The sequence below is a fragment of the Pseudolactococcus reticulitermitis genome, assembly GCF_002260845.1.
In the GTDB taxonomy this organism is placed as follows: Bacteria; Bacillota; Bacilli; order Lactobacillales; family Streptococcaceae; genus Pseudolactococcus; species Pseudolactococcus reticulitermitis.
In genome coordinates this window covers 285,966-343,636 of sequence record NZ_BEDT01000002.1, presented here as the reverse complement: position 1 = coordinate 343,636, position 57,671 = coordinate 285,966, and the positions used below count along the sequence as shown (strand labels likewise).

Annotated in this window: 50 protein-coding genes (2 of these 50 cut by a window edge); 6 read left to right on the top strand and 44 right to left on the bottom strand. The window is 42.3% G+C overall.

Features of this window, described 5'->3' with window-relative positions:
* The 18 genes from trmFO to RsY01_RS05440 all read right to left on the bottom strand — a co-directional run.
* A protein-coding gene (trmFO, locus tag RsY01_RS05525) for a methylenetetrahydrofolate--tRNA-(uracil(54)-C(5))-methyltransferase (FADH(2)-oxidizing) TrmFO (protein WP_094784554.1) crosses the window boundary here: on the bottom strand, positions 1-616 show its 5' portion. The gene continues 731 nt to the left of window position 1, outside the view; 616 of the gene's 1,347 nt are visible here — the first part of the coding sequence; it begins with the start codon at positions 614-616; its stop codon lies beyond the left edge, outside the window.
* A 289-nt stretch (positions 617-905) separates the two neighbouring features.
* The gene (locus RsY01_RS05520; RefSeq protein ID WP_094784553.1) at positions 906-10,787 is read right to left on the bottom strand and encodes a beta strand repeat-containing protein; all 9,882 of its coding nucleotides are present in this window, start codon (positions 10,785-10,787) and stop codon (positions 906-908) included.
* A gap of 272 nt (positions 10,788-11,059) precedes the next feature.
* Positions 11,060-12,016, bottom strand: coding sequence for a sensor histidine kinase (locus RsY01_RS05515; RefSeq protein WP_238594952.1), 957 nt, complete (start codon positions 12,014-12,016; stop codon positions 11,060-11,062).
* A complete protein-coding gene (locus RsY01_RS05510) occupies positions 12,013-12,669 on the bottom strand; it encodes a response regulator transcription factor (protein ID WP_094784552.1) in 657 nt (218 codons plus the stop codon). The genes RsY01_RS05515 and RsY01_RS05510 overlap by 4 nt, the downstream gene beginning before the upstream one ends.
* Before the next feature lie 85 nt (positions 12,670-12,754).
* A complete protein-coding gene (locus RsY01_RS05505; RefSeq protein ID WP_094784551.1) occupies positions 12,755-13,240 on the bottom strand; it encodes a hypothetical protein in 486 nt (161 codons plus the stop codon).
* Between the two features lie 556 nt (positions 13,241-13,796).
* Positions 13,797-15,782, bottom strand: a complete 1,986-nt coding sequence (locus tag RsY01_RS05500; protein WP_094784550.1) for an FtsX-like permease family protein — start codon at positions 15,780-15,782, stop codon at positions 13,797-13,799.
* Positions 15,782-16,534, bottom strand: coding sequence for an ABC transporter ATP-binding protein (locus RsY01_RS05495; protein WP_094784549.1), 753 nt, complete (start codon positions 16,532-16,534; stop codon positions 15,782-15,784). The genes RsY01_RS05500 and RsY01_RS05495 overlap by 1 nt, the downstream gene beginning before the upstream one ends.
* Positions 16,534-16,881 (bottom strand): YxeA family protein, encoded by a 348-nt coding sequence (locus tag RsY01_RS05490; protein WP_094784548.1) that lies wholly within the window; start codon positions 16,879-16,881, stop codon positions 16,534-16,536. Before RsY01_RS05490 ends, RsY01_RS05495 begins: the two co-directional genes overlap by 1 nt.
* 184 nt (positions 16,882-17,065) lie before the next feature.
* Positions 17,066-17,893 carry a prephenate dehydratase gene (gene pheA / locus RsY01_RS05485; protein ID WP_094784547.1) on the bottom strand — a complete coding sequence of 276 codons (828 nt, stop codon included), beginning with the start codon at positions 17,891-17,893 and terminating at the stop codon, positions 17,066-17,068.
* Complete coding sequence (locus RsY01_RS05480) at positions 17,890-18,372, bottom strand: shikimate kinase (RefSeq protein ID WP_094784546.1); 483 nt, start codon at positions 18,370-18,372, stop codon at positions 17,890-17,892. The genes pheA and RsY01_RS05480 overlap by 4 nt, the downstream gene beginning before the upstream one ends.
* 101 nt (positions 18,373-18,473) lie before the next feature.
* Positions 18,474-19,478, bottom strand: coding sequence for a DUF6688 domain-containing protein (locus tag RsY01_RS05475; RefSeq protein ID WP_094784545.1), 1,005 nt, complete (start codon positions 19,476-19,478; stop codon positions 18,474-18,476).
* Positions 19,479-19,521: 43 nt separating this feature from the next.
* Positions 19,522-21,042 (bottom strand): signal recognition particle protein, encoded by a 1,521-nt coding sequence (gene ffh, locus RsY01_RS05470; protein ID WP_094784544.1) that lies wholly within the window; start codon positions 21,040-21,042, stop codon positions 19,522-19,524.
* 49 nt (positions 21,043-21,091) lie between these two features.
* Complete coding sequence (locus tag RsY01_RS05465) at positions 21,092-21,421, bottom strand: putative DNA-binding protein (RefSeq protein WP_094784543.1); 330 nt, start codon at positions 21,419-21,421, stop codon at positions 21,092-21,094.
* Between the two features lie 57 nt (positions 21,422-21,478).
* Positions 21,479-21,781, bottom strand: a complete 303-nt coding sequence (locus RsY01_RS05460; RefSeq protein WP_094784542.1) for a hypothetical protein — start codon at positions 21,779-21,781, stop codon at positions 21,479-21,481.
* Positions 21,781-23,076: a glycosyltransferase family 2 protein gene (locus tag RsY01_RS05455; protein ID WP_094784541.1), complete on the bottom strand. Its 1,296-nt coding sequence runs from the start codon at positions 23,074-23,076 to the stop codon at positions 21,781-21,783. The genes RsY01_RS05460 and RsY01_RS05455 overlap by 1 nt, the downstream gene beginning before the upstream one ends.
* On the bottom strand, positions 23,073-23,600 hold the full coding sequence (locus tag RsY01_RS05450; protein WP_094784540.1) for a hypothetical protein: 528 nt from the start codon (positions 23,598-23,600) through the stop codon (positions 23,073-23,075). Before RsY01_RS05450 ends, RsY01_RS05455 begins: the two co-directional genes overlap by 4 nt.
* Complete coding sequence (locus tag RsY01_RS05445; RefSeq protein WP_094784539.1) at positions 23,593-24,273, bottom strand: hypothetical protein; 681 nt, start codon at positions 24,271-24,273, stop codon at positions 23,593-23,595. The genes RsY01_RS05450 and RsY01_RS05445 overlap by 8 nt, the downstream gene beginning before the upstream one ends.
* A gap of 93 nt (positions 24,274-24,366) precedes the next feature.
* Positions 24,367-25,755: an FAD-dependent oxidoreductase gene (locus tag RsY01_RS05440; RefSeq protein WP_094784538.1), complete on the bottom strand. Its 1,389-nt coding sequence runs from the start codon at positions 25,753-25,755 to the stop codon at positions 24,367-24,369.
* A gap of 394 nt (positions 25,756-26,149) precedes the next feature.
* On the opposite strand from RsY01_RS05440, the gene RsY01_RS05435 reads away from it, so the two are divergent.
* Complete coding sequence (locus RsY01_RS05435; protein WP_167373228.1) at positions 26,150-26,866, top strand: response regulator transcription factor; 717 nt, start codon at positions 26,150-26,152, stop codon at positions 26,864-26,866.
* Entirely contained in the window at positions 26,841-28,439 is a 1,599-nt protein-coding gene (locus RsY01_RS05430) for a sensor histidine kinase (RefSeq protein ID WP_238594951.1), read from the top strand. The genes RsY01_RS05435 and RsY01_RS05430 overlap by 26 nt, the downstream gene beginning before the upstream one ends.
* A 45-nt stretch (positions 28,440-28,484) precedes the next feature.
* Here the strand turns inward: RsY01_RS05430 and RsY01_RS05425 are convergent, their stop codons facing one another.
* The 14 genes from RsY01_RS05425 to RsY01_RS05360 all read right to left on the bottom strand — a co-directional run bounded on the left by RsY01_RS05425 (position 28,485) and on the right by RsY01_RS05360 (position 43,045).
* Positions 28,485-29,198, bottom strand: a complete 714-nt coding sequence (locus RsY01_RS05425; RefSeq protein ID WP_094784536.1) for an MIP/aquaporin family protein — start codon at positions 29,196-29,198, stop codon at positions 28,485-28,487.
* A complete protein-coding gene (gene glpO, locus RsY01_RS05420; protein ID WP_094784535.1) occupies positions 29,198-31,036 on the bottom strand; it encodes a type 1 glycerol-3-phosphate oxidase in 1,839 nt (612 codons plus the stop codon). Before glpO ends, RsY01_RS05425 begins: the two co-directional genes overlap by 1 nt.
* A gap of 54 nt (positions 31,037-31,090) precedes the next feature.
* The gene (gene glpK, locus RsY01_RS05415) at positions 31,091-32,599 is read right to left on the bottom strand and encodes a glycerol kinase GlpK (protein WP_094784534.1); all 1,509 of its coding nucleotides are present in this window, start codon (positions 32,597-32,599) and stop codon (positions 31,091-31,093) included.
* A gap of 141 nt (positions 32,600-32,740) precedes the next feature.
* Positions 32,741-33,205, bottom strand: coding sequence for an NUDIX hydrolase (locus RsY01_RS05410; RefSeq protein ID WP_094784533.1), 465 nt, complete (start codon positions 33,203-33,205; stop codon positions 32,741-32,743).
* 40 nt (positions 33,206-33,245) lie between these two features.
* Positions 33,246-34,700, bottom strand: coding sequence for an AcpB/EbpR/MafR family transcriptional regulator (locus RsY01_RS05405; protein ID WP_094784532.1), 1,455 nt, complete (start codon positions 34,698-34,700; stop codon positions 33,246-33,248).
* Between the two features lie 39 nt (positions 34,701-34,739).
* A complete protein-coding gene (dhaM, locus tag RsY01_RS05400) occupies positions 34,740-35,111 on the bottom strand; it encodes a dihydroxyacetone kinase phosphoryl donor subunit DhaM (RefSeq protein ID WP_094784531.1) in 372 nt (123 codons plus the stop codon).
* A complete protein-coding gene (dhaL, locus tag RsY01_RS05395; protein ID WP_094784530.1) occupies positions 35,108-35,683 on the bottom strand; it encodes a dihydroxyacetone kinase subunit DhaL in 576 nt (191 codons plus the stop codon). The genes dhaM and dhaL overlap by 4 nt, the downstream gene beginning before the upstream one ends.
* Before the next feature lie 5 nt (positions 35,684-35,688).
* The gene (gene dhaK / locus RsY01_RS05390) at positions 35,689-36,678 is read right to left on the bottom strand and encodes a dihydroxyacetone kinase subunit DhaK (protein WP_094784529.1); all 990 of its coding nucleotides are present in this window, start codon (positions 36,676-36,678) and stop codon (positions 35,689-35,691) included.
* Between the two features lie 191 nt (positions 36,679-36,869).
* Entirely contained in the window at positions 36,870-38,027 is a 1,158-nt protein-coding gene (locus tag RsY01_RS05385; RefSeq protein ID WP_094784528.1) for an AI-2E family transporter, read from the bottom strand.
* 346 nt (positions 38,028-38,373) lie between these two features.
* Positions 38,374-39,318, bottom strand: a complete 945-nt coding sequence (locus RsY01_RS05380; protein ID WP_094784527.1) for a LacI family DNA-binding transcriptional regulator — start codon at positions 39,316-39,318, stop codon at positions 38,374-38,376.
* Complete coding sequence (locus RsY01_RS05375) at positions 39,302-39,943, bottom strand: bifunctional 2-keto-4-hydroxyglutarate aldolase/2-keto-3-deoxy-6-phosphogluconate aldolase (protein WP_094784526.1); 642 nt, start codon at positions 39,941-39,943, stop codon at positions 39,302-39,304. Before RsY01_RS05375 ends, RsY01_RS05380 begins: the two co-directional genes overlap by 17 nt.
* 47 nt (positions 39,944-39,990) lie before the next feature.
* Complete coding sequence (locus RsY01_RS05370; protein ID WP_094784525.1) at positions 39,991-40,944, bottom strand: sugar kinase; 954 nt, start codon at positions 40,942-40,944, stop codon at positions 39,991-39,993.
* Between the two features lie 18 nt (positions 40,945-40,962).
* Positions 40,963-42,240: a gluconate:proton symporter gene (locus RsY01_RS05365; protein ID WP_094784524.1), complete on the bottom strand. Its 1,278-nt coding sequence runs from the start codon at positions 42,238-42,240 to the stop codon at positions 40,963-40,965.
* A 76-nt stretch (positions 42,241-42,316) separates the two neighbouring features.
* Positions 42,317-43,045, bottom strand: a complete 729-nt coding sequence (locus RsY01_RS05360) for a sugar phosphate isomerase/epimerase family protein (protein WP_094784523.1) — start codon at positions 43,043-43,045, stop codon at positions 42,317-42,319.
* A 324-nt stretch (positions 43,046-43,369) separates the two neighbouring features.
* Between RsY01_RS05360 and RsY01_RS05355 the strand changes: the two genes are divergently transcribed.
* Entirely contained in the window at positions 43,370-44,383 is a 1,014-nt protein-coding gene (locus tag RsY01_RS05355) for a lactonase family protein (protein WP_094784522.1), read from the top strand.
* Between the two features lie 22 nt (positions 44,384-44,405).
* On the opposite strand, the gene RsY01_RS05350 is transcribed toward RsY01_RS05355, so the two are convergent.
* The 8 genes from RsY01_RS05350 to RsY01_RS05315 all read right to left on the bottom strand — a co-directional run bounded on the left by RsY01_RS05350 (position 44,406) and on the right by RsY01_RS05315 (position 52,408).
* Positions 44,406-45,017 (bottom strand): class I SAM-dependent methyltransferase, encoded by a 612-nt coding sequence (locus RsY01_RS05350; RefSeq protein ID WP_094784521.1) that lies wholly within the window; start codon positions 45,015-45,017, stop codon positions 44,406-44,408.
* 71 nt (positions 45,018-45,088) lie between these two features.
* Entirely contained in the window at positions 45,089-46,045 is a 957-nt protein-coding gene (locus RsY01_RS05345) for a metal ABC transporter substrate-binding protein (protein ID WP_094784520.1), read from the bottom strand.
* A gap of 126 nt (positions 46,046-46,171) precedes the next feature.
* Entirely contained in the window at positions 46,172-47,368 is a 1,197-nt protein-coding gene (locus RsY01_RS05340) for a bifunctional folylpolyglutamate synthase/dihydrofolate synthase (protein ID WP_094784519.1), read from the bottom strand.
* Positions 47,361-48,071 (bottom strand): acetolactate decarboxylase, encoded by a 711-nt coding sequence (budA, locus tag RsY01_RS05335; protein WP_094784518.1) that lies wholly within the window; start codon positions 48,069-48,071, stop codon positions 47,361-47,363. The genes RsY01_RS05340 and budA overlap by 8 nt, the downstream gene beginning before the upstream one ends.
* 75 nt (positions 48,072-48,146) lie before the next feature.
* Positions 48,147-49,805 carry an acetolactate synthase AlsS gene (gene alsS, locus RsY01_RS05330; protein WP_094784517.1) on the bottom strand — a complete coding sequence of 553 codons (1,659 nt, stop codon included), beginning with the start codon at positions 49,803-49,805 and terminating at the stop codon, positions 48,147-48,149.
* A gap of 75 nt (positions 49,806-49,880) precedes the next feature.
* Entirely contained in the window at positions 49,881-51,125 is a 1,245-nt protein-coding gene (locus RsY01_RS05325) for a tetratricopeptide repeat protein (RefSeq protein WP_094784516.1), read from the bottom strand.
* A 6-nt stretch (positions 51,126-51,131) separates the two neighbouring features.
* Positions 51,132-51,833: a GntR family transcriptional regulator gene (locus tag RsY01_RS05320; protein WP_094784515.1), complete on the bottom strand. Its 702-nt coding sequence runs from the start codon at positions 51,831-51,833 to the stop codon at positions 51,132-51,134.
* Positions 51,830-52,408, bottom strand: a complete 579-nt coding sequence (locus tag RsY01_RS05315; RefSeq protein WP_094784514.1) for an FUSC family protein — start codon at positions 52,406-52,408, stop codon at positions 51,830-51,832. Before RsY01_RS05315 ends, RsY01_RS05320 begins: the two co-directional genes overlap by 4 nt.
* A 204-nt stretch (positions 52,409-52,612) precedes the next feature.
* Between RsY01_RS05315 and rpsT the strand changes: the two genes are divergently transcribed.
* From rpsT to RsY01_RS10890, 3 genes are all read left to right on the top strand, one after another.
* Positions 52,613-52,867, top strand: coding sequence for a 30S ribosomal protein S20 (gene rpsT / locus RsY01_RS05310; protein WP_094784513.1), 255 nt, complete (start codon positions 52,613-52,615; stop codon positions 52,865-52,867).
* A gap of 89 nt (positions 52,868-52,956) precedes the next feature.
* Positions 52,957-53,442: a YkgJ family cysteine cluster protein gene (locus tag RsY01_RS05305; protein ID WP_094784512.1), complete on the top strand. Its 486-nt coding sequence runs from the start codon at positions 52,957-52,959 to the stop codon at positions 53,440-53,442.
* A complete protein-coding gene (locus tag RsY01_RS10890) occupies positions 53,439-53,579 on the top strand; it encodes a hypothetical protein (RefSeq protein ID WP_157905782.1) in 141 nt (46 codons plus the stop codon). The genes RsY01_RS05305 and RsY01_RS10890 overlap by 4 nt, the downstream gene beginning before the upstream one ends.
* Here the strand turns inward: RsY01_RS10890 and recD2 are convergent.
* The 4 genes from recD2 to RsY01_RS05285 form a co-directional block, all read right to left on the bottom strand.
* Positions 53,572-55,956: an SF1B family DNA helicase RecD2 gene (recD2, locus tag RsY01_RS05300; protein WP_094784511.1), complete on the bottom strand. Its 2,385-nt coding sequence runs from the start codon at positions 55,954-55,956 to the stop codon at positions 53,572-53,574. The genes RsY01_RS10890 and recD2 overlap by 8 nt on opposite strands.
* A complete protein-coding gene (locus tag RsY01_RS05295; protein ID WP_094784510.1) occupies positions 55,946-56,563 on the bottom strand; it encodes a histidine phosphatase family protein in 618 nt (205 codons plus the stop codon). Before RsY01_RS05295 ends, recD2 begins: the two co-directional genes overlap by 11 nt.
* On the bottom strand, positions 56,560-57,078 hold the full coding sequence (locus RsY01_RS05290) for a tRNA (cytidine(34)-2'-O)-methyltransferase (RefSeq protein WP_094784509.1): 519 nt from the start codon (positions 57,076-57,078) through the stop codon (positions 56,560-56,562). The genes RsY01_RS05295 and RsY01_RS05290 overlap by 4 nt, the downstream gene beginning before the upstream one ends.
* A gap of 277 nt (positions 57,079-57,355) precedes the next feature.
* A protein-coding gene (locus RsY01_RS05285) for a hypothetical protein (protein ID WP_094784508.1) crosses the window boundary here: on the bottom strand, positions 57,356-57,671 show its final stretch. Its footprint extends 1,091 nt past the window's final position; the window shows 316 of its 1,407 coding nt (coding positions 1,092-1,407); the start codon falls outside the window, past its right edge; its stop codon occupies positions 57,356-57,358.

Genomic DNA, 57,671 nt, shown 5'->3' with positions numbered 1-57,671 from the left:
GCGCCTCTTGGAAGGCTTGAAACTCTTCTTTGGTCATCGGCGCATTGAGATAAGCCGCCTCGCCCTTGTCATAGCGGGATTTCAGGTAGACCTTACTCATGTCAATGCTACTGATGTCGACAATCGGTGCTGCGGCATCATAAAAATAAAAACCATCCCCATCATTTAAAGCGTGAATTTTCGCCGCTAAATCGTCAGATGTCAAGGGACCTGAGGCAATGACTGTGATCGCATCATCTGGGATTTCTGTCACTTCTGCTCGGATAACCTCAATCAAGGGGTGATTGCTCACCTTTGAGGTCACAAGTTCAGCAAAACCCTCGCGGTCAACTGCTAGGGCGCCACCAGCAGGCACGCGCGTCTCGTCAGCTGAGCTAATGATTAAACTATCAAGCTGGCGCATCTCTTCTTTCAATAGCCCCACCGCATTAGTAATTGAATCGCCACGTAGAGAGTTTGAACACACAAGCTCAGCGAAGTTACTGGTTTTGTGTTGTGGTGTCGGCTTAACCCCACGCATTTCGTAGAGTTTAACAGGAATCCCGCGTTTGGCAATTTGATAAGCGGCTTCTGAGCCTGCGAGACCAGCACCGATAACATTAATATGGTTTGACATCTTTAATTTCCTTTCAGCGACTTCAACTCATGAAATCTTGAAACTTGACCTCCGCTTGCGCTCCGTCCAAGCAGGGTCATTCGCAAACCTGAGTTTGCTCAAAGTCTTTTTTAGTTGATTACTATCCATTATACCATGTTACCGTAAAATTTTTGAGGGAATTGAACAAAACTCTGTCACGTCCTTTATTTTGTCTTTTGACTTGATTGATGCTTATCATCACGAATTGGGTACTTTCTCTTGCTAACGCAAAAAGAACTCACATCAATCTTGTGAGTTCTTCGCCTGATTATTTTTCAGATTTTTTCTTCCGTTTTTTCAAACCTAAGAAAATCAGGATTGGTATCGCTATCAGAATAGCACCGAGAAGACCATATTGCGTGATTCTTTCACCAAAAGTGCCAAAATCCTGTCCGCCCCCTTCTTGATTCGGAGCTTGCTGGTCTTGACCATGTGGTGGCGTTGATGGCGTTGGTGGCGTTTCTGTATCCTTGTTTTTCGTGTAGACAACGATAAAGTTTTGTGGTGTCGCATCTGTACCGTCGGTCAAGTCATTATGATCAAAAGTTGAAACAGCTTTAAGCGCCTCAGCTAATGACTGATAGACTTTACCATTTGATGCTGTGACCTGATAAGTATAACCAGATCTATACAGGTCATTATCCGTCTGATTAAATGTCAGTTTTGAATCACTATCCCCTGTCACTGTGTCAAGCGTTTTGCCGTCAACGATTAGATTGGCAGTTTGTTTGACTGGTTTATAAGTGACAGTAAAGTTCTGCGGCGTCGGGTCAAGACCCGTGTCCGTTGGAATAGCATTGGCATCGTAAGACGGATTATTTTTCAAGGCATCCGCCAAAGTATCATACAGTTTACCATCTGGTCCAGTGACCTGATAGGTATAACCACTCCGCTTAAGATTTGAATCGTTAGCGTTAAGTGAGATATTGGCATCACTTGGACCATGTGCGGTTTCAATCGTTTGGGCACCTTTAGGATCACTACTGTCGCTTATCAAATTAGCAGTTTGAAGCTGTGCGGTGTAGATGACGTTAAAGACTTGATTGCTACTTGGATCATTGTCAAAGACGTGAACGTTTTTTGTCGCAGCTTCTAGCGTTTGGTATTCTGTGCCATTTGGCGCTTTGACGACGTAGGTATAACCATTTCTTGACAGATTTGGCAGACCTGACGCTGTTGTTTGGAGCTGAGTATCGACGACATTGACATTGTAAAAATCAGAGACTTTTGGCACCAGTGACAGTTGCATGCTCGCTTGGTAAAGCGGTGATGTCGATGCGATTGGCGTGCCACTGTCATCTAAACCAGTCACACCTGTGGCGGTTGGATAAACCTTGTTCCCCGCTGGGTCATTAATCGTTTGGACGACCATGCTTTCTGGCATTGGGGTGTAGCTTGCGGTAAAGACTTGTGGGACATTGTCTCCGGCGATGAGACCTGGATTTGCAGGATCAATGCCTGGATTATTTGGCGTAACACTTCGCACTAAGCCTGAACGACCGCCCAATTTCAGTGATTGCGTAGCTGGTGGCACTATTGTGTCAATGGTATCTGTATTTGTCGGTGTGCCATCATAAGTAGCGTTAGCTGCTAGTGCATTGGCTAGGCTGTCATACCAGACACCATCCGGTCCATAAATCTTATAAGTGAAGCCCTTTCTGGCTAGATTTTGTTCACTATTTGCCGCAAAGCTTAATGAACCAAAGGAATAGCCATCTGTTGTGGTCGTTATGGCTTGCCCACCTGTTGCGTCTGGGTCAGTCGCATCTGTCTGAAGAATAGCGACTTGTTTGAGTGGGGCATAGTACAAGTTGACATGCTGATTCACACCGTCTGCTGTATCAAATTTTGATGTGCCTGTTTGTTGCGATGCGTCGATTAGTTTGTAGCCTGGATAGTCTTGTTGCAATTTTGAATAATCAATCGTTGCATCCGAGACACCTGAAAGTGTCGTTGGGTTTGCTAGATTTGTCCAGGTTTTACCACCATCACGACTGATTTTAAAGTCGACGATAACTTGTTGCGGATTGGCTTGGTATTTCAAGACAATTTGCTGATCCTTATTTGGGTCAGTATCGTAGCGTTGAGTTGTCGTTCTACCATCCTCAATCAGGGTATAACCTGAAATATTGGTATCAATGGTCGCATAGTCAATCACACCATTTGACGTGCCTGTTAAATCAGTCGATGTTTTCAAAGAATTGCCATTACTATCTTGGTAGACCACTTGTGCTGTTTCTGCAAGTGGCGTATAAATCATATAGACGACCTGTTCAACAGCATCATTGCTATCATAGGTCGGCGTTGCGGTGCGGCCATCTGTTGTCAAGCTATAACCTGAATAGTTATCTGTTAAGCCACTATAATTAATCGCGCCGCCAGTTGTGCCTGTCAGGGGTACATCTGGAATGGCTTGACCACTACTATCAACGATTGGATTACCAGAGGCATCGACAAATTTGACGACTGCTTTTTGCGTATCTGGCGTATAACGATATTCGATAGTTGTTTGACCATTTTCCGTTGCATTTGGCGTGAAGACTGAGGTGATCGCATTTGCATCTGCGACGGTTGTCGCCTTTTGAACACTATTGACCCACATGCCATCGAACGTATAGCCGGGAATCGAAACAGCACCACTTACTGGAATGGTCGCATCGGTTTGGCCATTAACGGTACTGGTTACCGTTCCCGTTGGTACAGCGACGTTGAGGTCGTTACCGCCTACGGTCGTCGTATAATTAACCGTCGCTTGGGTCGTTTTGGCTTGATAATAGAAATAAATATCAGGCGTCACAAGCTGACCGTTGACCGTCGTCCACATAACAGGTTGCGTAAACGTGCCACCACTTGCACTAGTCAAACCTGCTTTAACCAAATCATAACCAACTGGTGCATCTGGTGCCGGTGTAGTTGTTAGCGCTTGGTTACTCGTCCCAATAATTTTCCCTGGTGTTAAGCCAACGATTTCTTGACCATTAAGACCACCACCTGAATAGAGATAGTGAACGGTGACTTCTTGATTGTTAGCTTGATAAACAAACTTAACCTGATCAGACGTTGTACTACCACCGCTAAAAATCAATTTATCCACTGTCGTATTAGATTGCGGACTACCATTAACTGGTGTAAATTCGATATGATCGAACGTATAGCCTGGAATGCTAACTTCACCACTTGTCGGAATCGACTGATCCGTCGTCCCACTCGCATTTAAAGCAACAGGCGTGCTGGCGTACTGCGAAATATCATTGCCAGCCGTATCCACATAAGTCATGGTCGCAATGTTATTTTGATTAGCTGTATAGGTTACTGTGATGGTCGGTGTTACCAATGAACCATCTGCATTAATGGCAAAGTTCGGCGTGACCGTGCTGACATTTGCCGTATAGCCTGGGATTGTAGGCACTGTAATTGAATCCCCTGCTGCATTTGACACCTTGGTTTGTGACAATTGTGCTGTACTTGGGTTCCAACCTGTGGTATTGGTTGGTGTGACAGCGCCATCTATAGGCGAGCCATCATTGGCATCGTAGACATAATTAATAGCAACGGTTTGCGCCGATGGCGTGTAGTTAATCGTGAGGTTATTTGCATCTGGCACATAAGGCATTGCCGTATTGGGTTGATCGGTACTCGTATTGTTATTATACACATAGTTGGCATAAGTATAACCCGGAATCCCAATCGCACCACTATTGGCAAAAGTTGCCCCGCCTAAGGCTTGGCTCGATAGAATTGGATTCAAGTTATTGGCATGAATCAGTCCCATTAAGTCATAACCATCCGTTGCGACATACTGAATAGCCACTTGGCTGGTTTCTGGTGAGATATAGTAATAATAATCTGTTTTATTTAGATTACCATCAGTGCCAGGTGTCCAATCAATCGTTTGTGTCGCTGGACTCACTTGCCAGCCTGGCTCAACTGATGTTGGCGGGGGCGCCATCATGACATTTGGACTCGTCGCATTGCTATAACCCTCCACTGGCACCGCATCCAATCCTGGTACTTCTGTCCCATTATCCGTATCTGCCAGAACTTTTTGACCATATTTTCCCGCATAGCCAGTCGGCAACTGGAAGATATAGTGAACCGTCACAGCTTGTGGATTGGGGGCATATATGACTTCTAATTGATCTGGATTGCTTGTTGCGCTAAAGGTTGCTGTGCTAATGTCTGATACCGGTTTACCATTGGATTTTTGCGAAATAATGTTATAACCCGGAATCGCTGGCGGTGTCACACCGATAGCTTGGTCTGTCACACCTGTTGCTGTTGTAGGTGCCCCATTAATTTGGCTTGAACTTGCATCTGTTAGAATACTTGAATTACTAGAAGCATCAATACTGGCAATTTTATAAGCAATCGTGGCATTTTGGTTGTTAGCCGTGTAAGTCACATTGATATCTGGTGTGACCAGCTGACCATTTGCACTACCATCTGCTTTAATGGCGAAATCAGGTGTCACTTGATTAACACTTGCTGTGTAACCCGGAATCGTTGGCACAGTAAGCGGCGTACCTGTTGTATTGGTCAGCCCAGTTACCGAATTTGTCACGGTTTGCATGCCAAAATCTTCTGATGGGACAGCACCATCTTTTGGAGACTTATCATCACTGCTATAGAGATAATGGATATTCACGACTTGCTCATTTGGCGTGTAGACAAATTGAATCTCGTCTGTTCCGATTGTATAAAGTGCTTGGTTTAAATCATCCAGATTAGTATTCAGATTGCCCCCATTATACTTAAATCCTTTCAGCGTATAGCCTGACACACTTGGACTGGTCGTCATAATGATGCCATCCGTGTAGCCACTCTGACTGGTTGGATTATTGCCGATATAAGGTGTCAGAGCCTTGCCAGCTTCATCAACATAAGTAATTGTCGCCGAATCTGGACTAGCGCTATAAGTCACCGTAATCAGCGGTTCAGTCGGATTACCAGTGCTATCTACTGTAAATTTCGGCATAACCGTTGTCACGTTTGGCGTATAGCCTGGAATCGTTGGGACAGTGATTGGCGTGCTGCTTGGTGTTGCGTTGACATCTGTCGTATAAGACGTGCCATTTGTCATACCGATAGCTTGCGTTGGCACCTGTTGATTACCAAAATCAGCTGGTGGCACTGGCTTGTCTTTAGGCTCACCATAGACGTACTGGATTTGCACCGTTAGCGGGTTGGCCGTATAGCTGACCAAAAAAGTCTGAGATTCACTATCTGTTGTGCTAGTCCCGTTTGGCGTTGCATCATAAGTGCCGTCTGCAGCCAAGGCAGCAGCGAGTGTCGCATAGCTTGTACCGTTGGGCGCTTTAACCTGATAAGTATAGCCCGCTCGCGCGAGATCGCTATCGTTTTTCAGGAAAGTAATCGCCTGCGCTGTCAACCCGTCCCTAGTATCAACCGTTTGCGCACCCGCCGGATCTGTCGCATCCGTTTGTAAAATCGCGGTTTGGCTACTTGGCGTGTAGCTGACCGTAAAGATCTGCGGATTGCTGTCAGCTTGACCGCTAACCACCGTGTTGTTATTGTAAGTGGCATTGGCTGCTAAGGCTAGCGCCAATGTCGGATAACTTGCAGAGACGGTGTCGCCATTTGAGTTGGTGTAGCTGACGGTCACATTGTAATTGTAGCCAAATCTGACCAAATCAGTATCGGATTGGTCAAATTGAATCGTGCTAGCCGTCGGCCCTGTTGCCGTTTGATAGGTTTCACCGCCCGCATTGGCAGGGTCTGAACTATCTGTTTTGAGAATTGCCTCCTGTGTTTGTGGCGTGTAGGTCACCGTATAGACTTGCGGTGCAGTATCGCCATCACCTGTGTTATAAATCGGGCTACTTGCATTTTTATTGCTAGTATTATCATAAGTGCCTTCAATGTTTGTTACCACCTGACCACTTGGATCCGTGATGGTGTAATCATAACCAGGTCGGGCAAAACTAGCCGTTGAGACGCTATAAGTCTCAGCTGTTCTGCCATCTTGGTAGAGGGTCGGTGTGCTTTTCGGATCTTGAACAAAGTTGACTTGAACACTCTGGATATCACGCGCCAAATACACGATATAATCCGTTGTCCCCGGCACAAAGGTCAAGCGTTTCGCGGTGTCACCACCATTTAACAAATCATTGTCATTTGTCAAACTAGCTAGGGATGCCCCCATTGGGTCAAGACTCCAACCGCTTGGCACAGTGATGTTGCTTGTCGTCACGCCAAAAGTTTGAATGCTACCAATCGCGCCAGTTACCGTTTGGGCAGGGAGACCCGGGACTGGGTTGGCCGTAAAGCTGTACTTGCCTGTGGCGTCATAGGTCGCTTCGTCATAATGGATGACGTGTGTGGCATTGCTCGCGGCGTAGCTCACGGTATAGGTAATGTTGGTACCATTACTTGTAAAACTAGATGGCAAGGTGCTGCTGGTGTAGCGATTGCCATTGCTGTCAGTGACAGTCCAAGTGTAACCTGAAACATCTGGCACAGAGAGCGAATAAGTCCCGTCCGTTTGGGTATTCAGGGTCACACTTTGCGGAAGGGTTGGCGCTGTGTAAGCTGCTGTGTCAACCGATGAGCTGGATGAGACATTGGTATTAGTCCCCGTCGCATAGGTGTAATTTACCAAGACATTGGCGGTTCTTGGCGCATAAGTGATGGTATAATCTTGCGGCGTGCTATCACTTGTCGCAGCACCATTATTGGTCGCATCATAGGTAATGGTAAACTGGCTATTGGTCAGGCTGACCACTTTACCGGCGCTATCTGTGACTGTCGCCAGGTAACCGTTAATTTGCGGGACACTGACGACTTGTGTGCCGCCCGTTACGCCTGTATAAGGGGCGCCATTCATGCCAGATAGGGTGTTATCCCCATTGCTCACACCTTGACCATCTGGTGCATCCACTACTTTAATATTGGCTTGTTGGCTGTCTTTGGTGTATTGGTAGACAATGGCAGCTTGATAACTTGGTACAAGACCACTTGCCGTATTGGTCATGTTATCCCAAGTCCAGTCCGTATGGTAAGGTGGTGTTTGATTTTGGGTTGTCCCGTCTGGTTTATCACTCCAATAAAAATCTGATACATGATAGCCTGCCGGCACCACATTGGCCGTTTGCAAATTACTTGTTTGGACATCACTTGTTGTGCCAAACAAAATATCAAAACCGAATCCTGCGCCACTCACTTGGCTAGCAAAACTGCCTGGTAAAGCTGTCAAGGCACCGATGGGGCTACCGCTACTATCAACTTGTTGCGAATAATAGTTGACCTGTGCTTGCCAGCCTGTATAGGTGACCTCAATCACGATCGGCGTTGATCCAAATGAGCCTGCAGGAACAGTCGTCATGACTTGCGGCGTACTGCCGTTGATTGAGACATAAGATGAATAGCCTGGAATCTGGGTAATCGGTATCGCATCATAACTGCCATCTGTCACATAAGGCGCTCCTGTTGATGAGGCCGTAATCTGACTACTTGGCGTCGTTCCGTCTGGATTGGTGTAGTTGACGGTGATGGATTGTCCGTTGGCGACGTAATTAACCGTGGCAGTTTGTGGCACACTATCGATTTGACTGCTACCATTGCTAGTATTATCCGCAACGATACCTGTTATGGTATTACTTGTTTGTGTCGAGCCATCTGGATAGGTAATAACAGCCGTGTAGCCATCAATCACAGGAACTGTCAGGTCGCTAAAAGTCGTTCCAGTCGTGCCAAGACGCATTTTATCCGTACTGGTCAGTTGACTTGAGAGATTATGACCTGCAGGGAAAATATAATTAACATTTAACTGCTGCACATCTGCCGTCGCCGTCAAGGTATAAATTTGCCGATTTGCGTCACTTGTCGCTTGCAAGTTATTGGTCGCATCGAAATTACCTGAAATAGATGCCAAAGGTAAGGACAGAGCGTCGCCAGCTGGATCTTTTGCACTGATAAAGTGATAGCCTTGCGCAGGCAAACCGAGCAAGTCAAAGCTAAAGCTATCGCCCGTCAAACCTGTTTGTGTCAGCGTTGTTGATGTCTGAGCGTTATTTTCATAGTTAATCGTCACATCTGCTTCTTGGTAATCTTTGGCAATTTCAAAGAGCAAAGTCGCATCATCGCTACTGTTGACATCAGTAGCTGTTAAAGGATTTGTCGGAACTGCTACTGTCGTTGCATCACCGTCTTGACTCCAATAAACATTTCCCGTTAAATGATAGCCATTCGGTATCACCCCTTTGGTTTGTAGTCCGGGTGTTTCCGTATCAGGCCCCGTCGTGACTGCTGTAACAAGACTTGACGTCAACGTCTGACCAATCGTCGGTTGCTCTGGCTTCAGTTCATCACTGGTTTTAAGATCGCTCGCCTTAGAGGTGTCAACATTCCCCGCGGTCGTTACCGTCCCATAGTTAATCGTCACCTGATTAGCTGCATAATGGACGACAAAAGGCTGTGGGGTCGCATCATCTGTTACATTATAGCCATTCGACGTCGCATCAAAATTAGGGTTGGCCGCAACCGCTGCTGCTAAAGTCGCATAGGACTTATCATCTGGTCCAGTCACCGTATAGGTATAACCCGGCACGGTCAAACTCGCATCTGTCGAGGTAAAGGCAATCGGTTCATTTGATGTCCCGTGGTAAGTCACATCACTACTTGGCAGAGTAAGGGGCACAGGCACATTTAGCGTATCAGATTTAGCAGTCAATGGTGCAGACTGATAATCTCCTTGATAGTTCACATTCAGGGTATTACCAGGCACGGTTGTCCCACTGTCGTCGATCGTATCAGACCCCACTGTGATAGCCGTTGTCCCATTAGGCACTAAGGAATAGCCTTGAAAACTTGGCGCTGTAAAATCATAAGTATCGCTTGTCGCATTCGGTGAGCCACCAGTAATTCCAATGGTATCCGTTGTATTGGCGATAAATGATGTCGCAGCTCGCAAAGGCTTGTTATTTTGGTCGAGATAATTAACTGTGGTTGTCCCAGTTCCTAACTCCAATGTAAAGTTAGTAATGTGGGTTCCCATTTGGGTATAGCCTTGGTTGTAACCTGCCATAACACCGAGAGACATCGAGGTATTTGTCAGATCGACAACCCGTGTAAAAGTCTGGGATGAACTTGTGGTCACTTCAATCGTTATCGTACCAGAATTATTACCATCATAGACATAGCTAACGGCTACAGGTGCGGTAATTTGAGGACCACTTGCCCCCCATTGATTATTGCTATTCCCTGAAGATGTCGTTTGACCATTTAAGGTAGTAATCGCTTGTTGCTCATCCGTTGTCTGGCTGGCTGTTTCTAAAAGGCCATCTGATCCAGTACTGCGCCAGCCCATCACTTGGTTTCCCATGTTATAACCAGCTCCTGGATTGATACCAAGTGCTGAGTCCCCAAAACCTACGGGTGTATAGCTCGCATAGTTGCCATCTTGAGACGAACTATTGTTGTAAAAATCAATCCCCCAGTTCAATGAATTAGGTAGCCCATTAAGTCCTAATCCTCCGCCAAATTGTTTTGAACCTCCTGCTGTTGCAAGTTGATTAGGAGCGGTTGGTGATAAAACAAGACCGATAAAATCGCCAACGACATAACCGTTAAATAGCCCACCTGAACTTAGCCGAGTCAAATCAATATTAAAATTGAAAGTCCAATCCTTGGTCATATCAATTTGTTGCTTAAAGGCAACCGCCCCAGTCTTAGGATTATGACCATTAGCAGTTGGTGTTAAAACCGTATACTTTGTGCCACCAATTGTTGTATTATAAGCTAAAGCATTTGTTCCTGTATCACTTCCTGTACTACTAATCGTAAAGTTATTTTGATAATTACTGTTATCGTAAGTTGCCGTATGACTTTCGCCCACCTGCGTTGTATCTGTCACATTATCAATCGTTGGCGTTGTGATCACAGTAAATGGCACGACACCCGTGACCTGTTGCGCCGTTTTAGGTAGCGTCAGTGATTTGCCAAATAAAGTCGGAAAATTTGAGCTGAAGATGCTGTCATCTGCCACAACTTCTCTTTCAGCAAAAGATAGACCAGGGACAAGCGTCGCAAAAACAATCCCAGTCACGACCCATCTTTTTTTGACTTTACGTAGTACAAATCGCTTTTTGCAGTCGATCTCATCTATTTTTAAAGTCCCTCTCTTCATATCCATACTCTCTTTTCTAATATTCCTTATTAATAACAAATTATATTTAATTGCAACAAGATGACTGCTACATCCTGTTTTAAAACAATCTCTATATTGTTATTCTAGCATATTTACGCATTTTTCTCTATTATTTAGCGTGTTTTTAGACAAATAACTGACATAAAAATCTTGAATTAATATAACAGAATATTCCGCTTTATCATTATTCAGTAATTAACTTAATCTTTCTCATATTAGAAACCGAACGCATAAAAAGAACTACCGATTTTTCTTCGCTAGTTCTTCTCGATCCGGACTTCCGTCCCTTTTTCGACTTGACTGGTAATGGTGACGGTCAACTCCAGTTTGTCTAAAATACCTTTGGTCAGATAGAGACCAAGGCCTGTGGACTTTTGATTGTGACGCCCGTTATAACCGGTGAAGCCATGCTCAAAGAGCCGCGGCAAATCCTCAGGCAAAATGCCAATGCCTGTATCTTGAATCGTCATGTTATCAGCGAAGCTAATCGTGACACTACCCGTTTTGGTGTACTTGACGGCATTATTAATCAGTTGCTCAATCGCAACTGTCAACCATTTTCGGTCACTGGTAAGCTGCCATGAACCTGTGATAGTGACAGACAGATTTTTCATAATAAACTGATTGGCATATTTTTTGATGATGTCGCGCGTGATGTCAGCGACGTCAAAGGTTTCAAAGCGAAAATCTGTCGTCGTATTTTGCAAACGCAGATAGCTCAAGAGAATATTGAGATAGTTGTCCAGTTCTAACAGTTGGTTCTGAACCTCTGATTTTGTTAGATGATCCGTTTGCGCCATCAAATCAAGTGCTGCCAAAGGCACTTTCATCTGGTGCGTCCAAAGCTTGGTCAAATCAAGTAAATCCTTGTCAAATCTCAACAGGTCTTGATACTTATCCTGACTCCATTGATCAAGCTCAGCAATCAGCTGCTGGTAATCCTCGCCGATTAAGCTCGTATCCGGAAAGTGCGGTAAATTTTCCACGCTGGTTCGGGTTAAAAACTGGTGGAGCTGGATAAAGCGATGGCAAGCAAAGCCTTGATAGGTCAAGAAAATCAGCGCAGGCAGTAAAAATGCGACTTTGAAGACTGTTAAGTCCATTCTTTCTAGGACGAAAACGAGCGCAATCAGCCCCTCAGTCAGTAGAAAAATGGCGATTTCACTTGATTTTTCCTGCAAAAAGCGGGCAATGAGCCGTAAATAAGCTGTCATTTGACCACATACCCCACGCCTCGAACGGTATGAATGTGATCAAAGTTGACTTGTAGCAATTTTTTACGCAATCGGCTCATGTTGACATTCAGCGTGTTCGCGTCGATAAAGTCGTCGCCCTCCCAGAGTTTTTGGAGGAGATCATGTTTATCGACGATATTGCCTGCCTGTTGGAGTAAGGTTTTTAAGATAATCGTTTCTGTCTTGGTCAAATTGACTTTTTCTTGGCCATCTGAAAAATTACCGTCTAAATCTAGCGTGAATTGCTCGAAACTCAGATGGTTGACTTGTACTTTTGTCCGCCGTAAAAGCGCGTTAATTTTAGCGATTAATACCTCGACAGAAAAAGGTTTGCTGACGAAATCATCTGCGCCCATGTTCATCGCCATAACGGCATTCATCTCATCAGAAGCAGAGGAGATGAAAACGATGGGCAGATCACTGATTTTTCGGATTTCTGTCGTCCAATAAAAGCCATTAAAATAAGGCAGAGTAATGTCCATCAAGACCAAATCAGGCTGGTATTCAGTGATTTCTGCTGCGACCGCCCGAAAATTCAGGACACTCGTGACCTGAAAGTCTTCCTGAAGTTTCTGACGCAAGAGTTTGACAATCGTTTCATCATCTTCAACGATAAAAATTTTATTTTTCATACCCTTATTTTACCAGAAAAGGGCGACTTGTGGCACTTGAAACTGTTACTCCTTTAGAGAATATAACAGATAAAGCTTTGCTAGCTTAATCTCGGTAAAATGTGATAAAAGTTTTGCCATCTTTTTTCCAGTCAATGTCAATACTTAGCTGCTCATCATTTTTTCCTTGCCAATAATAGGATAAACTATTATCCTCAATCGCTGTGCCAGAAAATCCTGCACTTTTAATCTTTTTTTCGACGTATGTTTTAATGTCTTGATTTAAGACATCAGCAAAACATACCCTTGTTGCTTTTTCGATTGCCTGATCGCCAACAACCTCAACAATCATATTTTCACCGACAACGTCAAAGGGTGGTTTAGGAATTTGCTGTGTTTCCCGATTATTCGGCCACTCTACTGCAGCATAATCATCATTAGCCTCACGCTCCTGAAAAACACTGATTGCTTGATCTTTATCAGATGTATTAGATGTATCAGAAGTGCCACTGTTTCTAAACCCATAAGCGGCAAAAAGTGAGACAGCAAGTACGGGTGTTACTACAGCTGCTGTTAGCATTGCTTTTTTCATCATAAGTCCTCCTGTAAGTCTAAACTTCACGGCATTCGTGATACCACAAACTGCCCTTCCCCTTATTAATGAAATGAATTGCTAAACTGATGTTTAGCTCCCTAAAGTTACGCGACAAATCATCTTAGCACCATAGCCGCCTAAACTGTTTGCTCTCAACCTCCTAACTGTCAAAGTAACCTATCAAAACAGAGCTGTGATAGATAATTTTAAACGTTCCTTATCTATTACTATTTTATCATATTTAATACTTTTTTCAAATAATATGTAGGATTATACTTATTATTTAGAAATCTATATCTTATCAAAATATTATATCGCTTGTGACAAACAACTTGAAATAAGTAAAAAAGCAAGTTATATTACTGATTTTGATTACTTTATAGAACTTTAGAAATTTGATTGCCTAATCCCTACTTAGGTAGTTGTGTCTAGCCTAAACATTAAAGTTTAATGTGACTTTACAGCTGTATTTGTCTTATCTCTCTGATTCTTCTGCCGGTTGATTTTCAAGTATCACGAAAAAACACCCTCAAAAAGAAGGTGTTTGCGCAAGTTATCTTTCAACGATGCGATAATAAATTTTCGACGTTTTACGATAAATCAGATAGTAAATCACTGAGATAAGCAAGATGGTAATACCGCTGACGCCGGCAATCATCCCGATGTCCGTAATCCCAAAGAGATTGATTAATTTAGAAATCATCACAAAGGCTGCTAAAAAGTGGATGATGCTGACAACGATTGGCATGAAGAAGACCAGAGAGACTTGCGAATCAATTGATTTTTTGACTTCTTTCTTCGTCAGACCAACCTCTTGCAAAATACGGTAGCTGCGTTTATCTTCAGCACCCTCAGAGATTTGTTTGTAGTAGATGATGAGGGCTGCCCCGAGAATGAAGGTAATCCCAAGCATAAAGCCGATGAAGAGAAAACCGCCGGTGAAAGACAGGATAGCTTCTCTGTTTTCCTTTTCTGTGGTAACAATCACATTATTTGACTGACTGTCATCTTTAAGTGCCTCTTGACTAGCTTTGCTGAGGGCTGCCCCTTGCTTAGCAGGCAGGTTGACAAGTAGTTGTGTCGTAATCAGCGTGTTCAAATCAGTCGCATTGGGATTATTTTTGAGCGCATCTTGATTGTAGAGGTCATTTAATTTTAACATCTCTTGGTCATCACTGACAACAAGGACTAAGATATCAAAAACACCCGGAAACTTAGATAAATTTTTAAGTGCTGGCACATCTTTGACAACCTGCAAGTTTTCGCCAAACCAGTCTACTGATTTAACGGGATTAATTCCGCGTTGGCGATAGATAACAACTTGGTTGGCTGCTAGTTCAGGCAAGTCATTCCCAAGTTTGACCATATCGGCACGCGTGACCACTTCTATCGTCGCATAATCATCAAGTTTCGCCGATTTAGCTGGCAATACCGCCTGTTTGTTGGCATTAATCGGAAAACTTGTCATGGCAAGAAATGATGAATAAGCTGCTGTTTTTGAGGTGTCGACTACATTTTTTTCAACAAAACGGTTTAAAGCTTCTTTGTTGGCATCAATACTTTTTCCGCTGATGCTGACATTCGTATTCTTGGGAAACTGGTCTGCCACGACTTTTTGCACACCGACGTAAAGGGCAACAGACGTTGCCAGTGTGACAAAGGTCATGGTCACGAGAATCGTGATATTGGCGAGACCAACGGCATTGGTTTTCATGCGGTAGAGCATACTGCTCGTCGTGATGAAATGTTCAGGTTTGTAATAGTAGTTTTTGTTGGCTTTTTGGCGTTTCAAGACGAAGATGGTGACGCCGATATAGAGCAGGTAAGTGCCGAGAATGACGAGGATAACGGCGATGAAAAATTTCATCAAAGCTTCGATTGGCCCTTGTACGCTAAGTGCTAGGTAATAAGCAACGCCGAGCATCCCGATACTGAGGATAGACATTATCAAACGCCCACGCGGCTCACGCTCACTGCGTGTATTATCTTTGAGGAGACTGATGGCTGAATTGCGTTTGATGGTCACCATGGCGAAGAACATCAACAGGGCAAAGATAGCCGCAAAGACAAGCATGGTTAAGGCAATCGCTTGGAATGACACGGTTAAATTAAAGTAGTTGCCACCGATGAGATGGACAAATATCAGAAAGAGAAACTCTGAAAAAATCAAGCCAAGAACAGTCCCAGCGACCAAGGTCACGACAAAGGTCATCAACAATTCCCAGAAAGAAATCGTTGCGATATTGCGTTTATTCAGACCTAGGATATTATAAAGTCCAAATTCTCTCGTCCGTTGTTTGAGCAAGAAACGGTAACTGTAGCTGACAATGATAATCGAAAACAAAACAATAATCGCAAGCCCAAATTTCATCAAGGTTCTGATCGCATCAGCCCCTTTTAACTGATCTAAACTCTCAGAAAAGGCAATGTTTGACAAAATTAAGGTAATCGCAAACATAGAAGTCGTTGCCAGTAAAAACGGTGAAAAATTAGATAAGGATTTCCGAATGTTTTGAAAAGCTAGTTTGAGATAGAACATTATTCACCTCCTAGCAGACTCGTCATCGCCGTCGTGATGTCACGATTGAACTCGTTGTTCGTTTTACCAGCCCGATAAAGTTGATGGAAAATTTGACCATCCTTGATAAAGAGGACACGACTGGCGTGACTAGCAGCGAGACTTGAGTGGGTTACCATGAGAATGGTTTGGCCTTCAGCATTAATCTGTTCAAACAATTCAAGTAAGCCATCTGAATTTTTAGAATCAAGCGCCGCTGTCGGCTCATCTGCCAAAATCAATTTTGGATTGGTAATCAAGGCACGTGCCACCGCAACACGCTGTTTTTGACCGCCAGACAGCTCAAAAGGTTGTTTGTCTAGTAAGTCTGAAATGTTCAGCTTAGGTGCTAGTTCGTTCAAACGTTTGGCCATTTCGGTGTGTTTGTAGCGACCTAAAACGAGTGGCAAGAAAATATTATCCCGCACACTGAGTGTATCTAACAAGTTAAAATCTTGGAAGACAAAGCCCAGATGGTCACGGCGAAATTCTGCTAACTGTTGTTCCTTAATCGTGCTGATTTTTTTGCCTTCTAGGACAACCTCACCACTGCTTGGTTTTTCTAAAGTTGCGAGGATATTCAAGAGCGTTGTTTTCCCACTCCCGCTTTCCCCCATGATGGCGATGAATTCACCTTCTTCAGCGATGAAATTGACATCCCGCAAGGCCTGTGTTTTTTCCTTTGAAAAACGGGTTTGGAATGATTTTTCTAAATGATTGACTTCTAAGAACATTAGTTGATCTCCTTTAAGATATTGGCTTTAATTTCTGATTCTTCGACTTCTTTGTAACTGGTCACACCTTTGGTTTTGTTGACCGTTAATTCTAAGTAGGCACCTTTTCTAAGATTATGGTCGGCTGTAAATTTAGGCGTCTTTTTATCACCACGTTTATTAACAGCAGGTAAGGCATAGTCATAGTCCGTATATGTCCGACCGCTATCATCTTTAGTCTGTCTAGGCGTGCCATCTTGGGTAATTTTCACATAGTAGGCATCGCCACCATAACTCTTTTGGTAAACCATATAAACACCACCCGCGATGATGGCAAGAATTGCAAGTACTGCTGCTAATTTTTTCATTGTATCTCCTTTATTAAAACTCATTTGTTTTCTTCTTGACACTCTTATTATCGCATACGAAGTAGCTATCTGTCTTACACCTCAACCTATCTTTCTTACGAAAATGTAAGTTAGGAGACTTTTGGCCGGCTCTATCAAAAAAACCAGCAGATGATGAAAACTCTGCCAGTTGAACTATTTGTTTTTACATTTGATAAACCTTATATTTACCCAAACGTTTAACCGTAATCCCAAGTTTTTCGAGCGCGTGAATCAAATAAAGATAGTTCTCAGAAAACTGCGCATCGATGAGAAAGAAATATTCCCCCAGAAAAGTTTTAAGTGGACGAGACTCAATCTTAGTTAAATTAATCCCAAAATCTGCGAAAATTTGCAAGGCTTTATACAAGGCACCCGGTAGATTATCCGAAAGCGTCAAAGCTAAGGTCATCTTCTCAGTCACAGCAGGCAGGTCAATCTGAGGTGTCGTCTCCCCCAATAACCAGAACCGCGTGAAGTTTTCATCAATTTCCTGAATATCCTGAGCGATAATCGTCAAACCATACGCCAAGCTACTGGCAACTGGCGCAATGGCCGCAAAATTTTTCTCGGGGTGTTCCGCAACAAATTTGGCTGCATAAGCCGTGCTGTCTGTACTCTCGATTTTTGCGTCAGGAAAATGGTGCTGGACGTATTTCAGCGATTGGGCAATCGCTTGGGGATGAGAAAAGATTTTTTCAATCTTTTTATCGCTACTAGTCGCCATGAGCTGTTGCTTAATCGGTTGGATAATCTCTGCCTGCGCGCGGATATGTTCTGCCTGTAAGAAAAGATAGTCAACCGTCTGGTGGACGCTACCCTCTATCGAATTTTCGACCGGCACAATAGCATAGTCAACCAAGCCCTGCTCATAACTTCTGATGACCTCAGTAATCGAGTCAAAGGCAAGAAGCTGATGACTGTCATCTGGAAAAGCTGCGTGAGCTACCGCATAAGTAAAGGACGCTTTAGGCCCCAAAAAACCAATTTTCATGCTTGAATTTCCTTTAGGATTGCCTCAGGGCTTTTGCCTGAAATCGTGATGATTTGAGTTGCAATTGCTTCATACAAAGGCGCACGAGCTTCAAAAATCGCTTGTAATTCGACGCGTGAGTTATTGAGAAAAAGCGGTCTAACATTTGATTTATCAGCAGTAATTCGCTGATACAGGGTATCGAAATCTGATTTGAGGTAAATCACTTCTGCTTTTGATTTGCTTAAAATACGGCGATTTTCCTCAGACATCACCACACCACCACCTGTTGAAATGACGCCACTTGTTTGTGTCAATTCAAGTAAGACCTGCGATTCGATTTCCCGAAAGGCAGTCTCGCCTGCTATCTCAAAAAATGTCGAGATTGGCATGCCAATCCGCTCAACAATGACATCATCCATATCTATAAAGTCAGGTGATAATAAGTTGGCAATCGTTGTTTTACCAGCCCCCATAAAGCCTATTAAAAATATCGTCATAAATCTCTTTCTAACTGCTCCTGTTCAGGTAGCGTGATATACTGCAAGGCAATGCGATTTTCAGGCGATGTATCCACCAGATAGATGACCGCTAAAAACAACTATTCTAGCGGCTTCATAATCAAGTAAACCAAATCTGCCGTGTACTGTGAGTTTATTTTCCGCGCAATTGGATAGCCATACCGGTCATAAACCCGTCTGATATAGTAGTGAACTTTAGGCGTTTTCTCCTGGATAATTTGTTCAAAGGCATTGGCGATACACAGCTGTCGATTAACCACAATTTTGCGACCAGCTCTAATCCCCATGCGCTGTGATTTGACAAGCTTACGATGCCCCATTGCCGCAACGGTACATAAATAATGGTCATCATGAAATGCTAAATCAGGTGCTGATATTTTTTCTGATAAGGTCCAATCAGCCGTCTCAGTCCAGGCTTTAATCACACTATCTGGCGCCTGTCCAAAAACTGATAAGACAGCAATAATTACACCCAACAAGGGAATAGCCAAGATAAAAGCTATCCAAGGCCAATTACTGGCGTTTTGAATGAGAGATTTAAGGCGCGTGATGACGCTTGTCTGCTGACTATCTATCTCAGGTAATTTATCTTGATAAACTCTCACGACTGTCACAATCAGCTTAAACCCAATCAACAAGACATTAATGAAGTAAACAGCCAACGGTATTTTCTGTAACATTTGCACTAAACACAACAGGGTAATGCCCATCCCGATATATAGATTAGCCAAGGCAAATACGAGAACCAAAGGCGGGAGTTGCTTGATTTGATTATACTTTAAGATAAGATAACCTATCAAGGCAACGAGGAATAAAACCTGCAGTGTTGGACGCGACTGTGCGGCAATCGGTGTATGCACATAGTTTGAAAAAATTGAAACTGACCAGTCAGCATTCGTGATATGCTGATAATCCAGATAAATATAGGCCAGAAAACCACCTAAACTAAAGGTCAAAATTTCAACAAAAGTCTCAAATTTGGGATGTCTCCTGCGCCGTCTATCCGTCAGCAAGTAGATAATATTTAAGATACTTAAAAACGGCACACATAAGACACCAATCAGTACTAAAAGTCCCAACACCATAAGATATACCTACTTAATTTTAGAATACACGGCTTAGGCCAACTTATTTTTTCTTCTTCTTGCCTTTTTTCATTTTTTTCTGGGCGCGTTTCATGGCTGCAGTCATGGCCATTTTGCCGACTTTGCCTTTGAGACCGCCACCAAACATGGCGCTCATATCCGGCATGCCCGCACCGCCCATATCACCGAGCGCACTCATATCAGGCATCCCACCTGGCATATTGGGCATTTGACCGCCCATGCCACCGAGCATGGCGCCCATATCGCCATTCATTAAACCGCTCATCATCTTTTTCGACTCATTAAATTGCTTGATGAGTTTATTCACTTCGATAAAAGTATTGCCCGAACCTGCAGCGATCCGACGCCGGCGTGACGGTGTTAAAATATCAGGATTGGCACGTTCTTCTGGTGTCATGGATAAGACTGCCGCACGTTTTCTGGCAATCTCTTTTTCATCCACCTTGATATTGGCAGCGCCTGGAATTTCAGACATCCCCGGAATCATTTTCATGATTTCGTCCAATGGTCCCATGGATTGAACTTGGTCTAACTGTTCGATAAAGTCGTTGAAATCAAAGGTGTTTTCACGCATTTTTTCTGCCATTTTAGCAGATTGCACTTCATCGTATTGACTTTGTGCTTTTTCAATCAAGGTCAACATATCACCCATGCCGAGAATGCGTGAGCTCATCCGTTCAGGATAGAAAACTTCCAAATCGGTTAGCTTTTCACCTGTCCCGACAAATTTAATCGGTTTACCTGTGATTTCTCGGATAGAAAGCGCCGCACCACCCCGTGTGTCCCCATCCATTTTGGTAATGATGACGCCAGTGATTTCAAGGGTTTCATTAAATTTCTTAGCCACATCTGCTGCGACTTGACCGGTCATGGCATCGACAACCAAGAGAATTTCAGTTGGTTGTGCCAAATCCTTGATTTGCACCAACTCGTTCATCAATTTTTCATCAATTTCAAGTCGACCAGCCGTATCAATCAAAACATAGTCATGGCGTTTTTCAGCCGCCAAAGCCAGACCATGACGGACAATCTCGACTGGATTGACATCAGTGCCTTCGTCATAAACCGGCACATCAATCTGACCCCCAACTGTTTTCAACTGCTCTATTGCCGCAGGCCGGTAAACGTCGGCAGCAATCAGCAAAGGTCGTGCGTTTTCAGTTTCTTTTAGTCGTTTGGCAAGTTTGCCGGCAAAAGTTGTTTTTCCAGCCCCTTGGAGACCCGCCATCATGATGATGGTTGGAATTTTGGGTAATTTAGCAAGCTCTGCTTCGCCACCACCCAAAATCGCGGTCAATTCTTCATCAACGATTTTGATGACTTGTTGGGCTGGCTGCAGTGCTTCGGATACTTCGACGCCGATGGCACGCGTGCGAATATTTCTGATGAATTTCTTAACAACAGGTAGCGCCACATCGGCCTCTAGCAAGGCGACACGTATTTCTTTGGTAATCTCTAAAACATCATTTTCAGTGATTTTTTTCTTGCCACGTAAGTTTTTAAAGACGCCTTGTAAGCGTTCCGTTAAATTTTCAAATGCCATAATTTTTTATGATGAATTATACTCAATTAAGTATAAAACTCTCTATCTCCTATTCATTTTCTAAACTTTGTAAAATCGTGATTTGCTCAACCAGATACGCATCATTCGCATATTTTGCCAATAAATCAGCGAAAATTTCCTCTCGGACAATATAGTCAGAATACATATGGAGCTTGGTCTCATACGTTTCCAAGACCTTCTCTGTCCGCTTGATATTATCATAGACGGCTTGCCGACTGATTTTGTATTCTTCAGCGATTTCCGCCAGAGAATAATCATCCGCATAGTAAAGCTCGACATAATTCATCTGCTTTTCTGTCAGCAAGGTCGCATAAAATTCAAACAGGGCATTCATCCGATTGGTTTTTTCAATTTCCATTCTTCTATTATACCAAAAAAACTGAGATAAACTCAGTTTCTTTAGACAATATATTGCTTAAAACGCCAGAAACGATAGCGTAAATTTAACAATCAGGAAAACAAAAATGACCAGAATGACAAGATTGATAAAGGTGCTAAACATAAAATCTTGTCGATTTGATTTCATGGCTGCTACACGCGTTGCTTCATCCTCATAAGTTTGCTTTCGTCTATCAGACCAGTTCCGATAATTTTGCAAGAAAACAAGGATATTTAAGACGAGACCAATCAAGCAAACCACTAGGAAAAGGCCTTGTGACACGCGACTTGTAAACAGTGACGTATCTGTTTCTCTAGGCATAGCGACTAAAAAATTCATCAGCTTTCTCCCTCCTTCTTGGTCATCTTCGTCCGTGTCGGACTCACCCATGTGCCTTTACCTGCAAAACCAAAGACGGTCTTAATCGCTGGGATAAAGGTTGTGGCAATGGTGATGGCATTCATCTGCCAGTACCAAACCATGTAGCCGGGTGCAAACAGTAAGTATTTCATTTTAGCGCCATGGTTATCGAGTGCGAGCGACGCAACTAATTGCCAAACGCCGACCATTGAAATAAAGGCGGAGAAGAGGAAGGTCATATCTAAGGTATGCGTGAGTTGCTCTGTATCATTCGTAAAGACGAAGTAAATTACTTTCAAAATCAACCAAGTCGTGAAAATCAGATAGTAGAAACTCCATAGAATACTACCTGTTTGATCCAGCAACATGACAATTTTGGGTGCATTTTTAATCGGATGTTTGGCAACACGTTTAAAGTTAGTCAACCAAGCTTCCGTCCCACCTTTTGCCCAGCGTTTCCGTTGATTGTAGAGCATATTAAAGGTGTTCGGTACATTCATATAGAACATAATATCTGGTGCAAAAACGGCTTGCCAACCATTGAATTGTTGATCCCAAGCGATTGAGATATCCTCAGTTGCCCGGTCTTGACGGAAACCACCACAATCCAAAATCGCATCTTTGCGATACATGGTATTGGCACCAGAATAGGCGTACATATTACCCAAAACACCCATTTGTGAACGTTTGATAATCCCAACAATACTTGAAAATTCAACCGTTTGAGATTTCTCAACCAGCAATGACCGATTTTGCACATCCATGTTGGCAGTGACTGCGGCCGTATTTTGACCACCAGGACTGAGGAAATAATTCATATATTTTTGAAGCGCATTAGGTTCTGGCACCGTGTCCGCATCATTACTTAAAATATATTCCCCTCTTGCAAAGGACAAGCCAATGTTAAAGGCATGCGCTTTCCCATTGTTTTTATTAACCCGCAAAACTCTTAGATTGTCGTATTTTAAACGCAATCTGGCCAAAATTTCGGGTGTGGTATCTGTTGACCCGTCATCACACACTAACACTTCATAATTATGGTAGTTGAGATCGTGCATCAAATAATCTAACGTTTCCTCGATCATGACCTCCTCATTATGACAAGGAATCATGATGGTAATCATGGGTTCTTCATTTTTAGGGATTGTTTTAAAATCTTTATCTAAAAATTTACCAACATAGATGCTGCGATAAAATATCCCACCAATCGTCCAACAAATTGCACCAATAATCGGATAAAGCGTTAGGATTTGAACAAAGATTGATAATGTCATCTAATCTCCACCCCGTTTTCTTTAAACAAATCCTCAATCATGCGATCTGGTAAGTTTTTCTCACCATCAACGGCATAGTATCGGACTGTTTCTCTAGATTGTAAGTCGCCAAAACGCTCAGTGTACATTTTATCCAAAATTTCTTTTCGCTCAGCTAATTTCTTAGCATCATAAGTTTTCTGCTTTGGATAAACGTTTTGTTCCCGATAATTATTTCTGAAGAGAAAGGCTAAACTACACACTAAGATAACGACAAAAGCCAATAAAATCGCTGAATTCAAATATTTTGTTAAATCAAAGCCATCTGACCATGTCCAATAATGGAACGAACTAATCAAGCGACCACTTGAAAGAGAATTGAACAAAATAACAATAGGAACAACTAGAACGGCAAGAAAGGCTAGATTAAACAAGACTTGACGTATCTTAAGCCACCAATGTCCTTTTTCAAAAAAGTTATCTTGAACAAAATCCTTTGGTTGGGGATGCGCTGTACCGGTTGTTACTTCTGGTTCTTTATTCATAGATCCCCTCCTCCTTTTCCATCAGTAATGCCAAGTTATGTTTTTCATCAGCTAAGTAAGCTCTTTCCCTTTGTAACAAGGTTTCACATGTATTTGAACTTGAATAATATCCTGAATTTTCAAGTTCCATTTTTAATTCATAAAGCGCTTCTTTCATAAATGTCGCTTGGCCACATTCAAAATATCGCACTAAAAGCGTTAAAAACTCGACCGTTAAATAGCTTTCAGGTACTCTTTCTTCAGTAAAAACAGCTTTAGAAACGATAACAGTTGCTTTGTCATCAATTTCCTTGATGTCACTAATCAGATGCGCACGTAAAACAGTCTCAAAGATTTTTCTAAAAGAACGTAGAAAAGGTTGACACCAAACCTTGTGTAACAATAGGTAGGGAATCAAAAATAGCAAGGCTGTAATCATCAGAACCCCAACCACTCGTGGCCCTAAAACGGCAAATGTTTTGACATCAAATATACTAACCTTCGCTGTCAATAAATAAATCCAAACAATCACCGGGAGAATCAAAGCTAGCACAGCAGCAACAGCAGATTGCCTCGCATGCACTTTTTCGTGAAATTGTCTCAGTCGCTCATTTCTAGCGTACGAGACTTTTTCTAACTCCTCTAAAAGTATAATAGAGGCATAACAGTAATCCAAATCATTTATTTTTCCCAAAACGACCTCCTAATCATTTGTTAATACGTAACAGTCACTCATCGGGCTGTCTAATCTATCAAACGTTAACCCTTAAATTAAGGGAGGTATTTTTTAGTATAATTTTTCTATTTTTTCTTGTTGTCTCACTTTATCAGCAACTAACTTCACGAAGCTTTTTGGATTTTTAAAGCCATGTTTATAATAGAAATCAATATATTCGATAGCATCAATCGTTGTCCCGTTTTGAATTGCCAATGAAATGATATCTGCTTGCGCCGCAATTTCAGGTGAAACACCTTTACTTTGCATGCCTAAAATCTTATGCGTAGCTCTTTCATAAATGATCCAAGTTTCGTAGTAACCATCACTGTTGACATAGTCATTTCTGACATAAACAGATTTACAATCAAAGCCTTCTGCTTTTGCCTTTTCCAAACTCAAACCTGTCATACAAAGTGTCATTTCTTCATCAAAATTCAGTTTATAAGTCCCTTGAGATTTGTTCAATTTAATCTTAGGTTCAAGCAAGTTGATAGCTGCAACATCCCCTTCACGAATGGCATCACTAACATGGGGCACATAAGTTGGATTTTTCATGTTAGTCACATTCGTCGTCGCACAATCACCGACAGCGAAAACATCTGGATGGCTTGTTTGCATGTAATCATCGACAACAATCGCGCCTTTGTCACCAAGCTCTAACTGTTCTGCAGCCAAGAAAGTATTAGGACGGAAACCTGTCGCATAAATGACACCGTCTGCCACAAATTCACGGCCATCACGCGTATACACACGACTAATGGTTTTACCAACATTGCCTTCATGAGCATTGGTATTCTCGATTGTTTCTTCTTGGATGTCAGTCACAACAGAGTTTGTGACGATATCAATGCCTCGCAAAGCCAATGTTTTTTGCACATCTTCTGCCACATCTTGGTCCAAATATCTGTTTAGGATATTATCTGAAGCATGGATAAGCGTTGTTTCGATTTTAGCATTGTTCATCAACTGCGCAATCTCAACACCAATCGCACCACCACCAATGATGATCACGCTACGAGATGTCCGCATGAAACGTTTAATCCTCTCAGCGTCTGCATAGTTTTTGATGATAAACAGTTTTTCACGAAATTCACCTTGTACAAGAGGTAGAGAGGGATAAGAACCCATCGCTAAAATCAGTTTGTCATAGCAGTCCTCGCTTTCTCTATTTTCGACCAAATCAACGACTTTAAGGACTTTCTTCTCCATATCAATGTCGGTCACAGAAAATTGTGTCCGAACTAAAATACCCAGATTTTCAAGCTCAGAAACAGTCGTATAGCTCGACATTTTCAAGAAGTTTGTATTTCCTGATAAATAGAGCGGAATACTTTGGGCAATAAAGCCGATATTTTTATTTTTCTCGTAAATGACGATGCGTGCATTAGGATATTCTTCTCTAGCTCTTGTTGCACAAGCAATCGCAGCGTGTGAGCCACCAATAATTCTAATTTCCATAAATTTTTCCTCTTTTCCTAAAATATGAATCAAAATGCTATAGATTTAAGTAGTCAGTATGTTTTCGATGACATAAAAATAATTTTTAGAAAATATCATTTAATCTGATGTCATACTGCTAATTATTATAATCTAATTATATCAAAAAATATATAAAATAGTATTTTTAAACTTTCTTCAAATTTGAAGCAGATTACCAGACTTCTAAACACTTACAGTGACTCGTTCCAGAGCCAATAATCCCTTTTTTTATTGGCAGTTATAGGTTCATTCATTTCTCTTGTTTACTTCTCATTATCTTTTAAATGATAGGCATTCCGTCAAAAACACTAAAACTTGAAATAGAACAGTAACTCACGATCAAAAAACGCCATTTTTTTGATATAATCAAGATATGAAAACAATTATGATTGCAGATGATGACAGCGCCATCTTGGCACTGCTATCTTATACATTCGAATCCGATGGGTTTAAGGTCTCACTGGTTGAAAATGGGCAGGCGGCTTTAGACCTTGCTGCAAAGCAAGACTTTGATGTTATTTTACTTGATATGATGATGCCTGAGTTATCTGGTCTTGCGGTGACTGAAGCGTTACGCCAACGTGCCAATTACACCCCCATTATCATCTTGACGGCACGGGAAGATGATGACCTGAAAATTACGGGGATTAATTCTGGCGTGGATGATTATCTGGATAAGACGACGCCTCAGCGGGAAATCGTGGCGCGCGCCAATGCTTTGATTCGGCGGAATCAGATTTATCAGCAGTCGGGGCAAGCGACGACTCAGCAGGCTGACGATGCCATCGACTCCTATCATTTTGATGGTCTTGAAATTGACCTCAAGACGAAATCAGTTAGCCTGTCCGACGAGAAAATTGCGCTCTCTAAGCGAGAATATTATCTCCTCATCTTTTTAATTCAAAATCGGGATCAGATTGTCAGTCGTGAGGCAATTTTAACTGAATTTTGGGGGGAAACGCAGGATTATGAAACGCGTGTGGTTGATGTGACGATTAGTAATTTACGCAAGAAACTGCACAATCAATTTATCAAAACAAAAAGAGGATTCGGGTATCAATTCAGTGAACATCATACCAAAGACATTTAATAAGAAAAAGAAACGTTCAATAGTTGGACTGGTTCTGATTTGTTCCGGTCTCTATTTTTTGGCGACGCTTTTAGTGATTTTACTCCTCAATACGCATACGGTCACGACTGATACCAATCATCTGGCGGAGCGTGCCTATACGATTTCGGATATGTTGAATCAAGCGCCTGAGACTAAATTTGGCGAGACGGTTCAAATTTTACCCCAAAACAGTCAGACTAAGGCGGTGAAAAATATCCAAAAAGGGGCGACTTTTTCGAGAACGTTGACGGCTAAGCAGATGACGATTACAATTCCAAATTATGAAAAAGCCATCCTGAAAAATTATATTCAAGTGACCAGCCAACGCACTTCTACTTTATTTGAGACGGTTATCGTGATTATTTTTGCTGGGGTCATTTATGTGATTGGTTTGGGTCAATTTTACCTTGCTAATAAAAAACGGTTAATCTTTGAGGCGGATACCATTGCCAAAATTAAGAATATCAGACGTAGTCCGCTGACGCAGAGTTATTTGATTTCTGAAGATGATAATAAAATTACAACAGAACTCAATCATCTCGGCGAAACCATTCAGCATCAGGCAGAGAGTTCGACGCCCGCTAAGAAAAATCTTTATGCTTTCATCGAGTTTTTCGAGTTTCCTATCTTCATTTATGACCTGAAAGGGACGATTCGCCGCAGCAATGCCAGTTTCCAAAATGAGTTCATGGCGACGAAAAATCTGGATGTTTTCAGTCCTTATAGCGATGTCCTCCAATTTTTGGTCAATAAGATGTTGAAACCGACGCGGCAAGAACAGACTTTTTACTTCGAGAAAATCAATGCCTACTACACCGTTACGGTGCAGCCTATCGAGGCGCTAGAACGGCGGATTATGGTGACGATGATTGATGTGACAGCTTATAAAGTCACGACACGCGCCCATAATGATTTCATCGCCAATGTCTCACACGACCTCAAAACACCACTGGCTGCGATTACTGGATTTGCTGATATTTTGGTCAATGATTCTGCCAATCTGCCACCTGAAAAAATTAAAGGTTTCGCTAACCATATCGTCAAGGAGACAAAACGTCTCTCAAGTTTGGTGACGGATACGCTTGAGATGACGCGTCAACCGCTCCATCTCAAAAAGAAAAAGCTCAATTTAACTGCTTTGACACAAGATGTGCTTGAGAATTTCAAACTGGCCATACAGGAAAAATCACTGCAAGTCACGACACAACTAGACGAGGTGACTATCAAATCTAATGACAAGCACCTCTATGCGATCCTTAAAAATTTGATTGAAAATGCCATTCATTATACACCAAATGGTGGCAAAATCTATCTCTGTGTGACTAAAATCGCTGGTAAAGCGACATTTTCCATCTCAGACAATGGTCCTGGTTTAACGGAAATCGAGAAAACACGTATTTTCGAGCGTTTCTATCGTGCTGACCAGACACGTGATGCAGAAGGCACTGGCCTTGGTCTCGCCATCGTCAAGAAAAATCTGACAGAACTTGGTGGTCAGATTGATGTTGTCAGTGTTGTTGGGAAAGGCACGACGTTTACTGTGACTTTGTAAATACAAAAAAAATCGTGAGTGCATCACGATTTTTTCTATGCCTGCTTACATAAAACTGAACACCCCAACTGCTAACAAGCCCCCAACGATTGGTGCGACAACTGGTAACCAGCTATACCCCCAATCAGAATCGCCTTTATGTTTCATCGGTAAAATGAAATGGGCAATCCGCGGCCCTAAATCTCTGGCTGGATTGATGGCGTAACCTGTTGGCCCACCCAGAGATAAACCAATGGCGAGGATTAATCCACCGACTGCGAAGACGTTTGTCCCATCTGCGAATTTGTTGGCACCAAAGGCAAGTAGTCCTAAAACGAGGACAAAGGTGCCGATGACTTCTGTGACAAAGTTGGCTGGATAGTTACGAATAGCTGGACCTGTCGCAAACGTACCCAAAATCGCCCCCTTATCAGTCGTTGCCTCAAAATGCGGCAGATAAGCCAACCAGACAAGGACTGCACCAAGGATTGCACCGAGTAATTGTGCGATAATGAAAGGCACGACTAAACTCATCTTCAGGCTGCCCTCTACTGCCATAGCAATGGTGACCGCCGGATTAAGATGGGCAGGACCATTGATCCCTGCGATATAGACAGCGATAGTCACGGCAAGTGCCCAACCAAAGGCAATGACAATCCACCCTGAGTTTTGTGCCTTACTTTTATTGAGATTAACGGCTGCACAGACCCCGTCCCCTAATAAAATAAGGATACCTGTGCCGATAAATTCACTGAAAATTTGTACCATATCTGCTGACATTAGTTGGTCCCCGCTTTCAAGTCTTTCAAATCTGATGCGTTGATTAGTTTATTCAACGCCACTAATTGTTCTGCTTTATCATCTTCTGACCAGCCATAGTAGGTCGCCATCGCTTCAACAACTGGATGTTTAATAGCATCTAAGCTATCCCGTTGGAAGAGGATATGATTGGTGCGACGCATGAGATAATCACTTGGTGTGAGGGTCATTTCAGCCACCATGGCATAACGTAACATGGCTGATTCTGCTAGGCTCAGGTTTGGGTAGGCTGTCATTTCTTTTGCCATTTCAAAAATGGGCAGGGCATTCATGCCATAAAAATCAGCAATATAAGTCGCTTCTGTTTCTGAAAGACCTACTGCCACACCAACGATTGCATTTTTTTCGACTGTTTCCTTGACTTTAGACGGGTCAAATTCCCCACCTGAGACAGCATATTCTTTAGAATTGATTGCCTCATAAGTCTGGTTAAATTCATCTGCCAAGATATTTTTGATGAGCTCAAGCGCCCCCTCAGCCATCTTACGATAGTCTGTGATTTTTCCGCCTGCTAATGTGACTAAATTATCTTCTTCACGTTCCAAAGCACTACCACGTGAGATTTGAGACGGTGATAATTCTTTTTCACCACGAGAATTTTCAAGATGATTTAAAACCTCTTCAACATCGACACGACTAGCTTGATTTTGCTTGTAGGCACTGATGATATTTAGCACCTTGTCAAAACTACTATCAGACAGGCTACCGTTATCACCGCCATTGTAATCAGAACCTGAATTGCCTAATAAAAGCGGACGCAGCCCTGCCCATGAACTTTCGATATCGTTAAGGGTCAAGTTGGCGTCTGGATAGCGTTTGTTGATGACTTCTAAGAGATAGTCGACATCTTCTTGGGTAACTTTCGGGTTAGCATAATCGCCCTGATAGTCGGTATCTGTCGTCCCAAAGTAAGTTTTATTTTCACGTGGAATGGCAAAGACCATCCGTCCGTCATGTTTTTGGGTGTCAAAATAAGTTGGTTGTGGGACGGGTAATTTTTTAGCGTCAACGACCAAATGCACGCCCTTAGTTGGTCGCATATGTGGTCGCACAGCGCGGGTGAAATTCAAATTGCGAATCTTATCGACCCAAGGGCCACTGGTATTCATTACGACTTTGGCATGAACTTCAAAGGTTTGACCTGTCAATAAATCACGCGCCTTAACGCCGACAATCTTGCCGTTTTCATACAAGAAACCAACAACTTTGACCTTGCTTGCGATATAAGCCCCATCTTCGGCTGCTTTTTTGATATTTTCAATCACGAGACGGGCATCATTGTTGCGGAAGTCAAGATAGACCCCTGCACCCTGCAAGCCTTCTTTTTTAATGTAGGGCTCACGCTCTAGCACTTCTTTTGCTGTCAAAGTATAATTTTCATACGGGGTGCCTTTGACGCCAGCCAGTTGGTCATAAAGATCCATGGCAATCTTAACTGAAAACATATCAAATGTCGTCGGCCCTTCATCATCATAAATCGGCAATAACATGGGTTCTGGCTTGGGAATATGGGGGGCAATTTGTTGAACGATTGCACGCTCTTTAACCGTATCAGAAACCACTTCGACATCAAAGGTCTTGAGATACCGGATACCGCCATGGACTAATTTCGTTGAGCGTGAAGACGTGCCTTCTGCAAAGTCTTGCATCTCAAGCAAACCTGTTTTAATTCCTGATGCCGCAGCTTGAATCGCCACCCCTGCACCTGTAATACCACCACCGATGATGAGTAAATCTAGGGTTTCAGCTTGCATCTGCTCAATACTTTTTTGACGCGTTTCTTTTGAAAAATTTATCATTTTTTCTTCCTCTTTAGGATTATCTTTCGTATTATCTGTCGATTATTTAAAACATCATTTTTCATTTACCTTAAACGTCCGAGTGGCAATCACGGCTTTTTTCCAACCGTCATACAATTTTTCTCTTCGTTCTGGTGCCATGTTGGCTTCGAATATTTTACCTGCTTCATAAAATTCTCGAATTTCATCTGTGTCTTGCCAGAACCCAACAGCTAGACCTGCTAGGAAAGCTGCACCAAGCGCTGTCGTTTCAGCATTTTTTGACCGTTGAATGGGCGTGTCAAGCAGATCTGACTGGAATTGCATGAGGTAGTCATTGGCAGTGCCACCACCGTCAACTTTCAAGACCGGAATGTCAATGCCAGTATCATCACGCATGGTATCCACAATATCCCGAACCTGATAAGCAATCGACTGCAAGGTTGCTTTGATAATATCATTTCTTGTCGTCCCACGGGTCAGTCCAAACATGGCACCACGCGCATCTTGATCCCAGTAAGGCGCACCGAGACCAACAAAAGCGGGCACGAGATAGACTTCATCATCATTTTGTGATGCACGCGCTGCTGCTTCAGAATCACTTGCTTTGTCTATGATTTGCAAGCCATCGCGAATCCACTGAATGGCTGATCCTGCAACAAAAATACTGCCCTCAAGCGCATAATTGACTTGCCCATTAAGGCTATACCCAACGGTCGTCAGTAAATTATTTTTTGAAAAGCTAGGCGTCTCTCCCGTATTCATGACGATGAAAGAACCTGTACCATAGGTGTTTTTGACCATGCCAGCTTCAAAAGCCATTTGACCAAATAAAGCTGCTTGTTGGTCGCCTGCCATACCTGAAATCGGGACTTCACTGCCGTAGAAATGGAAACCTTGGGTCTGACCATAAATCTCAGAATTTGAGACCAATTTTGGTAACATGTTGCGTGGAATATTCAGCAAATCCAAAATTTCCTGATCCCAATCCAGCGTTGTCAGATTAAAAAGCATGGTTCGGCTCGCATTTGATAAGTCCGTCACATGAGCCTGACCATCTGTCATTTTCCAAACCAACCAGGTGTCAATCGTGCCAAAGAGCAATTCCCCTTTTTCTGCTCTTTCTTGTGCGCCGGCAACATGATCCAAAATCCAACGAATTTTAGTTGCTGAAAAGTAAGCATCAATCACAAGCCCTGTTTTCTTGTGAAACCACTCACTTTTGCCGTCTTCTTTTAGCTTGTCTGCAATGCTAGAGCTTTGACGAGATTGCCAGACAACAGCATGATAAATCGGTTTCCCCGTATCTTTTTCCCAGATGACAGTGGTTTCACGTTGATTGGTAATCCCAATCCCTGCAATCTGTGACGGTTTTACCCCTGATTCAATGAAAGCACCGGCAATCACAGATTGAACGGAATTCCAAATTTCATTGGCATCATGTTCGACCCACCCCTCTTGTGGGAAATGTTGCGTAAATTCTTTTTGTGAGCTCCCGATTTTCAAGCCCATCTTGTTAAAAATAATGGCACGGGAACTTGTCGTCCCTTGGTCAATCGCCATAATGTAGTGTTCTTCTGCCATAGTTATCCCTCCTTTGTTTAAGAAAACGCTTTCTTTTTGCTACATCCTTATCTTAACACACCAAACAAAAAATAGCCTATCAAGAATCGGCTATTTTTTAATAATTTGTGATAGTTAATGTTTTTTGATACTTGATGACGGTCATTCACGCTGTAAAACATGCGTCTCAAAATATTGAATATAGTGTTGATATTCATCTTCCAGGGTTTCAGGCAAGTCTCGATAGGTAAAATATTTAAGATTTAAGGTTTCATCGTTGCCCTGATAAGACATTTCTCCTGTGATTTGCTTGGCAAGAAATAAGGTTGTGACGACATATATCTCATCTTGATTTTCTAGTTGATACCTAAAGGTATCTCCCGAAAATGTTTGGAGTTGGGTTAAGGATTTGATGACTAAGCCCGATTCTTCATAGACCTCTCGGATAGCCGTCTCCTCCAAGGATTCGCCAACTTCCATCAAACCACCCATCAGCCCCCAATTACCATTGGCACGTTGCTGCAAGAGATACTCGTGCTTGTCATTGTAGATAATCACATTCGCCCCCACTAACACTAGCAAATCATGACCGATTTTCCGTCTAATTTCCGCTACATATTCCACCATTTACATTACCTTTCCTTTCAGAATTTCCCAGTCACTACACCTATCGCCGATGATTCTTCTCATGCTTGATGGCTTTGATTTTGGTCTTGATTTGTGCGATATCGTAAGCAGACAGAAACTCTGATAGATAGTAATAGTTTGCTTTCACAGAAATCGGTTTCTTTGTCGTCGTCAAAATTAAATCGTAATAGTGGTGCTGGCGATACTTTTCAAAATGAACCTGCGTGAGACTTGACAGTTCAGCCAGTAAGAAATAATAGAGCGATTGCCCTAATGTCGGCAAATTAGACAACTCTATCCCAACCGAGATATTTTCATGCAGCGATAAATCAATAGCAATCAAAATACTCGCATAGTTAAGCCACAGAAAATCAGTATGAGAGCGTTGTATGCCCAAGTTTTCCTGTGTCGTTGCGATTAACTTAGCAATCAACTGCGCAAGCTCAGGTGTCACGTGCTGTTGATAATAAAAGGTCAAGCGTTCCGATTCATAAGTCGCGAGTTGCCCCCGAAAATAGAGCGCTCGGGCATGTACCTGAGACAGCTGATAAGTCAAACGTTTCTCATCAGAAATACTTAATTTTTGATAGCCATAGTGCATGACAATCATTTCCCGACTGTAAGTATCTAGCACAGCTGTTGAAATCTTCTTACGACGCGTCAAATCATAACGCGCAAAATTCTCCTCACCCAAAATATCAAAGGTAATCAGAAAACAATAAAACATGGCACCTTCATGCTTGCCTACAAAGTTGACCGTCTCATTAAGATAATCACGCACCACCCCTTGTATTATCTGGTAAAGTTTATCCGTCTCAAATCTATCTTGAATTTCTGTCAGTCTGGCATTGTCGCTATTGGCGACCTGCAGACGATGACGCGTCACAAAAAGCCAGCAACTCAACCGTTTCAGTGCGATTTTTGAAAAACTTTGCTGGAACTCAGGTTGAAGTTCTGCCACTAGCTTCGTCACAGCCAAATCATTGCTAGAAAAGCCCGAGTCGACTAGCAAAAACAGTTGATAGTAAAAGTACCGAATTTGCAACTCATCGCCTACTAACTGACCGTTTCTGATGCCGATATTAAAGGGTTGTAGCGACTGATTCAAATCACGTAATTTTCGGAAAATGGTTGCCTCACTGCTGTTAAATTCCTGCGTAAGTTGAAAGGTAGAAAACTTTTTATGTTCAAAGACAAACCTCAAAATCTGATAGCCTAAACTTTGATCTAAATAGGCTAGCATAATTTTATCCAAATTGATGTCCGTTGAAAAAGCAAGCGTGACTTGTTTTTGCTCAAGTTTGAGGTCAAATCGCGCTCCCAAAGATTGACACATTTGACTAATATCCGCCAGATAGTCTTTCAAAGCATGCTGTGTCAAGCCGACTAACTCTGCCAAATTTTTCGAAGGCATTTTACCCGCATGAAACAGCAACTGCCGAATGATATCGATTTGCATGGCTTCTTTTTTATCTAAAAATACGTCAATTTTCACAATTTGATTCTTTCGTTTTCAGTAGCCTGTTGCGTCAGACTATTTTATTTTTAATGGTGCAAGCTGTTGGTTGATGGCATCAAGTGTGCTCCCTGCCTGAATCAAAGCAGCGGCTGTATAAGCTGATTCGACAAAGGCAGTGTCGTATAAATGAACAGGTCGTTCTGAAAATTCCATAACCATTTCCAAATTCATCTTAGCTGACCCCAAGTCATAAAAAACTAAAAGTTCGTCTGCTGGATTGGCGTCAAAAGCGGTTTGAATCCGCTCAAAACTTGTGCCAATTTCGCCGTCATCAAGCCCCGCACCAACTGTGATGTCAACCTCTTTCGCCACTTCTCGCAACAGCTTGACTAAACCATCAGAAACTTCTGCGACATGTGTCACTAAGACAATCCCCAAACGTGTCATCCCAGCACCTCCAACAAACTTTCAAATAAATAGCCAGAAGATTGACTGCCCGGGTCAATATGCCCAATCGAACGCTCTCCAACATAAGACGCGCGCCCCTTTTTAGCGAGTAAATCAGCGGTTGCCATGACAAATTCATCAATTTCAATTTTTGTCAGCCTTTGTTTGGCGATTTCTGACACGATTGGCGTCCAAACATCAACCATCGTTTTATCACCGACTTGCGCACCACCACGTTTGATAATGCCTGCCAAACCAGCTGCCAATAAGTCTGATAAATCGTCAGAAGTTGCAGCAACTTTTGCCATTTCCATGAAAGCAGTCCCGTACAAGGGCCCACTTGCCCCACCGACTTTAGAAATCAACGCCATAGCGGTCGCTTTGAAGACTTCTTGTAAAGTTTGGCTGTCATTCAGAACAGCCACAACTGCTGTCATCCCGCGCGCCATATTATGCCCATGGTCACCATCACCAATAGTCGTATCTAACTCACTCAATTCATCTTGTTTAGCTTGAATTTTTTCATCGAATAACATCAGCCATTTTCGAGCCATTTCAGCTGTTAAATTCATGGTTATCACCCCCAAGCAATCGTTTTGACATCAGCGTTCAGTCCATCAAGCCAAGTTGTATCAGACAGTCGCAACATGGTCAGAGAAATACCTGCCATATCAATCGAGGTCATCAAATTGCCAACTTTCGTGTAGGCAACATTGATTGATTTTTCATCTAGCAAGTTCATGACATCATTGGTAAAAATATACTGCTCCATTAAGGGTGTCGCTCCCATCCCATTGACCAAAATCGCGTACTTGCTCGCTGTATCGTCATCAAAAGCTTGAACGAGTTTATCAACCAATTCTTTTGCTAAGTCTTTTGATGGCAACATTTTTTCACGCCGATAACCGGGTTCGCCATGAATGCCCACACCATATTCAATCTCATCTTCTGGCAACTCAAAACCCGGTTTCCCGACTTCTGGCACCGTCGCACCAGACAAAGCAACGGCAATCGTGTGAATTTCTGGTACTAATGCTTCGGCAGCTTGTTTAATCTCCACTAAGCTTGCACCCGAGCGTGCCAGATTGCCAAGAATCTTATGCACGAGAACCGTTCCTGCAACACCTCGTTTCCCTTGGGTATAGGTTGAATTTTCAACTGCGATATCATCATCTACAATCACAAAATCGACTTGGATATCGTCCATTTCAGCCATATCTTTTGCCATATCAAAGTTCATGACATCACCAGAATAATTTTTAATGATAAAGAAAACACCAGCCCCTGTATCAACGGCTTTTGCTGCCTCATAAATTTGGTCTGGCGTTGGACTTGTAAAAACTTCGCCACAGACAGCTGCTGAGAGCATACCATCGCCAATAAAACCAGCATGACTTGGCTCATGCCCGCTCCCGCCACCTGAAATCAGCTGAACTTGTGACGTTTGTTCAGTTTTAATCAGCACATTGGTACCAGCCAGTCTCTTGACTAAATCAGGATAGGCACGCGTCAAGCCTGCAACCATTTCGGTTACGATGTCTGATGGTTGATTGATAATTTTTTTCATTTGATGTCCCTCTTTTTCTAGCTTTAGCTCTATTGCAGAAAGCGCTTACGCATTTATTCTAGTTCATTTTTTTAGATTTGTCCAATTTTTAAGCTCTCAATCGTATGCTTTCAAACAAACAAGGCTGTTTTTAGACACAAAAAAACGCTTCTCATATCAACAGAGTCATGAGAAACGTCGGTAAATTTAGATTACTCAAGCGTGTCCTGCTCTTCATCTTCATAAAGTTTCGAAATCTTCCGATACCATTTATAAAAATAAACGACGATCACTTTTGCAGACGCATAGACCGGAATACCGATGAGAACGCCCCAAAAACCGAAGATTTTACCAGATGTCAGAAGTACAAATAGGATTGTAATGGGATGAATATTCAGTTTGCTACCTAAAACAAGCGGACTAACAAAACGGCCTTCGATGGTTTGCTCGATGACAAAGACAATGGCAACTTTGAGCACCATGAACGGCCCTGCAATCAGCGCAATGATAAAAGCTGGAATCATGGCTAAGAATGAGCCAAGATAAGGAATTAGATTTAAGAAGCCAGCTGAAATGCCAATCACAACAGCATATTTAAGCCCAACAACTGAAAACATGATAGAAAACATAATCGCAACAGTCCCTGCGACAATCAGCTGCCCGCGAACATAACTCGAAAGCTGTAAATTAACTTGTGTCAGTACGGTTGACGTATCATTTCGCCAAGCATTGGGGAGCATATTCGTCACGTACTGATTAAGCGATTTGCCATCTCGTAAGAGATAAAACAGAATGAACGGAAAAATCATGAGAGAGATAATGACACCCGTCGCTGTTGACAAAAATGAGCTTGTGCTTGTCACTAATGTTGTCGATAGATTTTTCGAAATGTCAATCAAATTATCGGAAAAACTCGCAACAGCTTTTTCAATCTGTGGACTGAATTGTTTGAAACGTTCGTCGCCAAGAAGACTGGTGAGATGTTTTTCACCTGATTCCACGTAGTCAGGAAAATTAGCCGCAAACTTCTCGCCTTGCATGATCATATTCGGGATAGCAACGGCTAATCCCCAGACAATCAAGGCTAGAATAATCGCAAACAAAATGACAATCGTCACGATCCGATGCACTTTACGTGCTTCGAAATAATCGACAATGGGATTGAGCAGGTAGTAAAAAACAGCTGCAAGAATAATCGGCAACATGATAACACCGAGAAAATCAGCAATCGGTTGGAACATAAAACTCAATTTTGTCAAAAGGAGCAGATTAAGCAAAAACAGCAAAATAACCGCAAAAGCAGTCGCCACTTTATTATCTAACAGCCATTTGAAAAACCAAGTCGTCTTAAAACCATTTTTTTCGTTCATCTTCTTCACCTATCTCATTAACACATCATAAACATTTATATTTTATATTATAGCATACCTTATGCTAGTCATCTCATGGAAAGTATTTAAAATGAACACAGTCTTTTCCAATAGGTTAATCAATAGTCTTGCTTATCCCCCTCAAAATTCAGAGCCTACATGATTGTCAACGTCATAACTTCAGCGATGACATCCGAAAGCTGTCATTAGCCGTCAGCTAAAATCATGGCTGATAACTGTCCTGCCTAAGCACAAAAGCTATTGTTTGGTTCGACAAATAAAAATCCTATTCCGTAGTTGGAATAGGACTTTTATTCTCATTCTTTTTAGCAGAGCGCATCTATTGCTACAAACTATTCCGAATACGCAAAGTAGTCGGAATAACTGTTTTTACTGGCACCTCTTCTTGATTGAGTTTAGCAAGCAATAAATGGGCAATTTCTTCACCAATCTTCGCCGGATCTTGTTCAATTGCTGTCACACCATTCAAGGCAATATCTGTCCAAAACCAGTCGTCATAACCACAGATTCCAATCTCTTTCTGGTTTGAAACTAAGATTTCCTTAATCGCAATACTTAGTGATTTGGAGTTCAAAGCAAAGATAAACGCCTTCTTCTCATCTTTTGGCATGACAAATGGTTGTTCCCCAAGCTCAATTAACGCTACTTCTAAGCCCGAAGTTTCTGCTACGTCTAAGATGGCTTGATAGCGTATTAATCTTGTCGTCGCCCCTTTTAAGGGTTCTGTTACAACGTAACACTTTTCATAGCCCTGTTCAATCGCATATTTCGTTAGCGCTTTTGTTTGGAGATGATTGTCTGGTTTCACAACTGGAAAAATAGGGGGTTCAAGCTCGCGGTCAGCTAAAACGACTGGTAACTTCAAATAAGCATATTCCTGTGCATTTTGAGCCACTGGCTGTAAAATGATGCCATCCGCACCATAATCAAGCACACGTAAAATATTTTCTTGTTCTTTCACAGCTGAATTACTAGAATCGATAATCAACATTTCATAATGTTCTTGGTGTAAGACATCCCCGATACCTTTTAGTAGCAAAGAAGAATACAAATTGGAAATATCTGAAATCAAGACACCTATCAATCTTGTCCGTCTTGTCTTGATTGAGGCCGCTGTGATTGATGGTCGATAATTCGTTTCTGCAATCACCAGCTCAATTTTTTGTCTTGTTTTTTCAGACATGGACTTGTGGTTACCATTTAAATAATTAGAAATGGTTGATTTCGAGACACCAACCATTTCCGCAATTTTATTAATCGTTATTTTCACCTTTGACGACCTTTTGACTATATTCCCGAGCTAATTCGGTAATTTTATTATAGTCTTCTGTCGCTAAAGATGCAAGTAAATTCCCACCAACACCAATGGCAAATGCGCCTGCTGCAAGCCAGGCTTCAATATTATCTAACGAAACACCGCCAGTTGGCATGATATTGATAAAGGGTAGTGGTGCTTTAACACTTTGGATAAACGACGGGCCAAATGCTGAACCTGGAAATAGTTTCAGTAAGTGGTTGCCCGCATCATAAGCAGTTTTCAGCTCTGTTACCGTCATACAGCCCGGTGTGTAGACAACGTTTTGACCATTGACATACTCTGACACTTGGGCATCAAAACATGGTGACACGATAAATGTCGCCCCTGCTGCTATCGCTTTTTCCGCTTCATCTACTGTCAAAACTGTCCCCGCACCAATTAGCACATCTTCTCGCTCTTTATATTGTGCCACTTTTTCCGCAATGACGGTTTCGACTTCTGGCACGGTAAACGTTAGTTCAATTCCTGTAATGCCTCCCAAGATTAGCGCATCTACTGCTTGACTTGCTTTTTCAGGTGTATCCGCACGAACAACCGCAATTAATTTGATTTTCTTGATTTTCTCTAAAATAGTCATTTTTTCCCTCCTTGGTACAAGCTATCGCGTTTGTTTGAGCCACTAGGTTAAGCCTGTTCAGCATAAAACGCTTGTAATTCTTCAACCGTTGGATAACCATCGTTATCACCCGGTGATTGTACTGCTAGACAGCCAATCGCACTTGCTCTGCGAACAGCCTGCTCAATTGTTTCACCTTCTAACAATGATGAAATCAAGCCTGCTGCAAACCCATCACCAGCGCCTACTGTATCAACGACTTCTTTTGCTTTAAACCCTGCAACAGTGAACTCACGACCATCTTTTTGTTTCACATACGCACCTTCTTCGCCCAGTTTGACAATAACTGTTTGCGTAATGTCACTTTGATTTAAGTAAAAATCAGCAATTTCACTGGGTTCACGAGTCCCCACCAAAATATCACCTTCATTAACCCCTGGTAAAATAATCTCTGACTGGGCTGCCAATTCATTAGTGACTTGTATCATATAGTCTTGAGATTCCCAAAGTTGTGGTCGAAGATTCGGGTCAAATGTTGTCCGAACACCAGCTTCTTGCAATTTCGTCACTAAATAGCGGAACACGTTAAGGGCGTTGTCACTAATTGCTGGGAAAATTCCTGATAGATGCGCAAATTTTGTATCTGACAAATCAATCTCATCAATTTTTGCTTTGGCAAAATTAGCCGCTGCCGAATTTTTACGCCAGTAAAAAATATCGGGGTCGCCATTGATGACACGGTTTTTCATCATAAATCCTGTCCAGAAGTCTTTGGTAAATGAGATATAATCTGTTTCAATCCCATTTTTCTGAATGGTTTCTTCGATGAAGTGACCAAACGGATCATCACCAAGTGCTGTCACATAAGTCGCACTGTGTCCTTGGCGCGCGACACCCACACAGACATTGACCTCTGCTCCCGCTAAAAATTTTCGGTATTCACTGGCATCTTTCAATGCCAAATCGGGTTCACACGACCCAAACAATACCATTGCTTCTCCGATAGTAATAAATTCACTCATTTTTTCTTCCTCCATTTTTTATAAGAAATAATAGGCAACAAATAAATTAATGACCGTTGCAAACCAAGCCCAAGGCACACCTGTTGTTAAGAAGGATTTGGTATCCACTTTGGCATAGTTACAACTCCATAAATTCCATGATTGTGTAATACAGCTTGAAACCCCCATCATTGATGGGACAACTAATAGACCATATAAGAAATATTGATCGAACTTCCCTGTACCAATTAGCAAAGCACCAACTGCGGCACCTGCACCATAAAGCATCAATGGGCCACGGAAATAACAAAGTGGCGCTAGAATACAAACCGCAATGACTAACACCAGTTTTGAATCTGGCACAATATTAGCGAATACCGTATCAAAACTACTCATCGCATGAAGTGCTGCAGATTGAAACATAGTCAAACAGAATAACATCACCAAGAGTCCGGCAATATCACTGATGGCTGTTTTGGCTGTTTCGTTCATAATCGCAACAAATCCTGTATACGATTTCATCTTTCCTGTCAGTAGAAATGCTAGCAGGATTGACAGTAACAGTGCTGGGATGGAATCCCATTTAGCAAAGACCGACAAAACAACTGGTAGTATTGGCAATAAATAAGTATAGACTGGGACTTGTTTATCTTGTTCAGTCGTGCTAGCCATTTCTTCAAGTACTTCGGGCTGGCCATTTTTTATTTTACGTGCATTGAATAAAATAAACAGGATTACGACGACTGCTTGGACGCCCATGGCAATAAAACCAAATTTCTGGTAATGTGGTCCCCACTCAACTTCAGGAAAGAAAACCTGAAATTGAACAAAGAGGACATTGTTGATATACATGGCGGCCCCGATAGACAGTGTGAAAATGACTGTCGCAATATTTCTAGGCACTCCAATACTAAACATGATGGGAAATAAAATCACACCAACTGCGATGGCTGAACCGACACCATAGGCACTCGTGAAGATTAACATCGTCACGATGGCAATCAAGATGGTCGCAAGCACTGGGGACTTTTTCCCAACTTTTTCCGTCTGTTTGGAAATCGCACCGGCAATGCCTGTATCCACCAAGACGCGCCCAAACCATGAGCCAAAAATAATGTAGGCGGCTGTTTTCCCGTAATTCAACACAGGTTCTGTAAAAATCTCTTTAATGGCTTGATTTAAAGGTACCAAGCCAATGATTGTCCATAAAACTGCCATGGTAAAGAACCCGACTGTTAGATTGCCACCTTTCATCGCAAATATAACAAATCCAATAAATGATAGCGCTAATAAAACGCCGATGATAATTGTACCCATTTTCTCTTCTCCTCTACATGCTCCGTATGCGCATTTTTAAAGCGACATAGCCTGACAATAACGATTGTTTTACTGTTTAGACTAACGTTAATTGTCTAGCTATTTCATCAAATGAACACGGAAATTCCAGACCTAAAGGCACATCTTTGGGTAATTTGTCTAAGAAAAGTCGCCAATCTTGATCCGTCTCATCAAGTTTACTCACGTTGGCTGAGCCATTTTCATATTTGATGCCCTTGATATGAACATAACGGGTAAACGGTGCCAAAAGCTCTATGGCTGTGTCAACATTGACACCTATGACGGCAAAATTTCCTGTGTCAAATACAAAACCAATCGGAACATTATTTTCCTTCGCGGCTTTGACAAATAGGAGATTATTTCTGATACCGCCATTTAATTCTGACCAATCATTTTCAACATTGATCGCTAATGCCCCTGCTTTCTCCAAGATAGGGGCTAAATCTTGCTGCAAGTCCCCCCTATAGTTTTCAAAATCTCCAACAACTAGTTTTAAGTGCTTGGCGCCAAGGTAATTGGCCTCTTCGATAATTTCAGTCAACTCTGGATTGATTTGTCCATTGACAAATATACCAACTGGGGCGCTATAATACAGCGTTAGTGGTACCTCTTGACTTTTTTTCAAAATATCCGCCAACTCTTTTTTGACATCCAAGAAGTATTCACGACGCACTTCAATCGCATCAAAGCCAGCGTTTAAAACATCTTCAAACACTTCTGATTGCCTGATGCCCTCTTGATTGGTCGCAATTTGTGCATTAAAAACAAATGATGTATAAGCCATTTTGACTCTCCTTTCTGCGTTTAGTAAACCGGTTTAGTAAACTAACCTCATAGTAACATAAGTTTTTTTTTTTTGCAAGCGCTTCCTTTTATTTTTTTTACTTTTTTTTACTTTCCCCCTTATTTTCATCATAAAATAGTTGATAAACTCAGGAGTTTATCGAAAATTTCCTAAAATATAAAAATTTTTGGACTAGAAAAACAAAAACCGCTTATCGGTTCTTGCTCTTTCTACAAAAGGTTCGTCAGCGCCTTTATCCTCATTTCAGGCTTATTTTGAAAGTTATGCTATAATAAATATATCGATTTGAAAGGGATTACATTTATGACAGAAACACTATATTTTGGCACTTATACGAAAAAAACGTCTGAGGGCATTTACAAAGCGACCTTGGACACGACGACCGGCTTACTTAGCGACCGGCAGCTAGTGGCGAAAGAGCCCAACCCGACTTACCTCACATTTGACCAAGCTGGGCATCTTTACAGCGTCGGTGCTGAGAACGGCGAGGGCGGCATTGCGGCTTTTGACAATGGCGGCAAACTGATTAACCACGTTGTTGACGCTGGCGCGCCACTTTGTTATGTCGCAGTAGATGAAGCCCGTGATTTGGTATATGGTGCGAACTACCATAAAGGGGAAGTCTTAGTTTATAAACGTGCTACCGACGGCAGTCTCAGCCTTGCTGATAAAGACATACACACAGGCTCTGGTCCTCACGAAAATCAGACTAGCCCACATGTCCATTTCGCTGATTTGACACCGGATAAATATCTCGTGACTTGTGATTTAGGCACTGACGAAGTCGTGACGTATGATGTGTCAGACCAAGGTCAATTAACCAAACTCAACACTTATAAATCTGCACCGGGTGCGGGTCCTCGTCATATCACCTTCCATCCGACACAAAAAATCGCTTACCTCATCAACGAATTAAACAGCACCATTGAAGTCTTGATTTATGACGGCGTTGGCGAGTTCAGTTTGTTACAAACGATTTCGACTTTGCCAGAAGATTGGACTGATTTTAACGGCACTGCAGCTATCCGCATCTCATCAGATGGCAACTTCCTTTATGGCTCAAATCGCGGGCATGATTCGATTGCAGTTTTCAAAATTCTTGCTGACGGTACTTTAGAATTGATTCAACTTGCAGCAACGCATGGTAAAATGCCACGTGATTTCAACCTATCCGCTGATGACAAAATTGTCATCGCAGCTCATCAAGACTCTGATAATGTCACAACCTTCTTCCGTGATAGCGTATCTGGTCACTTAACCGAGATTCAACACGACTTCATCGTACCAGAAGCTGTCTGTGTTGATGTGAAAGGTTAATAAAAAAGCCTGCTTGAATAGCTCAGGCTTTTTTATAGGCTTCAAAATATTGAATCTGTAAATGCTTCCTACCATTTATCAAGACAAAACCAGCGGTTTCAAGCAAATGCATTAATTCATCAAACCTATAGACCTTGACATCGCCTTCCTTTGAAAAATGATGAATATATTGATTGTAAAGACCATGAAAAATTGGCATCCGAATCTCAGCAATCACGATTTTCCCACCGGGTTTCAAGACACGCTCAGCTTCTCTCAAAAATGTCTCAGGACTTGGAAAATGATGAAATGAAGCTGAACAGATCAGCACATCAAAACTCTGATTTTCAAACGGGAATTGCATCGCAGATCCCGTCACAAAGGAAAATTCAGGGTGCTGCTTTTGCGCAAGTGCTGTCATCTGAGGTGAAATATCTAAGCCAACACCCTCAAACTGATGTTTGGTCGCAAGCATCCCGAGCAACCGACCTGTTGCCGCTCCGACATCTAAAACTCTGGCTTTATCGGGAAAGTCTAGATTTTTAAGGATATAGCGCTTAAAAAAGCCAGATAAAAAACCATCAAATGACCGCTCAAATTGTTTGGCGTGCTGATCGTAATAAGTTTCAGATAGTTTTTCGTAATTTTTAGACACGACCTGGCTCCTTATTTTATATAATCCAGTTTATAACATTTAAAACTTTTAGCATTTTTCTAAGGCTAAACTTAATCTGTGACTTGTGATGCCACATCTGTCGTTTTTTTCAAATTTTTCAAGTTTGCCATCATGACTGAAATATAATCCTCACCCGCATTTTCCTGTTCTTGGGTCAGTGATTCCAATGGATTCAGTGGTAACGTTTTTACTCCCGCTTCCTCTGCCAATGTTGTCGCTACCTTGTCAGACGCATTTTCTTCGAAATAAATATAATGCAGATCATGTTTATCCACATAGGCTTTCAATTCTTTAAGGCGAGTTGCTGACGGCTCTGTTTCAGGATTAAGCCCCGAGACTGAGACTTGATTCAAGCCATATTCATGTGCAAGATAGGCAAAAGCCGCGTGCTGTGTCACAAAATCCTTTTGCTTAGCGTTTGACAAACCTTCCTTATAGGCTTGATCCAATGCCTTTAATTTTGTCAAATAAGCCTCTGCATTTTTGGTAAAAACAGCCTTTTTCTGAGGGAATTTCTTAATCAGCTGATCCCGAATCGTTTCAACTTCTTTCATAGCAAGGCTTGGTGCTAACCAAACATGGGGGTCATAAACGTGGGCATGTCCATCTTGCTCATCTTCAGCATCTTCATCATGTTCATCTTCAGACGCACCACTTAGCAGTGTGATACCTGAGGAGGCTTTAATTACCTCTAAATGTTTCATGTCTTGGGTTGTTTTTTTTACCCAAGTTTCTAAATTCTCATTATTATAAACGAAAGCATCCGAATTTTGAATGGTGGCGACATCCTTAGCAGACGGTTCAAAATCATGTGGCTCAACGCCCGGTTTGACTAAAACCGTCACATCTGCTTCTTTGCCGACAATTTGTTCAGTAAATGCTTGCATCGGATAAAAAGTTGTCACGATTTGTAATTTATCCGATTTCTTGCTCGTATCACTGCCACATGCCAAGAGTATTCCTATAGCAGTCGCAGCCATCAAGCCCAATAATAAATATTTTTTCATTTTTTCTCAATTTCCTTTACCAGTTAAGTATGTATGCAAAAATAAACGCTAAAATTAGTTTACTGGTTAAGTATATCACGACAAAAAAATAATGTCAACTGGTAAACATTATTTTTTTGAATTTATTTAATTTGATGTCAGTAGAAAGTCACGAACCTGACTCATAAAGTAAAGAGAGCCAGTCAACAGGTAAATCTCCTGATCATGTTTAGGCGTTATCACAAACTCCCGCCAGTCTTCTAACCAAGTGACATCAGGAATAGCTGCCACATCTGCCGACACAATTGTTTTAGGATAGTCAAATGTCGTCAAAGTCAAGTCAACATTTGGAATGGTTTGGAGCAAGGCAATCATCTCATGAAAGTCTTTACGCTGTAAGGCTGAAAAAAGAATATGAACTTTTTTCGAACCATCAAATTCTGCTACTAATCGTTTAATGGCAGGTAAATTATGGGCGCCATCCAAAATAAAGCCTTTGAGTTCTTCCATTCTGGCAGGCCAAAAGGCTTGTTTAAGCCCTTTTTTAATTTTTTCAGGCGCAACTGTCAAGTTTAATTTTTCTGCCAAAACTTCAAATAGTTTGACAGCCATTGCCGCATTATCTTGCTGATATTGCCCATGCAGATTTAAATCAAAAGTCTGATCTGCTTCAGGATGATAAATCGGCGCCTTTTTCTCATGTGCGACTGCCGCAATTACCTCATAGGCTTCTGTTGGTACACCCATGCGATTGCCCACAACAACCGGCACCTCAGCCTTGATAATGCCAGATTTTTCCCTAGCAATTTGGCCAAGTGTATCGCCCAAAATATCCTGATGATCTAGCCCAATCGTCGTAATCGCCGAAACAAGTGGCACAATCACATTGGTCGAATCATACAGACCGCCTAGCCCCACTTCAATCAGGGCAATGTCGACAGCCTGATCAGCAAAGTAGTAAAAACCGATAGCCGTTAGGATTTCAAACTCTGTGATATTGGCAAGGTCAGGATTTTCATCCATCTGCAAAACCAGTGGTTTGATGACACCGACGATACGGTCTAAGTCCTCGTCAGAAATAAAGTGACCATTGATCGCAATGCGTTCGTTAAAAATTTCGATATAAGGCGAAGTAAAGGTGCCGACTGCCAAACCATGCTGCTGGAGGATGTTGGACAAAAAAGTGACCGTGGAGCCTTTGCCGTTGGTTCCTGCGACATGGACTGTCTTGATTTTATTTTGCGGATTACCTAACTGCTCCAGCAAATAGATAATCCGTGATAGACCGGGTTTAATGCCGAATTTGAGACGCGAATGAATCCAGTCAATGCTTGCATTACTCACTTTTTTCGATGTCCTCTTTCAATTCATCTAGGTTCAACTTGGCAAACAAGTATTTGCGGTCTTGCACTGGAAAGCGTTGATCTAATTGATCCACAGCACCGACTTCGACGATACCTTCTGACATGACATAGTCCATGACATGACCGCCAAAGGTATGGTCGTCCGTGATAAAATGCAGATGATAACCCGCCACACTGACACCATGGAACATCTCAGGCGTCCAAATACCGACGATAGTGCCTGTCACATTGTCGACAGTATATTCAGATTGTCTCGTCGCCACATCAGCAAAGCGCGCCCCTTCCTTGGCTTTGGGAATCATGCGAACGTGCATTTTTGAAAAAGTCCCATGAATTTTGATTGAGCGAAAGAGATTAGCGCCGTCGTAGTAAGTTTCGATACGCGTTTGCAGCTCGTCATTTGTCACTTCAAAACGTTGTTTAAAAATCACTTCTGCATGGTGGAAAACCACAGCCGCGTATGGTACTTTGACCTCAGGGCTCACTTCTGTGATGGTTTTGTCGCCACGCGCTTGGTAGGCTTTACCATCAAGGACAATCAGCTCGCCATCAATCTCATCTAGCGTGCCAATGCCTAAGTCACCTTGCTCTAGCAATTCGCCAATGGTCAAGCTCCCCTCAAAAAGCCCGCTCATCAGCGCAGACAAGGTATTATATTGAAAAAGTTTTATCGGTTCAGACATATTTCTTGTTTTCCTTTATTCATGAAAAACTTGTGAAAATCTCACAAGTTTTAATAGCTTATTTTACCATTTTTTTCAATAAAATTCATCAGGCAGTATCGTTTCACCTAATTTGACATTATCTTTATAATCAATCGGGACATCAATCACGACCGGACCTGTTGTAGTTTCGATTTCTGATAAGACTTTTGCCAAATCTTCTTTGTTGGTCACGCGCAATCCTTTTGCCCCAAAAGCTTCCGCATATTTGACAAAATCAACTGGGCCAAAGGCCACACCCGATGCCCGACCGTATTTCATGACTTCTTGGAATTCAACCATGTTATAATGCCCGTCGTTCCAGATGATATGAATCAGCGGTAACTTCAAGCGAACCGCCGTTTCAAGCTCTTGCGCTGAAAAGAGGAAGCCGCCATCGCCTGAAATCGAGTAAACTTTCTTGCCCGGGCGTAAAAGCGCTGCGGCGATGCCCCATGGGAGTGCGACACCGAGCGTCTGCATCCCATTTGAAAAGAGGAGATGACGCGGCTCATAGGATTTGAAGTTTCGTGCCATCCAGATATAGTGACTGCCAACATCGACCGTGACCGTTTCGTCATCTTTAACAGTGTCTTGTAGCACATCAATGAAATCAAGTGGATGCACAAGATTAGGGTCTGCATTACGGTCAAACTCATTTTTAGACAGCAACTCATGCAAGCCATCCAAATATTCGACACTACCTTCTGGAATCTTATAACCCCGAATGGCAGGAATGAGATTTTCCAAAGTTTGCGCAATGTCGCCAATCAACTCACGCTCAGGTTGATAGTAGGTATCAATCTCAGCCATGGCTTTGTCAATGACAATCACACGACTATCAATTTCAGCATTCCAGTTACGCGCCTCATATTCAATCGGGTCGTAGCCAATGGCGATAATCAAATCAGATTTTTTAAGGAGCATATCACCCGGTTGATTGCGGAAAAGTCCGACACGACCGAAGAAATTATGGATCAAATCACGCGAAATCACACCCGCACCTTGGAAGGTTTCAACGACTGGAATATTGACAGATTGCAACAGTTCACGAATGGCATGGGTCACACCAGCAGACGACGTCCCACTGCCTAAAAGAAAAACAGGGAGTACCGCATTTTTAATCGCCTGCGCCAGATAATTAATATCATCAATTGACGCATTCCCAAGTTTCGGCTCGTGCAAAGGCTTAATCGCCTTGACATTGACCTTGCTGTCAACAACATCTTGGGGAATGGAGATAAAACTTGCGCCTGGTTTGCCAGCTTTTGATAGGCGGTAGGCATTGGCGACAATTTCTGACAGGGTGTCTGGATCTTGGACTTCTGCCGAATATTTGGTAATCGGTTCAAAGAGCGCTGCATTATTCATAGATTGGTGGGTGCGTTTCAGGAGGTCGCCACGTTTCACTTGACCGCCAAGCGCAAGGACTGCATCTCCTTCTGCTGTTGCCGTCACCAGACCCGTTGCCAAGTTTGATGCACCAGGACCAGAAGTTGCAATCACAACACCCGGTTCACCTGTAATTCGCCCAACAGCCTGCGCCATAAAGGCTGCATTTTGCTCATGTCGTGCGACAATCAGCTCTGGTCCTTTATCTGCTAAGGTATCAAAGACCCTGTCGATTTTAGCGCCTGGAATCCCAAAAATGTATTTTACGTCGTGATTAATCAGTGAATCGACAATTAAATCTGCACCAAATTTTTCTTCTGTCATTTTAATTTATAGTCCTTCTTGAAAGTTTAACTTCACATTGGATATTGTAGCAAAAAAGGCGTTAAAACGCCATCATCAAAGCTCGCTAAATAGCGCTTGTGAATTGTCATCATCTGGGACAAGTGATAAATATTTGCCGAGACTTATCTTGGCATCATCTGTCCGACCATTTCGGATTAACATGTGGGCATAATCCAATAAAAATTCAGGATTATCAGCTAAAACACTCTGACTCATCTCGTCATAAATCACCAGTGATTGCTCATCTTGGTCAAGTTCACGATAAGCCTTGGCGATATTCCATTGTGCCAAGACATGTTCTTCGTCAAGCAGCGGTTCCAGACCAAGCACCGCTTCAAAATCTTCTTGTGCCATGTAGAGATTGCTCAAAAGAAAGACTGTCTCATCATGTAAATCAGGCAAATCAAGGGCTTGGCTCAAATATTTTTCTGACGCTTCCAAATCATGTAAGGCATAGGCAATCCGGCTAGTCAAGTGAATCAACGGCACATCAGTTGGATTTTTATTCAAGCCATCTTTGGCGACCGCAAAAGCCGCCGCAAAGTCATTCTCTTCAATCAAGGCTTGGGCATACGGATAAGCATAGCCGTCAAAGTCAGGTGCCAAGGCATCTAATTGTTTGAAGTAGTCAATGGCACGTGTGACTTCACCAGTCGCGAAATTGATTTGTGCCAGTTCAAATAAAACGTTATCATCATGATCAATTTCGAGTGATTTTTCTAGAAATTTTGTGGCGTTTTCAAACTCCCCTAAAGAGGCATAAGCTGTCCCAATCCGCTGGTAAGTTGATATTTTGGTGAGGTCTAAAATCTGACGTTGACTGAGTTTGGCGAAATGCGCAATCGCCTCCCGCCATTTGCCTTGATTATAGTAGAGTTCAGCAATGGCAAAGGTTACCAGGGGTGAGTCTGTTAAACTAGCCGCCTCTAGCAATTTTTCAAGCGCCGCTTCCCAAACGCCATCCGCCTGATAGAGATCGGCAATCATGACCAGCGCTGCCACATAGTTATCATCTGTTGCCTCTATCTTGTAAAGCAATTCGAGCGCGCCATCCAAATCACCGTCATCAAATTTCATCTCAGCGAGGTTGAGCAAGATGTCTGTATTATCAACATCTATCGCTGCAATTTTTTCATAAACCTGACGGCTTTCGTCGATAAACCCCATCATCGACAAGTATTCAGCCAAGTCCGTTAGCAAGTCAAGTCCATCACTCTCAATCGCTTTTGCTAGCTCCGTCGCCATTTCATCAAATTGACCTGCGTGGAGCAAGTCAACTACTTTTTCAGAATGCGTCATTATTTTTTATCTTTCTAAGTAAAATTCAAAGCGTTCGCCGACATATTGGGATAAAACGTACTCAAAAGGCGTTTCATCGCTGTTGGCAAAATAAGAAACCTGTGTCAAAGCTAAAATCGCTGAATTGGGTTTAATCGATAGGAAATTGGCAATTTCTTTCTTGACAATCTTAGCTGAAATAATCTGCTCACTGCGCCCGATTTTCTTACCAGCATGCGCCAAAGTATCATAAAAATGATTGGCAATATCATTTTTAGCAAAATCTTCAATCAAACGATAGGGAATACTCGCCACTTCATAGCAAATCGGCAGTTCATCAGCATAACGAATGCGTTCCATCCGAATAATCTGAGACCCTTTTTTAAGTTGCAACTTGTCACACTCGACTTCATTTGCCTTGGTTTTTTGATAACTCAAAACCTTTGAACTCGGTGTCTTGCCTAAATTTTGAATAATCTCCGTGAAACTGGTCGTCCCACGCATTTTCTCACGCACACGATCGCTGGCGACATAAGTCCCAGACCCAACGTAGCGTGTTAAAATGCCTTCTTCGACTAAGCTCGTCACAGCTTGGCGCAAGGTCATCCGTGATACCCCAAATTGCTCCGCCATCACGCGTTCACTCGGCAACCGTTGCCCGACTTCAAAAACGCCCGTCTCGATTTGATGCTTAATTTCATCATGTATTCGGATATAAATCGCTGTCACTTGGTCTGCTCCTTTTTCGTCGTCTTATTTGCTGTCTGCCGTCTTTTTAATCTATCCCGAATCACTTTTTTGATTTTCAACTTGGGGGCATCGTGAATAAAAGCACTATTGACAAGCGTCGCCACCGCCACACCAAAAAATGTGTCAAAAACCCGATTCAGCGCATAGCTCACATAGGCATTTTCAGGAATGGTCAAGGCAATAATCAGAAAAGTCGCATTCGCGCCAACCAGACCCGGATGAAGTTTAAAACCATCCATGATAACAATGTTGATCAGCACCATTAAAGGAATGAGAATAATTTGAACCGAAAAGTTTTGATGACTTAGTAGATAGAAAAAGTCGTAGACAATCGCAAGTAAGCCACCAAGAGCCGACCCGATAAATCTCGCCTTGGAGGCATGAACCGTTGCCGTATAAGAATCTCTGACTGCAATAATCGCTGATATGCCCGCAATCATCGCAGCAGACTGCCCCCGATGAAAGAGGTGTGTAAAAACTAAGATGATTAAAATCGCAACAGCGGTTTTAATTGTTCGAAGACCTAGACGAAACCGCCCAAACTGAAATGACATGTTATTCCTTTCACTGGTCAGGAGATGACTGCCAGCCTACCTGATTTTCTGGATTAATCTATACCAATTATAGCATAATAAAAATAAATTTGCTTTGTGGGCTTGTTCGTGGTATAATAGTTTGGTATTGTGTTTTACACAGTATGATTAAAATTCTGAATAAAATTGATTTGTCGATTTTATATCATAACAAGGAGAACAAACATGGCTAACATTAAATCTGCTATCAAACGTGCTGAGTTGAACCTCGTTCAAAACGAACGTAATTCTGCTCAAAAAGCTGCTTTGCGCACTTCAATCAAAAAATTTGAAGCTGCTGTAGCTGCTGGCTCTGATGATGTGCAAGCATTGTATGTCGCTGCATCTGCTGCAATCGACAAAGCTCATTCCAAAGGTTTAATCCATAAAAATAAAGCTAACCGTGATAAATCACGTTTGGCTAAAAAATTGGTGAAATAAGCTTTATTGCCCAATTTTGGATTAAGAATGAAACGGATACTCTTTCGGGGGTATCTTTTTTTGTACGGTTTTATGGTAGAATATAGCTTATGGATATTGAACACTACAGAGATTTGGCGCTTCAAAAGCAAAAAGTCCACCGACAATTTTTGACGGCGCTTAAGAAGAAAGCTCCTAAAAATCTAGATAAATTGACCAAAGAACTTCACGATGAAGTTTTTACAGAAATTGACTGCACCGAATGTGCCAACTGCTGCAAATCACTTGGTCCACTCTTTACTGAAAACGATATAGAACGCGTTGCCAAGCGCTTGCGTATGAAATTAGCCAATTTTGAATCTGAGTACCTTCAAATTGACGAAGATGGCGATAAGATTTTTCAGTGCATGCCCTGCCCCTTTTTAGGCTCTGATAACCTCTGTGATGTCTACGATGTCAGACCTAAAGCCTGTCGAGAATTCCCGCATACAGATCGCAAGAAATTTCTCCAGATTAATCATCTAACGCTTAAAAATACCTTGATTTGCCCTGCGACTTATTTGTTTGTGGAGAAATTAAGGGAACGTTTGGGATGAAAATCACAATCATCTATCAAGCAAATAATTCACAAATACATGTCGCATTTTTTGATGCTGATAGAAAACAAAAGATAAATAGAAAACTCCAGATGCTGCCATCAGTAGCATCTGGAGTTTTTCCTATTCTCATTTAAACACAGCAAAATCGTCTGCTACCAAGCCAATCATCGGGTCAATGGTCATAACATTATCTTCTGTCAACATATAAGTTTCAGGCGCCGTGACGCTTTCTGAGCCTACATCTTCTTTGACTTCTAAATTTTCAACAGTTTCACTAGCCTGCCCCTCATTTTCAATCACCCCGAAGCGTTCAACCAGATAGGTCTTGCGATTAGCGCCTTGGCGGGCAACGGCTGTCTGGAAACTCTTGCTTTCGCCCAGCAAAATCAGGGATTGCTTGGCGCGCGTAATGGCAGTGTAAAGTAGGTTGCGCTCCAGCATGCGGCTATAACTCGACACCATGGGCACGATGACACTCGGAAATTCGCTGCCTTGCGACTTGTGGATGGACATGGCATAAGCCAGCGTGATTTTGTACCACTCGCCGCGCGGATAGACGACCTCATTGCCGTCAAAACTCATGACAATTTCGTCCTGCTTGGACTCCGTGTACTTGCCAGGCACGATATCGGTAATCTCGCCAATATCGCCATTAAAGACGTCTAGCGCGGCTTCATTGACCAGATGTAGCACCTTATCGCCTTGCCGAAAAACCGTGTCCTGAAAGGCAAATTCCAGCCGGTCTTCTAGCGGATTAAAGAGATTTTGCAGGATTTGATTGACATGATTAATCCCCGCAACACCCTTATACATGGGGATCAGCACCTGTAAATCAAAGGGATCATTGCCCCGTTTCAGCCAGGCACTAGCAATTTGCCCAATGTAGTGTGGCACATTAGCCGCGTTACTTTCGATATAAGAACGGTCAGGCTTTTTAGCCATGAAATCAGGGGGGAGCTGGCCGTCCTTGATGTCGTGTGCCAGATTGGTAATCGTGGAGCCTTCGCCCTGCCTAAAAATTTTATTCAGTTTGACAGAGGCAAAATCTGGAATTTTCAATAAATCTGCAAAGACTTGCCCCGGTCCAACAGAGGGTAATTGATCCGCATCGCCAACTAAAATCACCGTCATCGCAGGCGGAATGGCAGCCAATAATTTATTAGCCAGCCAAGTGTCGACCATTGAAAATTCATCAACGATTAACAGACTACCAGATAAATCATTGCCAAAATCATCTTCTAAATCATCTGAATTCAGCCCCAACTGGCGATGAATGGTTGCGGCGGGCAAACCTGTCAGCTCATTCATCCGACGTGCTGCCCGACCAGTTGGCGCAACCTGAACAATCGGAAAGACATCGTCTGTGTAATTGTCTGGATTCAAATCAACTTTGTGCAGCGCAGCATAAGCTCGAATAATCCCTTTGATGACCGTTGTTTTCCCTGTCCCCGGTCCGCCAGTCAAAATGAAAAATTGCTGGGTCAGCGCTTTATAAATCGCCTCTTTTTGCAGGTCATCATACTGAATGTCAAGCACTGCTTCTACTTCTTGGATAATCGCATTAAACTTATCAGCGGCAACTGTCTCCCCAATCCGATTAGCTAATTTATTCAGCCTTTGATGAATACCATCTTCTGCAAAGTAAAGAGAATTCTCAAATATTTTGGTCTCGTTAGCTTGGAGTTTACCATTTGACAAAAGAAAATTAATATTTTCAACCACTTGATTCGACAAGATCTCAACATTTCGTGCTGATTCTAGCAGGTCAATCGTTTTTTCTAAAAGCTCTTTTGCTTCGATATAAGTATCGCCAAGTTCAAGCGAATTAGTCAGCACGGTATGAATCAAACCAGCCTGAATCCGCGCATCACTTGTCGCTGAAATCCCTTCTTCTTCCGCTATCTTATCTGCTTTTTTAAAGCCAATGCCTTTGATATCAAAAACAAGCTGGTAAGGATTGTCCTTGATGATTTCTAACGTGTCTTCTTTGTAAAGCTCATAGATTTGGAAATTGATTTTGCTTGGTAATTCATATTTGGCCAATTTAGACAGAATTTTTTCCATGCCATGATTTTCAGATAGCCGTTTAACAAAGGCTTTTAATTTTTCAGCTGTCAAAACACCCGACAAGCGTTCTGGTGCATCTAAAATACCGTCAATCGTATGCTCAGGAAAAATCGCGACAATTTTTTCCGCTGTTTTTTGGCCAATCCCCGGAAAATGATCACTTGATAAATATTTTATAAGACCTGCGCCAGAAGTAGGCACATTTTTCTCATAGGTCGTGACTTTTAACTGCTCGCCATATTTAGGGTGGTTGGTTAATTCGCCATAAAACTTATAGCTATCGCCCTCGACGACATCTCCGATAATGCCATTGACCACGATTTCGCCATCTGAAAAGTCAGCATTGGTATCCGTCACTTCTAGTAAGATAACCTTATAAAAATTGGACGGATTGCTGAAAAAAATCGCTGCAATTGTGCCTGTAAAATAGAGTTTATCTGCCATGTTTTTCGTTCCAATGGGTAAGGCTATAAGTTTCGCCATCATATTCGACAATGGATAGCGTATTATTAGCCAAGCCAACACCGCCCGGTCTTAATTCGCCGATTGGTGTCCCTGTTAAAAGTTTAATCGTGCTGGACAAAAACGCACCGTGGCTGACGACCAGGACATGCTCATAATTTTGCTTGCTCAGCCAATCCATAAAGCGAACAAAGCGACGGTAAACATCTGCTAAATTCTCAGCGCCGATTGGATTGCCCCAAAATTGTTCCGGGTGATGCCGAAAGGCTGCCATGTTCTCTGGATCTTTTTGGTGTGCTTCCTCAATCAACATGCCTTCAAAAACACCGAGGTTCCATTCAAATAACTCGGTTTTCCTGACAATATCACGTGGGGCATGATTATGCTCTGATAAAATCGTTGCCGTATCAATAGCGCGTTTAGCAGGACTTGAAAAGATGGCATCAAACTTAATATCAGTCAAATAGTCGCCAAGCGCTGCAATTTCAACCAGAGCCTCTGGCAACAAAGGGGAATCGCCTGTCATGCCTTGTAGTCTGCGCTCTTGATTCCACTGGGTTTTGCCATGGCGTACAAAATAAATCTTCATTTTAATTTGTCTTTCTCATAAGTATGCACGAGTTCTAAGCCTTGGTAATGTTGCTGTCTCAGACACTCATAAATCACGATGGCTGCCGCATTTGAAAGATTGAGACTTCTGACGTGCTCATCATTCATGGGAATTCTCACTGCTTTTTCTGGATGGTCACGCATGAAGGTTTCAGGTAGGCCGGTATCTTCTCTCCCTAGAAGAAAATAATGATTGGCATCATCAGTGTAAAGTCCATCTTCTGAGTAATCATGTTCAGCGAATTTTGTAATCAGGTGTAATTTAGCAGCCTCATCACCATTGAGATAAGTCATAAAAGCCGATAAATCATCGTGATAGGTGATGTCAACCTTATCCCAGTAGTCAAGTCCGGCGCGTTTGAGGTGCTTGTCCGTAATCTCAAAGCCAAAGGGGCGAATGAGATGGAGATGGGTATTTGTCGCCGCACAGGTGCGAGCGATATTGCCTGTATTAAAGTGGATACGGGGTTCAAAAAGTACAATGTGATTTGTCATAATAGTTCTCATTATAGCAGATTTTGCCCTTTTTTTCATCTCAGCTAATCAATTTCTCATGCCAAATTCTTCTGGCATTTTGGGTACAAAAAAACTAGAGTGCTCGGAGTCAGTCTCAGCAAGCACCCTAGTTGGTAGTCGAGATTTGCTTTAATCATAACAGGTTTGATTGAAACAAATTTCTATAAAGATAATCTTACCAATTTATTAAGATTTTGTCAAGCTATTTCGTTTTAAAAAACACATGGAATGTTTTAAATTTTCCGCTTAACATGGCTTATTTTTTAGGTTGATACTCGCTATAGCCATCCTTTTCAAGTTTAGTATAGACAGCATCCATATCCAGGTATTTAGACCATGATGACCCGCTGATGTCATATAAATCAGAGAGAACGACAGCATCTTTATAGATTTCCACATCTTCGTAACCAAAATAGGTATAAATCTCTTCTGTTTCTACATCGCCTTTTTTCTTCTTATCCCAAGTATCGTCTTTTACCCAAGTTGTCGTTTGAGTAATCTTATAAGTGATGACTAATGACAGTCCTGGCCCATCAGCATAATAACCATCGTCAGAAATTTTGATAAAAGAT

Bases quoted from the DNA above. Each gene is read 5' to 3' on its own strand.
- RsY01_RS05520 (WP_094784553.1), bottom strand. From the start codon at position 10,787: ATGGATATGAAGAGAGGGACTTTAAAAATAGATGAGATCGACTGCAAA.
- RsY01_RS05515 (WP_238594952.1), bottom strand. From the start codon at position 12,016: ATGACAGCTTATTTACGGCTCATTGCCCGCTTTTTGCAGGAAAAATCA.
- RsY01_RS05510 (WP_094784552.1), bottom strand. From the start codon at position 12,669: ATGAAAAATAAAATTTTTATCGTTGAAGATGATGAAACGATTGTCAAA.
- RsY01_RS05505 (WP_094784551.1), bottom strand. From the start codon at position 13,240: ATGAAAAAAGCAATGCTAACAGCAGCTGTAGTAACACCCGTACTTGCT.
- RsY01_RS05500 (WP_094784550.1), bottom strand. From the start codon at position 15,782: ATGTTCTATCTCAAACTAGCTTTTCAAAACATTCGGAAATCCTTATCT.
- RsY01_RS05495 (WP_094784549.1), bottom strand. From the start codon at position 16,534: ATGTTCTTAGAAGTCAATCATTTAGAAAAATCATTCCAAACCCGTTTT.
- RsY01_RS05490 (WP_094784548.1), bottom strand. From the start codon at position 16,881: ATGAAAAAATTAGCAGCAGTACTTGCAATTCTTGCCATCATCGCGGGT.
- pheA (WP_094784547.1), bottom strand. From the start codon at position 17,893: ATGAAAATTGGTTTTTTGGGGCCTAAAGCGTCCTTTACTTATGCGGTA.
- RsY01_RS05480 (WP_094784546.1), bottom strand. From the start codon at position 18,372: ATGACGATATTTTTAATAGGCTTTATGGGGGCTGGTAAAACAACGATT.
- RsY01_RS05475 (WP_094784545.1), bottom strand. From the start codon at position 19,478: ATGGTGTTGGGACTTTTAGTACTGATTGGTGTCTTATGTGTGCCGTTT.
- ffh (WP_094784544.1), bottom strand. From the start codon at position 21,042: ATGGCATTTGAAAATTTAACGGAACGCTTACAAGGCGTCTTTAAAAAC.
- RsY01_RS05465 (WP_094784543.1), bottom strand. From the start codon at position 21,421: ATGGAAATTGAAAAAACCAATCGGATGAATGCCCTGTTTGAATTTTAT.
- RsY01_RS05460 (WP_094784542.1), bottom strand. From the start codon at position 21,781: ATGAATTTTTTAGTCGCTATGCCTAGAGAAACAGATACGTCACTGTTT.
- RsY01_RS05455 (WP_094784541.1), bottom strand. From the start codon at position 23,076: ATGACATTATCAATCTTTGTTCAAATCCTAACGCTTTATCCGATTATT.
- RsY01_RS05450 (WP_094784540.1), bottom strand. From the start codon at position 23,600: ATGAATAAAGAACCAGAAGTAACAACCGGTACAGCGCATCCCCAACCA.
- RsY01_RS05440 (WP_094784538.1), bottom strand. From the start codon at position 25,755: ATGGAAATTAGAATTATTGGTGGCTCACACGCTGCGATTGCTTGTGCA.
- RsY01_RS05435 (WP_167373228.1), top strand. From the start codon at position 26,150: ATGAAAACAATTATGATTGCAGATGATGACAGCGCCATCTTGGCACTG.
- RsY01_RS05425 (WP_094784536.1), bottom strand. From the start codon at position 29,198: ATGTCAGCAGATATGGTACAAATTTTCAGTGAATTTATCGGCACAGGT.
- glpO (WP_094784535.1), bottom strand. From the start codon at position 31,036: ATGATAAATTTTTCAAAAGAAACGCGTCAAAAAAGTATTGAGCAGATG.
- glpK (WP_094784534.1), bottom strand. From the start codon at position 32,599: ATGGCAGAAGAACACTACATTATGGCGATTGACCAAGGGACGACAAGT.
- RsY01_RS05410 (WP_094784533.1), bottom strand. From the start codon at position 33,205: ATGGTGGAATATGTAGCGGAAATTAGACGGAAAATCGGTCATGATTTG.
- dhaM (WP_094784531.1), bottom strand. From the start codon at position 35,111: ATGACACGTTTGGGGATTGTCTTAGTGACACATGTCGCAGAAGTTTCT.
- dhaL (WP_094784530.1), bottom strand. From the start codon at position 35,683: ATGAATTTAACAGCTGAAATGGCTCGAAAATGGCTGATGTTATTCGAT.
- dhaK (WP_094784529.1), bottom strand. From the start codon at position 36,678: ATGAAAAAAATTATCAATCAACCATCAGACATCGTAACCGAAATGGTT.
- RsY01_RS05385 (WP_094784528.1), bottom strand. From the start codon at position 38,027: ATGAACGAAAAAAATGGTTTTAAGACGACTTGGTTTTTCAAATGGCTG.
- RsY01_RS05375 (WP_094784526.1), bottom strand. From the start codon at position 39,943: ATGACTATTTTAGAGAAAATCAAGAAAATCAAATTAATTGCGGTTGTT.
- RsY01_RS05370 (WP_094784525.1), bottom strand. From the start codon at position 40,944: ATGAGTGAATTTATTACTATCGGAGAAGCAATGGTATTGTTTGGGTCG.
- RsY01_RS05365 (WP_094784524.1), bottom strand. From the start codon at position 42,240: ATGGGTACAATTATCATCGGCGTTTTATTAGCGCTATCATTTATTGGA.
- RsY01_RS05360 (WP_094784523.1), bottom strand. From the start codon at position 43,045: ATGGCTTATACATCATTTGTTTTTAATGCACAAATTGCGACCAATCAA.
- RsY01_RS05355 (WP_094784522.1), top strand. From the start codon at position 43,370: ATGACAGAAACACTATATTTTGGCACTTATACGAAAAAAACGTCTGAG.
- RsY01_RS05345 (WP_094784520.1), bottom strand. From the start codon at position 46,045: ATGAAAAAATATTTATTATTGGGCTTGATGGCTGCGACTGCTATAGGA.
- budA (WP_094784518.1), bottom strand. From the start codon at position 48,071: ATGTCTGAACCGATAAAACTTTTTCAATATAATACCTTGTCTGCGCTG.
- alsS (WP_094784517.1), bottom strand. From the start codon at position 49,805: ATGACAGAAGAAAAATTTGGTGCAGATTTAATTGTCGATTCACTGATT.
- RsY01_RS05325 (WP_094784516.1), bottom strand. From the start codon at position 51,125: ATGACGCATTCTGAAAAAGTAGTTGACTTGCTCCACGCAGGTCAATTT.
- RsY01_RS05315 (WP_094784514.1), bottom strand. From the start codon at position 52,408: ATGTCATTTCAGTTTGGGCGGTTTCGTCTAGGTCTTCGAACAATTAAA.
- rpsT (WP_094784513.1), top strand. From the start codon at position 52,613: ATGGCTAACATTAAATCTGCTATCAAACGTGCTGAGTTGAACCTCGTT.
- RsY01_RS05305 (WP_094784512.1), top strand. From the start codon at position 52,957: ATGGATATTGAACACTACAGAGATTTGGCGCTTCAAAAGCAAAAAGTC.
- RsY01_RS10890 (WP_157905782.1), top strand. From the start codon at position 53,439: ATGAAAATCACAATCATCTATCAAGCAAATAATTCACAAATACATGTC.
- recD2 (WP_094784511.1), bottom strand. From the start codon at position 55,956: ATGGCAGATAAACTCTATTTTACAGGCACAATTGCAGCGATTTTTTTC.
- RsY01_RS05295 (WP_094784510.1), bottom strand. From the start codon at position 56,563: ATGAAGATTTATTTTGTACGCCATGGCAAAACCCAGTGGAATCAAGAG.
- RsY01_RS05290 (WP_094784509.1), bottom strand. From the start codon at position 57,078: ATGACAAATCACATTGTACTTTTTGAACCCCGTATCCACTTTAATACA.